Raw genomic sequence first — 57,539 nt, forward strand, 5'->3', positions numbered from 1 at the left:
CGCGTTCCTGTCGGACATTAGGGAAGAGGGCTTTGCTACCTCGGGCGCCGAGGCCAGCTGGTGCGAGGACACGGCACATGCCTGCCCCTGCTGCGGTGGGTCCGGGCATCGCGGGGACATGGTGGGCGGCGGTTCCGCAGCAATTGCCGCAGAGCGCCGCAGGCAGATCGAGGTGGAGGGCTGGACGCCAGAGCATGACGACGAACACGACGAATGCGAGCTTGCGTTGGCCGCTGGCGTCTATGCGCTCAGCGGGGCTTCGGATTCACATCTATTCGATCCGGAGAGGCAGTCTGCCATCCGCGAGCTGTGGCCGTTTCAGGCGCACTGGTTTGGACCAGACGGGGGACGAAAGGACCTCGTTCGCGCTGGCGCTCTGATCGCTGCCGAGATCGACAGGCTGGATCGCGCCGCCATCAAGCAGGATGGCCGGGACTGATGGACGGCGAAGAACATGATAGCGCCGATTTCCTCGTGACCGCGGCTCGCAAGGCAAGCGGCGAGGGGATGACGCGCGAGCAGTTCATCGCCGCTGCTGGGTTCTTCTGGGATAGCTGGCACAAGGGTCGGGACTTCATGAGCGATTTTTTCAAGCAGGGGAACCGGGAAGATGTCTGACCACACCCACATCGAATGGACGGATTCGACCTGGAACCCGATCACCGGCTGCAGCATTGTCTCGGCCGGTTGCACCAACTGCTACGCGATGGGCTTGGCCGGCACGCGGCTCAAGCACCACCCGAGCCGGGCAGGCCTGACCCGCGAAAGCGGCGGGCGCCACCTCTGGACGGGCGAGGTGCGGTTCAACGAGGAATGGATCGACCAGCCGCTGCGCTGGCGAAAGCCGCGGCGGATCTTCGTCTGCGCGCATGGCGATCTGTTCCACGAGGCCGTGCCCGACGAATGGATCGACCGGGTTTTCGCCGTCATGGCGCTGGCGCCGCAGCACACGTTTCAAGTGGTGACCAAGAGGCCAGAGCGGATGCGGGATTACCTGACCGAGCGCGAGGACCGCGAGATCGGCCGCGCGATGGACCGCCAGCTGACCGGCCCGCACCCGGTGCCAGTGCTCCGCAACGTCTGGCTCGGCACCAGCATCGAGGACCAAGCCACCGCCGACGCGCGAATTCCGCACCTGCTGGCGACACCAGCCGCCGTCCGGTTCGTCTCGGCCGAGCCGCTGCTGGGGCCGGTGAGCCTTGAACCTTTCCTGCCATGGCCAGATTCCGGCGGGGAGCTTCCTGACGGAACCGCGTTTGGCTGCTACGATTGCGACGGCGGGACATGTTCGAACTGCCCGAAGGACCATGCGCACTATGCTTGCGAGGAAGGACCTCGCGACGCAGAAGGTTGCCCTGAATGGGTGCACTGCGAGCGGGTCACGCTCGATTGGGTGATCGTTGGAGGCGAAAGCGGCTTGCGCGCGCGCCCGATGCACCCGGATTGGGTGCGCGTCCTGCGCGACCAATGCCAGGCCGCGGGCGCGGCCTTCTTCTTCAAGCAGTGGGGGGAATGGGGGCCGCAAACACCTTACCCGGTACCAGCGCAGCTAGGAGAAATGACCAGGTTCACCATCACCGCCTCCACGGATCGCAGGCGCGTCGGTGCCACGGTGTGGCGCGCTGGACATGGCATTTACCTCCCGTCCGAAATCATGGACCGAAACGGCAAGCGCGCCGCTGGCCGCCTGCTGGACGGCAGGGCGTGGGACGAGATGCCGGAGCCCACAAATGGGGACCTGGACCATGGCTAATTTGGCGATCGATCTGGCATCGCTGCTGCCAGAGCCGCGATGGACAGTCTGCATTCACCTGAAAGGCGGGCATGTGGCGCGCCTCATGATGCCCGAGGCAGACGCGGTCAGCCTGCTGGAAGTAATGGAAGGACACATTCGCGCCCACGGATTTCGCGGATGGATGCGGGGCGAGATGGTCGTGCTCAACATGGAAGAATTGCAGATGGTTCGCCTGATCCCCTGGCCGGGGGTCGCAGAAGAATGACCGCCACTGCCAACGCGCTCGACATCCTGACGCCCGAACTGCTGACCACGGACGAGGCGCTGGCCTGGCTGGCAGCGCGCGGGGTGCGCACCTCGCGCGGCGGGCTTGACAGGGCGTTTCTGGCGGGCAGGCTGGCGCGGGTCCGGGTGTCGGGCCGGGTGCGCATCCTCTACCGGCCCGCGGACCTCGCGGCCGCCTTCTTCCGCGGTGAGGAAAGGAATGACCCATGCCCCTACGAAAGTTCCGCCGCAACGGTATCTGGTACCTGCGCGGCACCGTCGCCGGACAGCGCGTTTACGAAAGCACTCGCGTTGGCGACGAAACGGCCGCCGAAGCCCTCCGCATCCGGCGCGAGGGCGAGATCCTCGAACGTGTGTCGCTTGGCCGACGCGCTACGGCCACCTTCGCCGAGGCCGCGCTGACCTATCTGGAATCTGGCGGCGAGGGGCGGTTCCTGGCGCCGATCCTGGCGCATTTCGGGCCGCGGTTTCGGCTCGCCGATATCGACAACGACGCGGTGAATGCCTGCGCGCGCGCGCTTCACCCCACCGCAGCGCCCTCGACAATCAACCGGCAGGTGGTCACGCCGATCTCGGCGGTTTACCAGATGGCGGCCGAGGACGGGCTGGTAGCCCACCGCCGGTTCCGCCGCCGCCGGGTCGACGACGCACGCCTGCGCTGGCTGACCCCCGACGAGGCCGAGCGGCTTATCGCGGCGGCCGACGTCCGCACCGCGGCGCAGATCGCGTTCCTGCTGGGCACCGGCTGCCGGGTGGGCGAGATGGTCGCGCTGCAGCGCCGAGACCTGCACCTCGAGACCGGCGAGGCGTGGATCGGCAAGGCCAAGAACGGGCACCCCCGGATGGTGCGGTTCCCGGCCCGGGTGCGGCGGATGCTGGCCGCCCTTGGCCTGCCCGAGGCGGGCGCCGTGTTCCGCACCCCCAAGGGAAAACCTTACGTCCAGCGCGCGAACGGCGGCGGGCAGATACAGGCCGCCTTCAACGCCGCGCGCGACAAGGCAGGGTTGGAATCGGACGGCCCCCGCAAGGTCACGCCCCACACGCTGCGCCACACCTGGGCGACCTGGTACTACGCCCAGACGCTCGACTTCGGCGGGTTGATGGATTTCGGCGGCTGGGAAAAGGCAGACATGGCCAACCGTTACCGCAAGATCGCGCCAGCGTGGCTGGCGAAGGCCCTTATGGACACGGGCTGGCAGTTCGGCAATTCTGATCATGCGGGCATCCCCGCCGGACAAGAGACGAAAAAGTCGGCCGGCTGATCGAGGGTGACTTCGACCCGGTCATCTTGGTGCAAAATCCGTGCACACATGACGGGCAGTTTTCTCTTTTTTGAAGTATTACAGAAACTTAAATAAGCGGCTCAAAACCCTTAGCAGGGGAGCGCCTTCGACCACTCGGCCACGTCTCCGCCGATCTGTCTATGCGGCCACAAACCGGGAAACAAGGCTTTTCTTGAGAGCGCCATAGCTGGCGGCAAGGCGCTGTTATCTCAGAGCCTGCGTGAATTTCCTGAGTGGTCTGTCGCGTGTCATCCCGCACTCAGAGAGATGTCTCATGGAATCGCGACCCGCTTGTCCTGTCGGCATGCCCCGACTTGCCGCAGGATCGGGGAGTTTCCCCGCATCGCCGCACTGCTTGCTGGCTCGGGCGACGCCTCGCCTGAACGCGGCCTGCGGCCCCGGGGCGCTGGGCGACACCACCGGGCGCAGGCGCACCTTTCTGGGCGGACTCTGGCTGACTGCCGCAGCCTCGGTCGGAGCGGCCCTGTCGGTCGACGGTGTCGGGCGACGGGCCGATGCGGATCGCCATGCGCATCCTGCAGGGCCGCGGCGATCTGGGCGGCGGGTCTGGGGGCCGGCGTGGCGCTCAGCCCGGTCCTGGCATCGCTTCCGCTGGCGCCGGGGGGGCTGCCGATCTGCGGCGTCGCCCATACCTCGACCAAGGGCGCAATCGACACGATGACGAAGAACATCGCGATCCGGCTGTCAAACACGAAGATCCGCTGCGACGCGATCGCGCCGGGCGTGACCGAGACCGATGCCGTCCGCGCCTGGGCGGCGGGCGAGCAGGAGGGCGGCGGCGAACTGCCTGAATTCTCGGACAAGTGCACCAACACCACGGTGCCCTCGACCGAGCCGGTCGATCAGCGTTTCCATGCGCCGCGCGGTCATGACCACGGGCCAGCCTTTCGCCAGCACGAGCTTGGCGATTTCGCGCCCGAAACCGGTCGAACAACCGGTGATGAACCAAACGGGAGATGCTGTCATGATCTTTCCTTTCCTTGTGGCGAAGTGTCAGCGCAGCGCCATGGCGAGCCGGTTCAGCCGTCTTCCAGCCGCGCGCGCGGGCAGGCCATGTTGAGGCGCAGGAACCCTTCGCCTGCCGCGCCATAGGCGGTGCCTGCGATCAGCCGCCCCGTGTCCCGCACTTGGGCGACCAGCGCCTCGGCGCTTTGACCGAAGGCCCGCAGGTCGAGCCAGGCCAGATAGGTCGCCTCGGGCGGGGTGAAGCCCGCATCGGGACGGGTGTCGGCCAGACGGGCCGCCGCAAGGCGGTTGTTCCCGGCCAGATAGTCTATCAGCGCCGCGTGACAGTCCGCCCCCTCGGTACAGGCGGCGATGGTGGCCACGATTCCGAACGGGTTAAGGTCGCAGACCTCGTGCACGTTCAGCGCCTTGTCGATCCGCCCGCGCAGTTCGGAGTCCGGCGCCGCGATGGTGGCGATCCGCAGCCCAGCAAGGTTGAACGCCTTTCTGGCGGCGGAACGGCAGGTGACCGAGCCCGCCGCCACGTCGGGCGACAGCGCGGCGTAGCACTGGTGGCGATGGCCCGGCAGGGTCAGGCCGGCGTGGAACTCGTCGCTGACGACGGTCACGCCATGGCGGGCGCAGATCTCGTGCAGGCGCCGCGGCTCGGCCGCGGTCCAGACCCGGCCCACCGGATTGTGCGGGGTGCACAGCAGAAGCGCGCGGCAGTCGCGATGCGCGGCCCGCCGTTCGAGATCGTCGAAATCCATCTCGTAGCGGCCGTCGCGCAGGATCAGCGCGTTTTCCTCGACGGCACATCCTCGCAGTTCCACAGCGTTTCGGCGGCATCGGTGAAGGCGCAGTCGCGCATTGTCATCCGTTCGGAATACCAGATCGCCGCGAGGGCGGCGGGACGGAACAGGCTGGTTTCCACCGTGACGTCGTCGCAATGCCAGAACGGATACTTCCCGCCAAAGTCCGCGTTGCGAACACGCAGGGTGCGCCCATGCTTGAGGGCGGATTCGCCCGGCCCGATCCGCAGCCCGTCCAGCACCGTGTCATGACGCGCAAACAGCGGGCGTTCGCCTTCTTGCTCCCAATCGGTCAACGTGGCGGGAAAGGGCGCTTGCGCGGTTATGGCGTGGCTTTCTGTCTGGACGAGCGGCACCCGGGGCCTGCCGGGAGGGGCTCTCATTTCAGGGACCCTCGACAGATATCCCCGCCGGGCCCATGCGATTAGAGGGACGGACAAGCAAGCGTTCATGACCGGGGTTCATCAATGGCGCGGCCCCTGCCGCTGCCGGTGGCCGTCCGTCTCCGACCCTCGGACAAGCGCGCCGCGGGCCGGCCCGGCTTCGGCGCAACCTTCCGAAGGCGGCCAGGGCCGGGGCGGACGCGAACCGCCGCGGCGCCAGTGCAGGCGAGAGCCGCCGGGCGCGCCTTCAGGCCGGGGATCGCCGCTTCGATGGCGGTAGACCGACGCGAAGAGGCCCCGATCCGCCGGGATCGGGGCCTCGGAGGCAGGATTCAGCGCCAGCCCAGCGCGGGGGCGACGTGAGTCAGGATCGCCTCGATCACATGGGCGTTGTAATCGACCCCAAGCTGGTTCGGCACGGTCAGCAGCAGCGTGTCGGCCGCGGCGATGGCCTCGTCCTTTGCCAGCTCCGCGACCAGCCGGTCGGGTTCGGCGGCATAGCTGCGCCCGAAGATCGCCCGCGTCGTCTCGTCAAGCTGGCCGACCGAGTCGCGGCTTTGCACGCCGCGCCCGAAATAGGCCCGGTCGCGGTCGTCGACGAGCGCGAAGATCGAGCGGCTGACCGACACCCGGGGCGTGCGTTCGTGGCCCGCCGCCGCCCAGGCTGCGCGATAGGCCTGGATCTGCTTGGCCTGCTGGACGTGGAACGGCTCGCCGGTCTCGTCGTCCTTAAGGGTCGAGCTTTGCAGGTTCATCCCCATCTCGGCGGCCCAGATCGCGGTGGCGTTGGACCCCGACCCCCACCAGATCCGGTCGCGCAGCCCCTCGGAATGGGGCTCGATCCGCAGAAGACCGGGCGGGTTCGGGAACATCGGGTAAGGGTTCGGCTGGGCGAAGCCCTCGCCCTTCAGAAGCTCGAAGAAGATCCGCCCGTGCTCGCGGCCCATATCGGCGTCGCCTTGCCCCTCGGCGGGGGCATAGCCGAAATGGCGCCAGCCCTCGATCACCTGTTCGGGCGACCCGCGGCTGATGCCAAGCTGGAGCCGACCGCCGGAAATCAGGTCGGCGGCTCCGGCATCCTCGGCCATGTAGAACGGGTTCTCATAGCGCATGTCGATGACGCCGGTGCCGATCTCGATCCGGCTGGTCTTCGCCCCGACGGCGGCCAGCAGCGGGAAAGGCGAGGCCAGTTGCCGGGCGAAGTGATGGACCCGGAAATAGGCGCCGTCCGCGCCCAGGTCCTCGGCGGCCTGCGCCAGGTCGATGGATTGCAGAAGCGTGTCGGCGGCCGAACGGGTGGCCGAGCCCGGGTCGGGCGACCAATGGCCGAAAGAGAGGAATCCGATCTTTTTCATGGCGGCGATATCCTCCGTTGGGAAAGGGCCGGTATACTGAAAGGGCAGGGACGGCATGTCCCGTGCCGGTTGCCGCTGATCTAGGGGATGGGCGGCGGCCCGGCATCGCCGATCCGCGAACAGGGGCCGTGCGGCCGCGCGCCGCCCTTTCGGTCAGTCGCCGACGGTCAGCACATAGCCCAGCCCGTGCACCGTGGTGATATGCACGTCGCTGCCCTTCAGGCGCCGCCGCAGGCGCGAGACTAGAACGTCGATGGTGCGGTCGCCATAGACCCATTCCCGGCCGCAGATGGTCATGCTGATCTGCATGCGGTCGCGCGGCTTGCCGAGATTGCGGATCAGGCAGATCAGCAGCCGCGCCTCGGCGGGCGACAGCACCTCCAGCCGGTCGGCGACCCACAACCGGCGGGACAGGGTGTCGAGCCGCAGCGATCCGCCCAGCCGGAAGGTCGTTTGTTCCTCGGGCGCCCGGCGCGCGCTCAGCCGGGCCTGGATGCGGGCGCGGAGCACCGCAGGTTCGACCGGCTTGCCGACATAGTCGCTAGCCCCCATGCCCAGACCCAGGACCTGGTCGGTGGGGGCGTCGAGGCTCGAGAACACGATGAACGGGATCTTGCGGTCCTGCTGCAGGAGAGGTGCCAGCAAGAGCCCGTCGGTATCGGGGAGGCGGCGGTCGAGGATCACCAGATCGAAGCCGGTCCGCAGCAGCGCCTCGCGGGCGCTGTCGCCGTCGCCAGCGGCATGGAAGCGGTGGCCAAGCTGGGTGACGATGTCCTCGACCATCACCTGGACCAGAATGTCGTCGTCGATCAGCAGGATATCGGCGGGGTCCGGCCCGCGGCCCTTGACGGGGGGCATCATGGGCCGGTTCCGGCAGGGGGAGGCGGCTGTTCGGTCGGCGGCGCGGCGGCCAGCACCCGGGCCCGGGCGCTGGCGCGCATCTGCGGCGTGGCGGCGGGTTCCTCGAAGATCTGCTCGAACCTGCGCAGGGCGGCGTGAAGCTCGGTCCGGCCGAAGATCGCGGCGCCGTTGGCCAGCTTGTGCGCCTGTCCGGCCAGTGCGGCATCGGGGTCGGCATCGCCGGTCGCGGCCAGTCGCGTCTGAAAGGCCTGCCAGCCCGCGGCGAAGGCCTCGGCCATGCGGGCCTGCGCGGCGGGCGAGATCCCGTCCAGCAGCGCGCTGGGCCGCACCGGGCGGGTGCCGCCGCGGATCGCCCGGCCCAGCGCCACGGCATCGAGCGGCTTTTCCAGAAGCGCTGCGAACAGACTGGCCTGACCCTCGGCGTGGCGCACGAGATCGACATTGGCGCTGAGCAGAAAGACCGGTCGTCCGGCCAGCGCCGGATTGTTCTGCAGGCTGCGGGCGAAATCGACGCCATTGCCGTCGGGCAGGCGGTAATCGACGACGAAGAGGTCGTAATTCTCGGGATGCGCCTGGCACAGCGCCGCAGCATGCCCCAGCGAACGGGCATGGTCGACGCTCAGACCCATCCGTTCCAGCATCGCCACGGTTACCAGCACGCCCACCGGGTCGTCGTCGATCAGCAGGCAGCTCTGGCTGGCCAAGGCGCCATCGGGCCGGGACGGCGCGGCCGGCAGGACGGGAACCGCCGCCTCGATCAGCGGCAGCCGGACCTCGAGGCGCGCGCCGTCGCCCTTCGATCCGGCGACGGCGATCTCGCCGCCAAGCGCCAGCGTCATCCGCTGGGCGATGGCCAGGCCCAGCCCCGACCCCGACTGCCCGGTCGGGCGCGGGCGCAGGGCGGCCGGGGGCGCGGCCAGCATGTCGCGGATCGGGTCGGGCAGGCCGGGCCCGTGATCGGTCACCGAAAAGACCAGACGGTCCCCCTGCCGCGCAACGTCCAGCCCCACGCCGCGCCCGTCATCGTGCCGGATCGCGTTCTGGATCAGGTTGCCGAGGATCTGCTGGACCATCGACCAGTCGAGACTGATCGGGTCGGGCAGGTCGGCGGGCATCGACAGCATCAGCGGCACGCCCTGCTGGCGGGCGAGGATCTCGCGGCTGCGCACGAGGTTTTCCAGCGCCTCGGCCAGCGCCACCGGGGCCGGGCGCGGTTTCGGGGCCTGATGCTCGAACCGCGAAAAGCTGAGCACGTTTTCCAGCGTCGCACTCAGGCCGCGGGCCGAGATGTCCAGCAGCTCGCTGAGCCGCCGACGCTCTTCGAACTCGCCGGGGGGCAGGTCGCGCAAGAGCCCTGCGGCGCCCAGCACGCTGTGCAGCGGTGTGCGGATCTCGTGGCTCATCGCCGCCAGGAACAGCGACATCATCCGTTCGGCCTCGCGCGCCTGTTCGATCGCGCGCTGGTGGTCGGTGACGTCGTTCATCAGCACGATGCGCCAGCGGTCGAGCTTGTAGACCGTGTCCTCGACCATCCGCAGGCGGATGTCGAAGCAGCGGCTGCCGGCATGGGTCTGCAGCCAGATCGCGCTCCATTGCGCGCCCTCTGTGGCCAGGATCTCGTCGACGATGGGCTGCAACTCGGTGCGGCGCGATTGCAGCGCGAGCCGGTAGAACAGCGCCCCGGCCTCGTCGAGCCCGAGGAAGGTCTGCAGCGCGGCGCGGTTGGCGCTGATCAGCGCGCCCTCCTCGTCGGCGATGAAGACCGGGCCGCGCAGGCTTTCGAGCACGCCGAACAACTGGTCGCGCTCGCGCGCCAGTCGCCGCACGCGGTCGGCCATCGCGGCTTCTTCGGTGCCGGTCTCGGACCAGGGCGACAGCATCACCAGTTCGACCTCGTCGAAGAACAGATCGAGCCGCGCCATGAGCGAGTCGCGCGGGGGAAGCCCGGCCGCCATTGCGGGATCGCGAAACAATGCGTCGCAGAGATCCAGATAGGCGCGGCGGTAACATTTCAGAAGGCCGTGGTTCAGCGCCAGCGGCACGCCCGACCGCCGGTGCCGCCAGGCGACATCGCGCAGCCCGGCAAAGCGCGGATCGCTGCCATAATCGTGGTGCCCGTTCGCGCCGCCCGTATGGTTCGGGTCGCCGAGGCTGGCGCCAAGGCAGGCGGTGACGCGCTCGACCGACTCGACCCAGGCAGCGCGCATCGAGCTGGTCTGGTCGGTGTAACCGGCTGCTGCGGCAAGGCGCAGGATCTCGTCGACCAGGGCGTCGCTTTCGCGCGCGAGGTGATCTGTCAGTCTGTCGACGGGCCAACTTGGCGGCCCGGCGGGGGAGTCCGGGGGCGGGGGCATGGCGGCAATCGACCATAACTGCGACAAATTGGCAATCGGGCTTCGCTGCGGGTGGCGGCCCGCCGCCAGTTTGCCGCGGGCTTCGTTTACGTCGCGTTTACAAATTCTTACAAACCCGAAGCCTTTGCGCCTTTCCGCCGGGGTATGGTCTGCCGGTCCATTCCCCAAGTCCGAGCGGATCGGAGGCACTTACCATGACATCGAACGGAACTTCGTGGCTGAAACTCGGGGGCGGCGCGCTGCTTCTGGGCGTTGCAGGCTTTCTGCTCGTGACATCTCCCTGGACCTGGTCCGCGATTCACGGCAGCCAGGATCTGCCCGCGCTCGACGGCGCGGATCTCGCAAACGGGCGCACGGTCTTCGTGGCGTCAGACTGCGCCACCTGCCACGAGACCCCCGGCCTTGAAGACGACACCCATCTGGGCGGCGGCCGCAGCCTCGAGACGGCTTTCGGCACCTTCCACATGCCCAACATCTCGCCCGACGAGGCGACCGGCATCGGCCGCTGGACCCTGGCCGAGTTCGACCGGGCGCTGCGCGAAGGGGTCGGCCCCGACGGCGCTCTGCCCGACGGGCAGAACCTCTATCCCGCCTTCCCCTACACCTCGTACCGCAAGCTGACCGGGACCGATGTGCGCGATCTTTACGCCTACATGATGTCGCTGCCCGCAGTGTCGAACGAGGTGCCCGCGCATGAGCTGAACTTCCCCTACAACCTGCGCCGCGGCGTGGGCGTCTGGCGTCTGGCCTTCCTCGGCGGCGACGGCCACACGCCCGGTCCAGTGCCCGAGGGCGTCGATGCCGATCTGTATCATCGCGGCGAATACCTGGTGGAAGGCCCGGGCCACTGCGCCGAATGCCACTCGCCGCGCGGGCCGATGGGCGATGTCGTCGCCTCCAAGCGCTATGGCGGCGGCCCGAACCCCGAGGGCACCGGCTGGTTTCCCAACATCTCGCCCGATCAGACCGGCATCGGTTACTGGTCCGCGGCGCGGATCGCCAATTACCTGCATACCGGCGTCAACCCGGTCGGGCGGACGGCCGATGGCGACATGGCCGAGGTCGTGCGGAACACCTCGCAGCTGCCCTTCGAGGACGTGCAGGCGATGGCCGTCTATCTCAAGACCCTGCCGCCGATCGATAATCGCGCGCCGGGCCTGCCCGAGCCGAACTACAGCAATCACGTGGTGATGCTGGATCAGGCGATCGGGGTCGCACCGCAACTGCCGGTCTCGTCCCCCTCGGCCATCGTCAAGGGCACGGCGGCCACCGTGGTCGAAACCAAGGATGTCTGGCTGGGCGCCGACATGGTCGGGACCGAGAACGAACCCGAAGGCAAGCTGCTGGGCGGGGCTGCGGTCGAGGTCGCCGGGCGTAATGGCGACAAGGTCGAGCTGGTGCTGAAGGGCTGGCAGCTCGAAGAGGCGTCCTCGATCCTTTATCAGGCGCGCGGCCAGCGGGTGATGATGGCGGTTCTCGACGATGCCGCGGCCGCGACCGTGACCCGTGGCGCGCCCGAAACCGATCCCGAGACCGGGCAAAGCTGGGTTCCGGCCGAGATCACGCTGTGGTCCGATGCCAATGGCCTGAACACCGACCGCGCGGCGGTCTGGGCCTATGGGCAGGACACCTTCCAGAAGGCTTGCGCCGCCTGCCACGTGCTGCCGCAGCAGACCCATTTCACCGCGAACCAGTGGATCGGCACGCTGAAGGCGATGCGGCGCTTCACGTCCTTCACCGACGACCAGTACCGATTGATCCTCGCCTATCTGCAGAACCATTCGAAGGATCTCAACACCAGCGCGGGAGTGGTCGAGTGAGCAGCTTGTCCCAAAGACTGACCGCCGCCGAGATGGCCGATCTGGCTCAGACGGCCGAGGCTCTGGCCGCGCTCTTCCTCGCCCCGCCGGACCTTGAAACGGTGCAGGCCCTGCGCAGCATGCCGGGTCAGGTGGCGCTGGGCCGGATCGGAGAGGTCCTGAACGCCGGGCCCGAGGCCGATACCTTGCGCCAGATCCTGGCGGACGGGTCCGCCGAGGAGGTCGTCACCGCCCTCGGCCGTCGGCATACCGCGCTCTTCGAGGGGATCTTCCGGCAGCGGAGCCTGCCGCCCTATGCCAGTGCCTGGGATGGCACCGGCCGGCTCTGCGGCCCGGCGGCGGGCCGCGCCCAGGCCATCCTGCGCGATCTCGACGTCCATCTGGACGGCACCGGCGAACCCGCCGACCACCTGGCGGTGCAACTGGCGGCGCTGGCCGAGGCCTTGAGCCAGGACCGGTCCGAGATCGCCGGGCGGGTGCTGGACGAATTGCGCTGGACCGACCGGTTCGCGGCGGCCCTGACCGGGGCGGACCGCACCGGCTTTTACGGCGCGCTGGCCCGGCTGGTGCTGGCGCTGAGAACCCGGCTGGCGGCCGATGCGGCCGCCGCCACGGACCCCGGTTCCGAACCCCTGACATGCGCCGCGACGGCTCAGATCTGAAAGGACAGGCTATGACCGCGAATTCCATGACCACTCCGACCCTGTCCAAGCGCAGCTTCCTCAAGGGGTCCATCGCCGCCGGGCTCGGCCTTGCCGGGCTGCCCCTGCTGGGCCGCGGTGCCGCGGCCGAAGGCGCCAGCGGCGGCATCCTTTCGGGCTGCCACTGGGGCGTCTTCCACGGCATCGTCGAGGACGGCCGCGCCGTCGAGTTCAAGCCCTGGGCCGGCGATCCCGCGCCCTCGCCGCAGCTGCCGGGCGTGCTCGATTCGCTTTATTCCGAATCGCGCATCCGCTACCCGATGGTGCGCCGCGCCTGGCTGGAACAAGGTCCCGGCGCCGATCCCGACGGCCGCGGTTCGGGCGACTTCGTTCGCGTGAGCTGGGAACAGGCCATCGAACTGGTCGCGAACGAGATCACCCGGGTGCGCGACACCTATGGCCATCCGGCGGTCTTTGCCGGGTCCTATGGCTGGAAGAGTCCGGGCAACCTGCATAACTGCCAGACCCTTCTGCGGCGGATGCTGAACCTGACGGGCAGTTACACCAACTCGACCGGCGACTATTCCACCGGCGCGGCGCAGGTGATCCTGCCTTACGTTTCCGGGTCCATCGAGGTCTACGAACAGTGCACCACCTGGGACAACCTCGCTGCCAATTGCGAGCTGATGGTGTTCTGGGGCGCGAACCCGCTGAACAACTCGGAAATCTGCTGGTCGGTGGCCGATCACGGGTCGTTCCGGGGCGTCGATCTGCTGAAGGAGGCGGGCACCGAGTCGATCTGCATCGACCCGATCCGCACCGAGACGGCGCAGGCGCTGGACAGCGAATGGATCGCCCCCGCACCGCAGACCGATGTGGCGATGATGCTGGGCATCATGCATGCGCTTTATGACGAAGGGCTGCACGACCAGGCCTTCCTCGACCGCTACACGGTCGGCTTCGACAAGTTCCTGCCCTATCTGCTGGGCGACAGCGACGGCACGCCGAAGACGCCGGAATGGGCTGCCGAAATCTGCGGGGTTCCGGCCGACAAGCTGCGCGACCTGGCCCGGCGCTTCTCGTCGAAACGGACGATGCTGGCGCTTGGCTATTCGACCCAGCGCCAGCACCATGGCGAACAGATCCACTGGGCGCTGATCACGCTGGCCTCGATGCTGGGTCAGATCGGTCTGCCGGGCGGCGGCTACGGGCTGAGCTATCACTATGCCTCGGGCGGCGCGCCGACCCATACCTCGCCGATCCTGAAGGCCATCGACGATGCCTCCGGCGTGGTGGTCGAGGGCGCGGCCTGGCTTGCCAAGAGCGGCGCGGTCTCGATCCCGGTCTCGCGGCTGGTCGAAACCCTGCTGAACCCCGGCAAGACCATGCAGTTCAACGGCCACGAGATCGAACTGCCCGAGATCAAGCTGGCCTACTGGGTCGGCGGCAATCCGTTCTCGCACCATCAGGACCGCAACGAGATGCTGCGCGTCTGGCGCCAGCTCGACACCTTCATCGTGCATGACATCCAGTGGACCGCCTCGGCGCGCCATGCCGATATCGTGCTGCCCGCGACGACCTCCTATGAACGAAACGACATCGCGCAGGTGGGCGACTATGCTCTCAGCCACATCCTGCCGATGAAGAAGATCGTCGATCCGGTCTTCGAGGCGCGCAGCGATTACGACATCTTCGCCGACATCGCCGCCAGTCTGGGCAAGGGCCACGAGTTCACCCAGGGCCTGTCGGAAATGGACTGGATCCGCGGCTTTTACGAAGGCGCCCGGATCGAGGCGCGCGGCAAGGGCATGGAAATGCCGGTCTTCGAGTCCTTCTGGGACAGCGACGAGCCGCTGGAATTCCCGCTGAGCGATGCCCAGAAGGACTGGGTGCGCCATGCCGATTTCCGGGCCGATCCGCTGTTGAACGCGCTGGGCACGGCCTCGGGCAAGTTCGAGCTTTATTCGACCGCCATCGAGAAATACGGCTATGACGACTGCCCGCCCCATGCCACCTGGATGGAACCGATCGAGCGTCTGGGCGGGCCGACCACGGCCTATCCGCTGGCGATTGCCGCCAACCACCCGGACATGCGGCTGCACTCGCAGCTTTGCGGCACCAAGATCCGCGAGGGTTACGAGGTCAAGGGGCGCGAACCCTGCTGGATGAACCCCGCCGATGCGGCCGCGCGCGGCCTGTCGGAGGGCGACGTGGTGCGGGTCTTCAACGACCGGGGGCAGATCCTGGCGGGGCTCGTCATCACCGACGTGATCCGGCCCGGCGTGATCCGGGTCAGCGAGGGCGGCTGGTTCGACCCGGTCGATCCGCGCCAGATCGGCAGCCTCTGTGCCTATGGCGACGTCAACAACCTGACCACCGGCATCGCGACCTCGCGGCTGGCGCAGGGCAATTGCGGCCAGACGGCGATGGCCGATGTCGAACGTTTCGAAGGTCCGTTGCCGCCGGTGACGGTCTTCAGCCAGCCCGCCTGACCCAGACCCTGATCCGGGTCCGGGCGGATGGACAGGTCCGTCACCCACTCCCCCCGACGGGCCTGTCCTCCCTTTTTCTTGCGGAGGCCAGCCCATGCGATTTGGCTATCTTCTTTCCGAGGACCGCGGCGCGGCCAGCACGGTGCTGGCCGAGGTGGCCTGGCTGCTTCAGGGGCAGGGTCTGCGCCCGGCCGGTGTGGTGCCCTGCGCCGCCGCCGCACCCGGCGCCCATCCCTGCGATACCGATCTGCAAGTCCTGCCCGACGGGCCGGTGCTGCGAATCTCGCAGGCGCTGGGCTCGGGCTCGCGCGGCTGCCGGATGGAGTCGGGCGCGGTCGAGACCGCAGCGGCCGAAGCCGCGCGCCATCTCGACGGCGCGTCGGTCTTGATCGTGAACAAGTTCGGCAAGCTCGAGGCGGCGGGCCACGGCTTCGTGCCGCTGATCGCCGAGGCGCTCGACCGGGGGCTGCCGGTTCTGACCGGCGTCAACGGCCTGAACCTCGCGGCCTTCGAGGCGTTCGCCGGGGGTCTCGCCCGGCCGCTTGCTCCCGATGTGGGCGCGGTTTTGGACTGGCTCGCGGCTGCGGTCCGGGACCCCGACGCGCTTTGCGCATTGGCCTGAGCGCGGCCGGGCTTGCGCCCGCGTCCCGCCCGGCCCAGGGTGCGCCATGCGCATTCTCGAAAATATCCTGACCGACCGGGGCTCGCGCTATGCGGTCTCGGGCGGGCCCTGCCACAGCGCGGCAGAGGCCCGGGCCTTTCTGGCCGAGCTGCGACGCGGCAAGAAATTCGCCCGCGCCACCCATCACAGCTGGGCCTTTCTCGGCGCCGGAGGGCCGGTGAAGACCGACGATGGCGAGGCCGGGGCGGGGGCGATCATCCTGCGCATGCTCGAACGGGCCGATCTGCGCGACCATTTCGTGGTAGTCACCCGCTGGTATGGCGGCAAGCCGCTGGGCGGCGACCGGTTCCGCCATGTGCAGGAAGCCGTGCGGATCTATCTCGATACGCACGCGGGCAAGGCCTGAGCACCAGTCGTCCGGTCAGGCGGGCGGCGGGTCCAGCAGCAGCACGCGCCAGTTCAGGGCGTCGAGGTTCTGGTTCTCGGGCGGCCCGCTCATGATCCATTCGATCCGGTCGAGATAGGCCTGCGCCCAGCGGTCGAGCCAAAGCTGCGTCGGCTCGCCATCCTCGGGCGTGGGAAGCGGCGAGATCTCGAAGGCGATGCGCCCGTCGCGCCAATGCGCCTGCAGCGTCAGGCTGGGCACGCGCAGCCCGGCTGCCAGCTTGGGCAGGGTGTCGATCAGCTCGAACGGCCGTCCGAAAAGCCGCCCGCGCGCGACATCGCCGGGGCCGCCTTGCCGCATCACCCGCGCCGGAGAGTCATGCGTGGCCATCAGGATGCCGTTGCCGCGCAGCACGCGGAAGGCCTCGGCCGCCGCCTCGCGCGGGGCGGTCGCGGCGGCGATCATCGGGCCGAGCCCGCGCGCGGCCGGATTGGCCGCCGACCGGGCGGCCAGGTAGTGATAGCCGACATTCAGCCCGCTCAGGACCGAATAGACCAGCGGGCCGAAATGGGTCGTCGCCACGATGCAGGGCCGGGGCAGGGCGCGCAGCTTGTCGGCCTCGCCCGGATGCAGCCAGGGCAGCAGCGCCTCGGGCTCTGCCGGGGCGGCGGTCAGCCAGCGCCGGATGGCACTGGCGCGTTCCGCCCGCCGCGTCCATTCGGCCTGACCAAGACTGCGGTCGCGGGCCATCCGCCAGGCCAGCGATGCGGCCGGTGAGATGCTCATCGTCGGGATCGGCCGGGCCGTCTCGAAATCGAAAAGCCGCTCCAGGTCCGCCGCGCGGGTGATCGCCTCGTCGGCCCCGCCGGCGATATTGCGCCGTCCGCGCACAAAGCGGGGCAGGATCGCGGTTGCCTCCTCGACCCGGCCCCGGGTCATCAGCGCCTGAGACAGGAAAAGGTTCGGCGCGCTGCCGTTCCGGTCCAGCAGGTGTTGCAGCCGCGCCGAGGCCTCGTCGTGCAGGCCCAGCGCATCGAGATCGCGCCCGAAGTCGATATCGGTCCGGGCGCGGGCACTTTCGGGGCGCAGGGACAGGGCGCGGCGGTGGGCGACATAGGCGTCCGGGCGTCCGGCGGCAAGATGCAGCTCGCCCCGCAGCTCGGCACTCGCGGAATGGTCGGGGTCGAGCGCGCCAAGCGTGTCCAGCGCGGTCTCGGCGCCCTCGATCCGGCCAAGGCCGAACCGGGCGCGCGCCTGCAGATAAAGCAGCGCCCTGTCGGGGCCCTGCCGGTCCAGAAGCCGGGTCGAAAGCCGCTCGGCCTCGGGCCAGTCGCCAAGCCTGCCGGCGATCTCGGCCCGGATGCGGTCGCCGTTCCGGTGTCCGCGGGCCTCGTGCCAGGCAATCAGCGCGCTCAGCCCGGCGCGGGTCTCGTCGACCCGGTCCAGCTCGAGCGCGGCGCCGATCCGGCCGATGGCGGCCCCGGGCAGCAGCCCGCCGGTGTCCAGCGCTGTGGCGAAGGCGGCATCGGCCTCTTCGGGGCGACCCAAGGCCAGCAGCGTCGTGCCGCGCAGGATCCAGATTGCCGGGGTGTCGGGGGCCATGGGCAGCAGCGCCAGCGCCCCCTGAGGGTCCTCCAGGGCCATCCGGGTGGCGACGCGGGCTTGCAGCACCGGCGCCTGACCGGGAAAGCGGGTTTCGGCCTCGCGGCCCCACGCCTCGGCGTCGTCGAACCGCCACAGGGTGCGCGCCGCAGCGATCCGCAGGGGCCAGGCCCAGACGAGGCCGGGCGCGCGGGCCACCACGTCCCCGGCTAGCGCCAGCGCGGTTTCGGGGTCTTCGGCCAGCAAGCTCTGGCCGCGGGCCAGATCTACGCCCGGATCGTCGGGCCGGTCGGCGGCCAGCGCGTCCAGAAGGTGCCGCGCCGCGCGCACATGGCCGCGCTGAAGGGTCAGGTTGCAGCGGCGCAGCGCCAGACCCGCATCGCCGGGCAGCACGTCCAGCGCGGCCTCGACCGCCTCGAGCGCCAGGTCGAGACGCAACTCCTGCGCCGCCGCGTCGATCCGGGCCAAAAGCGCCTGACGCTGGCGGGGATCGGTCGCAAGCAACCCGGCAAGGGTTTCGGCCGCCGCGTCATAGGCCCAGGCGCGCCGCTGGGTCGCGGCCAGTTCGATGGCGACCCATGGGGCCCCGGGCGCGTCGGCGGCAAGCCTGAGAAGATGGGCGAGGCTCTCCTCGATCCTGCCGGCCTCGCGCAGCAGAACGCCCTCTCGTAGCCGCAGCGCCCTATCCTGCGGCGGGCGGGTCAGCGCCTGGCCGGACGCCTCGCGGGCGGCGGCGGTCGTCGCGATCTCTGCGTCTGCGTTCTGCATCCTGTTCGTCTGTTCCACGTCTGGGCCGCACCGGCCTTTCGGGCATAATGTCATGCGTTGCACCGACCCTGGCAAGCCCCGTATGGCGGCGGACGCCGTTGCGCCGACCCTGGCCCATATCCGATTTCAGAACCGGAAGGCGTCGGGTTTCAGCCTGTTTCATCAATGAGATGGCGGAAGATCGCAAAGGCCTGGGGCGTGGGCACCTAGAGGTTGAAATTGTGAACATCAAGGTGTACGAGAGTTGAAGAAGATGGTAAAAATGCAGACAGTTCACCCTGCTTTTCAGAAGTCTATTTGGTTTATCCGCGGCCGGTGTGCCGGGGGTGGCAGGGACGGGGGCACGGGAGTGCGACGTCTGCCGTCTGGGAACGAAGGATGGCGTCATTATTCGGCCGCGTCGCAGCGGAGATCCGTGGTCTTCACATAAAGCGTGTCATCGCGCCCGCCTTCGATGCGGGGTGGTATCTGTCGCATTACACCGATGTCGCCCAGGCCGGTGTGGACCCGCTGACCCATTACATTCGCTATGGGGCGCAAGAGGGCCGAAACCCGCGGTCCGACTTCGATGGCGTGAGCTATCTCGAGATCAATCCGGATGTCCGCGCCGCCGGAATGAACCCGTTCTATCACTGGATCCGTTTCGGCCGCGCCGAAGGCCGGATCTGCGGTTCGGCGCGCGATGCCGACGCGGACGGGGCGGGCTCTGGCGTCGTAACGCCGCCGGTGATGGATTTTTCGGGGATCTTTACGCCTCTGGATCACCTTCCTGCGCCGGTTCTGGAGCGGCTCGACCTTGCGGCTTTGCCAGACACGGTTCTTGGGCGCGGTTTTCCCTATGGCATGCGGGCCGGGCCGGTCGACTTTCCGATCGTTCTGTTCCGGGATGGCGGGGGCACGGTTCCGGTCGAGCGTGTCGAGCAGGCGCTGGCCATGACCTCTGGCGAGGTGCATGTTCTGGGTTGGGACGGTCGCGGCCGTGCGCGGCGGTCCGCCCCGGCCAACGATCGGGTGCGGGTCTGGCCCGCGGAGGGCGAAACGGCTCTGGACGATCTCAGGGCCTTGCTCAAGGGGCTGGACGCCGAACTGGCGGGGTTCTGGGAGGTCTCGCTGTCTCCTGCACTGTCGGCCTGGCTGTTTCTCGAGGCGGCGATGGTCCGCGATCCCGGTCTGGCCCATGTCGGCGCGGCGCTCGCGCGGCCCGACGGACGGCTCTGGCGGTCGGGCTGGCGCCACCGCGCGGGCGAGACGACCCTGGCCGAGATCGGCCGCGACGTCCATTTTCTCGATCCCTTCCAGTTCCGCCTGAAGCCGTCGGTCGCTCTGGACCCGGTCTTCGGTCTGGCGCGCGTCGCGCCCTTGCGCGCGGCTGCGGCTGCGGCTGCGGCCGCGTCCCGGGCCCGGCCGACCGGTGCGCCGGATCTGGTCGCGGCGCTGGCCGGGCTCGCGCCGCTTCTGGCCGGCGACGGCCAGCCGGTCTTTGCCACGCAGGGCTGCGCGGTGGTCCTGTCGGAGAGCGAGCCCGCCCAGCCGCCGCAGGCCGCCGCCCCCGAGGATGCGGGCCTTCCCGCCCATCCGGGCCCGGTCGAGGCCGTGGTCTTCGTCGACAGCGTGCCGCCGATGCCCGACCAGGATGCCGGCTCGGTCACCGCGTCGAACTTCATCGATATCTTTCTTGAACGGGGCGCCGAGGTTCTGTTCTACAGCACCACCCGGCGTGCCTGGACCGATCCCTATGCCCTGGCGCTGGCCGCGCGGGGCGTGGTGTGCCTGGCCGATCCTGCGGTGCAGGGCTACGACAGCGCCTGCGACCGGATCGCCTCGGCCGGATACGACCGGCTGACCTTCCTGCTGACACGGGTCTATGCCGGGGGTGCCTTTGTCGAGCGCACCCGCGCGCTGTTTCCCCGGGCCCGGCTGGTCTTCAACACCGTCGATCTGCACGGCCTGCGCGAACTGCGAGAGGCGCGGAGAGCGGGCAGCGCCGCGCGCGAGTTTTCGGCGCATGCGACCTTCGCCCGCGAACGCGACATCATCCAGCGCTGCGACTCGACGATCCTGCTCTCCGAGGCCGAGATTGCGGTGCTGTCGCCGACGCTCGGCCATGCCGACCTGCGCCTGATTCCGATGGTCAACGAGTTCCGCCCGCCGCGCGCGGGTTTTGCGGAACGTACCGGACTGATGTTCGTGGGCGGCTTCGGCCACACCCCCAATATCGACGCGGTCGAATACATCATCGACGAGCTCTGGGCGCCGATCCGGGCGCGGGCGCCGGACATGGTACTGAAGATCGTCGGACCGCACTTTCCCGACCGGCTGCGGGCGCGGCTGCCCGAAGGGGTCGAGGCGCTGGGCTTCGTGCCCGATCTCGGCGCGGCACTCGAAGAGGTGCGCCTGACCGTGGCGCCCTTGCGCTATGGCGCGGGGATCAAGGGCAAGATCGGCACCAGCCTCGCCCATGGCGTGCCCTGCGTCGCGACCGCGCTCGCCGCCGAGGGCATGGGGCTTGTGGACGGCCGCGACCTGCTGGTCGCCGACGGCCCCGAGGCCTTTGCCGATGCGGTTCTGAGACTGCATGACGACGAGGTGCTCTGGACCCGGATGAGCCGGGCAGGGTACGAGTTCTGCGAGGCCCGCTATTCCCGCCGGGCGGTTGCCGCCCGGCTGAACGCGCTCCTCGACGGGGTGCCGGCATGAAACACGAGACCGCTCCCGCCTCGCATCTGCGTGTCGTCGCGGGCAAGGCGACCGCCCTGCGCTTTTTCACCATCTGCGCCCGGAACTTCCTGCCAAGCGCCCGGCTTCTTTGCGAAAGCCTGCGCCAGGCCCATCCCGATGCGGTCTTCACCGTCTATCTCTGCGACCGGGACATGGGGTACGATCCGGTGCCGCTCGGGATGCGCATCGAACCGCTCGAGGCGCTCGGCATCCCCGCGCTCGAGCGGATGATCCGCAGCTACAACATCACCGAGCTGTGCACCGCGATCAAACCCTACTGCTTCCTGCGGGAATTCGCGCAGGCGGGGGGCGAGGATCCGACGCCGCATGTGATCTATCTCGATCCCGATATCGAGGTGTTCAGCCCGCTGAACGAGGTCGCCGAGGCGCTGGATGCGGGCGCCCAGGCGGTGCTGACCCCGCATGTCCTGCATCCGGCAGAACGCGCGGAATTCGAGGACGACCATTTCCTGCGCTTCGGCGCCTACAATCTGGGCTTCATCGCGCTTCGCAACACGCCGGAGGTGGCCGAGGTCATGCGCTGGTGGGGGCGGCGTCTGGTCGATCAGTGCATCATCGACCTGCCGCGCGGGATCTTCGTCGACCAGAAATGGATGGACCTGCTGCCGGCGTTTCTGGACGATGTGCATGTGCTCCGGCATCCGGGCTACAATATCGCCTACTGGAACCTCCACGAACGGCGCATCCACGGTCCCGAAGGCGCGCTGCAATGCAACGGCCAGCCGCTGCGCTTCGTCCACTACAGCGGCATCATCCTCGAGGATACCGACCAGCTGTCACGGCATAGCGGCGTGTTCCACGTGTCGAACTCGTTCGGCTACGGACCGCTGGTGCAGCGCTATCGCGCGCGTCTGACCGCGCCCGAGAACCGGCGGCTTCGAAGCCTGCCCTATGCCTTTTTCTGGAACGGCGCGCGGGGCAAGAACGCGCACAGCCCGGGCGCCGAGGCCGAAACCGCCTGGAGTCGGCCCGAAACCTTCCTGCTGGCCCGGCAGGCCTTCACCATGGAGCAGTATCTGGGCTTCCTGACGGCCGAGGCGAGCGAGATCGAGAACCGGCGCGCGACCGAGGCCGCGCTGGTGCCGAGGGGCGAGGACGGTCGCAACGGGTTCGAGTTCACCGCATATTGCGCCGTCTGCGGCGGCCGCCATTCGATGGTGACCAGTTTCCTCTACAGCGGCGAGGCCTATCCCGACGGCACCCCGGTTCCGAACTGGCGCGAGCATGTCGCCTGCATGTCCTGCGGCCTGCCGAACCGGGTGCGCGCGTCGATGCATCTGTTCCTGCAGGAATTCGAGCCAAGGCCCGACAGCCGGATCTATATCACCGAGCAGAAGACACGGCTGTTCGGCTGGCTCTCGGGCCGCTTCCCGAACCTGACCGGATCGGAATATTTCGGCAACCGCGTGCCGAAAGGCGGCCTGTTCGAGGGTGTCCGCAACGAGAATTTCGAAGACCTGAGCTTCCAGTCGGAGAGCTTCGAATTCCTGCTCAGCTTCGACGTGCTTGAACACGTCCCCCATCCCGAGCGGGCCTTCGCCGAGGCTTTCCGGGTGCTCGAACCGGGCGGCCGCCTGATGTTCAGCGTGCCCGCCCATCTCGACCGCTACCCCAGCACGATCCGCGCCGAGCTCGCGCCCGATGGCCGGATCGTCCATAACCTGCCCGCCGAATACCATGGCAACCCGGTCGATCCGGAAGGCGGGGCGCTGTGCTTCCGGCATTTCGGATGGGACGTCATGGACATGCTGCGCGAGGCCGGGTTCCCGCGGCCCTTCCTGTTCCATTACTGGTCGCGCGAGTTCGGCTATTTCGGGCCCGGTCAGGCCCTCTTCGTGGCCGAAAAGCCCAGATGAGCGGGGCGGAGGGCAAGCGGGTCTGTGCCGTGACCGGCCCCGGCGGGTTCGTCGGCGGCTATCTCATTCCGGTTCTGGAGGCGCGGGGCTGGCAGACCTTGCCGATGGGCCGCGCCGCCGCCGATTTCTCGGACCCCGAGGCGCTGGCCGGATGGCTTGCCCGCCATGGCGTCACCGACATCGTGCATCTGGCCGCGGAATCGAACCCCGCGGGCGGCGACACCCGCGCCTTCTACGAAACCAACGCCTTCCTGACCGAACGGCTGCTGCAGGCCGCCGCGACGGCCGGTCTGCCGGGGCGGTTCCTGCTGGTCAGCGCCACCAGCGTCTATGGCGACAGCGGTGCCGCGCCCCAGCGCGAGGACGGCCCGAAACGCCCGCCCAACCATTACGGGGCCTCCAAGCTTCTGGCCGAGGTGATCGCGGGCTGGTATCGCGACCGGCTCGACATCACGATCGCGCGGCCCTCGAACTGCATGGGGGCGGGGCAGAACCCGCGCTATCTGGTGCCGAAACTGGTGCGGGCCTTTGCCGAGCGCGCCCCCGAGATCGCCATGGGCGACACCGCCATCGCCCGCGATTTCGTCGATATCCGCGATGCCGCCGACATCCTCGCCCGCGCGCTGGAGGCGCCTGCCCGCAGCCTTGAGGCCATCAATGTCTCCAGCGGCCGCGCCACGCCCATTGCCGAGATCCTCGACACCCTGACCCGCCTCAGCGGCCACGCCCCCGAGATCCGTCGCGACGAACGGTTCATCCGCAAGGGCGACATGCGGTTTCAGGCCTGCGACACCGCCCGCGCCAGAAGTCTCGGCCATGTGCCGCGCCACGATCTGGCCAACACGCTGGGCTGGATGCTCGACGCCGCCACCCGTTCCGTTCCCGAACCAGTCGAAAGAAGGTTGCCCTGAATGCCCAAACGCGCCCTGATAACCGGGATCACCGGAATGGTCGGCTCTCACCTGACCGATTTCCTGCTGGACCGGACCGACTGGGATATCGTCGGCATGGCCCGCTGGCGCAGCCCGATGGACAACATCGCCCACCTGACCGACCGCATCAACCAGCGCGACCGGCTGCGGCTGGTGCATGGCGACCTGCGCGATTCCCTGTCGCTGCTGCACGCGGTCGAAGAGGCCCGGCCCGATTACGTCTTTCACCTCGCCGCGCAATCCTATCCCAAGACCTCGTTCGAGGCGCCGCTGGAAACCTACGACACCAATGTCGAGGGCACCTCGCGCCTGCTGGAGGCGATCAAGCGGACCGTGCCCGAGGCCGTCGTGCATGTCTGCGCCTCCTCCGAGGTCTTCGGCCGGGTCCCGCGCGACAAGCTGCCCATCGACGAGGAATGCACCTTCCACCCCGCTTCGCCCTACGCGATCTCGAAGGTCGGCACCGATCTCATCGGCCGGTTCTACGGCGAGGCCTATGGCATGAAGGTCATGACCACGCGGATGTTCACCCATACCGGCCCGCGCCGGGGCGACGTCTTCGCGGAATCCTCCTTCGCCAAGCAGATCGCGCTGATCGAGGCCAATGCCATTCCGCCGGTGATCCGGGTCGGCAATCTCGACAGCCTGCGCACCTTCGCCGATGTGCGCGACGCGGTGCGGGCCTATTACATGCTGGTGACGGTGAACCCCCAGCCCGCCGCCTATTACAATATCGGGGGCGAGCATACCTGCACCATCCGCGAGATGCTGGACCATCTGATCGGGCTTTCTCCGGCACGCGACAGCATCCGGGTCGAGACCGACCCCGACCGCCTGCGCCCCATCGACGCCGATCTGCAGGTGCCGGACACGTCGAAGTTCCGCGCCCATACCGGCTGGGCGCCCGAGATCCCGTTCGAGACGACGATGCGCGACCTCCTGGACTACTGGCGCGGCCGCGTCGCCGACGGCGCGGTCCGGCTGGTGCGGTAACTAGGGAGATTGGGAACGTGGCGAAAAAAGTCATTCTGCATATCGGGCGGCACAAGACCGGGACCACAGGTCTTCAGCTCTTTCTGGAAAGCGGGAGCTTGGAACTGGCCAAGTCAGGGTTCTGCTATCCCTTGGTAGGGCGGGACCAGTCGCCGGGGCAGTCCCGCGAAGACCGCGCCGCGCATCATGGGCTTGCCCGTGCCCTGATCGGACCGCGCGACGTCGTGCGCCAGAGGTTGAGTGCATTGCGCCCTTTGTTTCTTGATGAGGTCAAGGACGCCCATACCGTGATCCTCAGCAGCGAAGGGTTCCAGAATGTGCTGCATCTCGACCTGCTTGCCGAGTTTCTCGACGGGTTCGAGATCGAGGTGGTCGGCTATCTGCGCGAGTATCTGGCCTATGTGACCAGCGCCTATGCTCAGGAAATCAAGGGGTCGGGGCTGGCTTCGGATTTCTTTTTCTTCGAGGTGCGCTTTGGTCTCAATTTACCGGATTTCATTGCGCGCTGGAGACATATGGCAAAGCGCTGCCACTGGCGACTCTACGACCGCACGAGATTGGTCGATGGCAATGTGATCGCGGATTTCGTCAGCACGGCAGGTTTGCCACTGGCGCCTTCGCGGGCCGTGGTCGATTCAAACTTGTCGATCTCGGGCAATTTGCTCGGCTTCAAGCTGCTTCTGAACATGCTGGGTCTGCACCAGCCGGAATTCGGGCCTTCGATGAACGCCTTGGTTCTGGCGCATCCGGGTTTCGGCGGTCCGATCTTCCTGGACAGCGCAACGCAACAGAAACTGCGAAGCCGCAATTCCTGCAACCGAGTTTTGACAGAGCTGTTCAGCGATGTTTCGGAATTCGACTTCGAGGCAGGGAACCGGATATTCGATCCGGCCTCTTTGGAGCAAGACATGAAGACGATCCTGTCGGAATTCTCTGCATTCGAACGGGTCATCGGCCATCCGTTCATTGCGTCCTTGGCACGAGGGCAGTTAGATGCCGTCAGGATGGCGGTATGACGGGCGCGGGGCAACCCTGGTCGGTCCCACTTCGGTCCGGCCGCAACAGGACCGACCCTAAACCGGTTATCCTGGCCCATTACCACCTCTACAAGAATGCGGGCAGCAGCGTCGACCGGGCGATCCGCGAAGCGGTGGGTGCCGACAATTTCATTGAACTCGACAAGGATCGCCGGTTTCGCAGGGCTCCTGCCTTCAACACCGCGCTGATCAGGCAGATCCTGCGCGCCCATCCCGGCATGCGCGGCTTTTCCTGCCACACCTTCGTCGCGACGGCGCACCGGGTGGACGACTTCACCGCTCTGCCTATCGTCTTCCTGCGCCACCCGCTGCTGCGGCTGGCCTCGATCTACCGGTTCGAACCGACATCGAAAGCGCACCGGGACACGCCAATGGGTCGGCTGGCCGCAAGTTTGCCCTTTCCCGAATGGCTCGATGCTTTCCTGAAGTCGCATAACGGCAAGAACTATCAGACCTGCGTACTGTCGATGATGGAGGACGGTTCCCACAGCCCCTTCACCAACGGCCATCCCCGCCATATCGGCGACATCCGCGTCGCGGCGGAACGGCTGGACGAGGTGAACAGCCTGACCGGGGTCGGCATCGTCGAGCAGTTCGACCGCTCCGCCCGCCGGATCGAGGCCGCCGTCGGCCGCTACGTCCCCGGCTTCCGCCTGTCCGGCGCGGTGGCCAACCAGACCAAGCAGGTGGACAGCTGGCAGGACGAGCTGGCCGCGCTCGAACGCTCGCTTCCGGCCGATCTGCTGGCGCGCGCCGTGATGGCGAACGCGTCGGATTACGCACTTTACGACCGTTATCGTTGATTTTCCCCGTGCCGCCCCCGGCGCCTTTTGGAGCATTGGACGACATGACAGACCTGGCCGACACCCTTGCCGACGAGATCTCTGAACGGTTGAAGAACGATGTTCTCTATATCGAGACGGACCGCTCGGTCGAAGAGACCGAGTCCTTCTGCGCCCTGCATGCGCCCTGGCGGTCGGTCTACCGCTTCTCGAACGGGGTCACGACCGAAAGCTTCGAGCGCTCGGAGAACGTGCCCAATGCGCGCTGCCTAGCCAAGCTGCGGCGGTTCCACGCCAAGATCGACCTGTCCCGGCTGGCCGGAAAGCGCGTGCTCGATCTGGGGTTCAACGAGGGCTACAACTCGATCTTCCTGTCGAAATACCTGGGCTGCAAGGTCGACGGGATCGAGTTCTACGACGCGGCGGTCAAGCGGACGTCGGCCATCGCCGAATTCTGCGGCGCGCCCTGCAATTTCTGGACCGCCGATGCCAACACCTTCTCGGCGCCCGCCACCTATGACGTGATCCTGCATTGCGGCCTGCTTTATCACCTGCCCGATGTCTGGAGTTCGGTGCGCAACACCTGCCTGTCGCTGAAGCCCGGCGGCGAGGTGCTGCTGGAGACGACGACCTACGAGGGCGCCGACAAGTTCGACTGCAAGTTCATGAACTGGCACGCCAAGGGGTACAACAATTTCTGGGCGCTGAGTCCCGAGACGATCCGCTACATGTTCGCCGAATTCGGCTGCACCGAGGGCCAGGAGGTCGACAGTTTCGAGGTCGGCGTGCTTGCGGGCACAGGTATGAAACGCACCATGATGTGGTTCCGGAAAGCGCGATGATCCGGCGCCTGATCCTTCATATCGGTCGGCACAAGACCGGGACCTCGGCGGTCCAGCGCTATCTGGCGGCGCATCGCGCCTCTTACGCCGCGGCCGGGATCGTGGTGCCCGATTTCGGCGGATATGACGATCCCGAGGCCGAGCCCGCCGACCGCGCGGCGCATCACCGGATCGCGCTCGATTGCGGATCGGGGCCCGCCGCGCCGCCCGAGAGGCGGGCGGACTGGCACGCCCGGCTGGCCGAGGCGGCCGAGGGCGGACATACGCTGGTCCTGTCCAGCGAGGCGTTCCAGAACTGTTCCGATTTCGGGGCGCTTCGCGCGCTTTGCCGCGACCATTATGTCGAGGTCGTCTGCTACCTGCGCGAATATCTCGACTATGCGCTCAGCGCCTATGCGCAAGAGGTCAAGAAGGTCGGGCTTTATTCGGGCTTCTTCGAGTTCGAGCGCGGGTTCAATCCGCAACTGGCGCGGTTCGTCACCCGCTGGGAGGAATTCGCCAATCGGTGCCACTGGCGGCTTTACGACCGCACCCGGTTCGCCGAGGGCGATGTGGTGCAGGATTTCCTGACGACGGCCGATCTGCCCGATTTTGGCGGCGACCGGTTTCAAAGCGAAAACCCGCGGCTCGGCGGCAGTCTGCTGGGCTTCAAGCTGATGGCGAACGGGGCGGGGCTGCATTCTCTGCCGCTGGCGCGCGCGCTGGACCCGCTGGCCACAAGCCGCCCCGCCTTCCGGGCGCCCTGGCGCATCGGCCCCGAGCGGCAGGCGGATCTGCGCGCCCGGCGCGACTATAATGCGACGCTTGAGGCGCTGGTGGGCGAGGTCGGTCTGACCGACCTCTCGGCCGGAGCGCTGCCCTTCGAAAGCCCCGGCTTCGCGGCCGATCTGGGCCAGATCCTCGGCGCGCTCGACAGCCTGCCGCGCGTGCGCGCGCATCCGATCTTCGCCGCTTTCCAGGAGCAGGCCTCATGTCCGACCGGCGCCTGACGACCCGGGCACGCGCGCCGCTGCGCCTCGGCCTTGCCGGGGGCGGCACCGATCTGTCGCCCTATTGCGACCTTTACGGCGGCGCGGTGCTGAACGTGACGATCAACCGTTTCGCCTTTGCCTCGATCGAGGCCCGCGACGACGGCCGCATCGTCTTTGCCGCCAACGATCTGGACCGGACCGAAAGCTTCGGCATCGACGACGACCTGTCGGGCGCGGCGCTGGCGCTGCACCGGGGCGTCTATGACCGCATGGTGGCCGAGTTCAACGGCGGCAACCGCTTCGGCGCCACCATCCAGACCAATGTCGAGGCGCCGGCGGGGTCGGGACTCGGGTCTTCCTCGGCGCTGGTGGTGGCGCTGGTCGATGCGTTTCGCACGCATCTGGGCGCGCCGCTCGGTCCCTATGACGTGGCGCATCTGGCCTACGAGATCGAGCGCCTCGATCTGGGCCTCGCGGGCGGCAAGCAGGACCAGTACGCGGCGGCCTTCGGCGGTGTGAACTTCATCGAATTCCTCGCGGGCGACCGGGTGATCGTGAACCCTCTGCGCATCCCGCGCGACATCCTGAACGAGATGGAATGCCGTCTGGTGACCTGCTTTTCCGGCGTCTCGCGCCATTCCGCCGACATCATCGAGCGGCAGACCGCCAGCGTGCGCGGGTCGGACCGCGCCGCGGTCGAGGCGATGCACCGCCTGAAATCCGACAGCATCGAGATGAAGCGCGCGCTGATGACCGGCGATTTCGACGGGCTTGCGGCGATCCTGCACCATTCCTGGGCGGCCAAGAAGGCCACCGCCGCGACCGTCAGCTCGCCCCATATCGAAGAGATGTTCGCCCATGCGCTGGCCCATGGCGCCGAGGCGGGCAAGGTGTCGGGCGCGGGCGGCGGCGGGTTCATGTTCTTCCTCGTCGACCCGCCGCGCCGGTTCGCGCTGATCGAGGCGCTGCGCGCGATCGGCGGCGATGCCGACCCGGTCGTCTTCGCCGAGTCCGGGTGCCAGAGCTGGCGGCTGCCATGTCCGCGCTGACGCTCTCCGGGCCGGAAGCGGCCACCGCCCGGGCAAAGTCCCTGCTGCCGCGTCAGGCAGTGATCCTCTGCGGCGGGCTGGGTACTCGGCTCGGCCCGCTGACCGCGCGCTGTCCCAAGCCCCTGCTGCCGGTCGGCGGTGCGCCGTTCCTGTCGGTACTGATCGGCGAACTGGCGCGGCAGGGGATCGAGCGCATCCTCTTGCTGGCCGCCTTCGAGGCCGATCAAATCGAGGCCTTCGCCCGCGACCTGCCCGCGACGCTGCCCCGGCCGGTCGGGATCGAGGTCGCGCGCGAGGCCCGGCCCGCCGGGACCTCGGGCGCGCTCTGGCAGGCGCGTGAACGGCTGGACGAGCGGTTCCTGTTGCTCAATGGCGACAGCTGGTTCGATATCCTGCTGGCCGATGTGGCGGCGGCGCAGCTCGCCCGGCCAGAGCTTCTGGGCGCATTGGCGCTCCGCCGGGTGCCCGACGGCGGCCGCTTTGGCACGGTCAGGGTCGCGGGCGGTTTGCTGACGGCCTTCGAGCCGCGTGGGGCAGAGACCGGCCCGGCGCTGATCAATGGCGGCGTCTATTGCCTGTCGCGCGGGATCGTTCCCCATCTGGTCGAGGACGGTTCGCTCGAGGCCGAGGTGCTGCCGCGGCTTGCGGCCGAGGGGCGGCTCGCGGGGGTCGAGCGCGCGGGCTTCTTCCTCGATATCGGCGTGCCCGAGGATTTCGGGGCGGCGCAGGACCTCGTTCCGGCGCAACGGCGGCGTCCGGCCATCGTCTTCGACCGCGACGGCGTGCTCAATCTCGACCACGGCCATGTCGGCCATCCCGACCGGCTGGACTGGACAGAGGGCGCCATTGCCGCCGTCCGGCGAGTGAACGAGGCGGGCTGGTACGCCTTTGTCGCCACCAATCAGGCAGGCATCGCCAAGGGCTATTACACCGAGGCCGACTATCTGGCGCTTCGGGCGCATATGGCGCGCGATCTGGCGGCGGCGGGCGCGCATATCGACGACGAACGCTATTGCCCGACCCATCCCGAGGCCGTGCATCCCGAGCTGCGCCAGGTGTCGGACCGGCGCAAGCCCGGCCCGGGCATGTTGCTGGAACTGAAAGACCGCTGGCCGATCGACTGGGCGCAGAGCGTCATGATCGGCGACAAGCCAAGCGACATCGAAGCGGCCCGCGCGGCGGGTCTGGAGGCCGTGCTGTTTCAGGGCGGCGATCTCGAGGCGCTGGTGCAACGACTTTTGCGGGAACGGAGAGGAGTGCCATGACAGATCTGTCCGAGACGACGGTCGCCTTCCGGCTCTGGCTGGAGGTGGAGGTTCTGCCGGTCCAGGCCGCGCTGGTGCGCGACGAGGCGGGGTTCTGCGAACGTCTTTCACCGGAGGGCGACCCGGTCGATCTGCCACGCCGGGCGATGGTGGCCGCACGCCAGCTTTTCGCCTTTTCCCGCCTGATGGGGGCGGGTCTGGGCGGCGCCTGGCCCGAGCTTCTTGCCAACCACGCCCGCGATGTCCTTCTGGCCGAACATCTGGCTCCCGATGGCGCGGTGCTGCCCATTGCCGGGGGAGGCTCCGTGTTCAGCCTTTACGACGTCGCCTTCTGCCTCTTTGCGCTGGCCGCCGCTCCGGAAGCGGTCTTGCCGCGCGCCCGCGCCGAGGCGCTGGCAGACCGGATCCTGACCCGGCTCGACACGCTTTATCGCCACCCCGAGGCGGGGTTCGAGGAGGCCCGGCCGCGCCGGCTGCCGCTGCGCGCAAACCCCCATATGCACCTGCTGGAGGCCTGTCTCGAATGGATCGACTCGGGCCCCTGCGATCCGCGCTTTCAGGCGCTTGCCGACGAGATTGCCGAGCTTTGCCTGGCGCGCTTCATCGACCCCGGGACCGGCGCGCAGCGCGAGCTTTTCGACGGCGACTGGCGGATCGCGGCCGGTCCCGGCAACGCGGTCGAACCGGGCCACCAGTACGAATGGGGCTGGCTGCTTCTGCGCTGGGGCGTGCTTCGCGACAATGCTCTGGCGCAGGCTGCGGGGCGGCGGCTGATCGACCTTGCCGAGGCGCATGGCCTGACTGCTGACGGGCTGGCGGCCAGCCTCCTGACGCCCGCGCTTGCCATCGACGATGCGACCGCCCGGCTCTGGCCGCAGACCGAACGGATCAAGGCCTGGGCGCTTCGGGCGCGGCTGGGGACCGGGCCTGCCGACGCGACCCTTGCCGAGGCGAAGGCGGTCGAGGCCTGCCAGGGGCTGATGCGCTTTTTCGTGCATCCGCTGCGCGGCAGCTGGTGGGAGAACCTCGCCCCCGGCGGCGCGCCACGATCCGAACCGGCGCGCACCAGCAGCCTTTATCACATCGTCGGGGCCTATCACGAACTGGCAACGCTCGCGGCCCACCTGTCCCAGCCCATCGCCATGGAGCAGAGCCGCACACCCTCCACCGCTTGACCCTGCCGACGGTCCCGGCGCGAGGTCGGGCCGCACGCTTTTCACAGCAACGACCAGAAGGCCGAAACCAGAAAGGAGACGACCGACATGGAAGACACCCTTGAAAAGCCCGCCCTCGAGCGCCTGTTCGCAGAGGCGGGTATCGATTACGACTTCTATTGCAAGAAGCAGAACCCCCAGAGCATCGCCTTCATGGCCGAGCTGCTGCCGTTGCTGGAGCGTCTCTATCCCGCCCGCTACCACGTCAAGACGCTGCTCGATGTCGGCGCGCGGACCGGGTCGGGCACCGCCCTTCTGGCGACGGTGCTGGACCCCGCAAGCTATGCGCGGCTGAAATGCACCGTGACCGCGCTCGATATCGATCCGGCGATGGCCAGGATCTCGCATGCCCTGCGCCCCGAGATGGAATACCTCGTCGCCGACATCTTCAAGATAGACGACCGGCAGTGGGACATCGTCAGCTGTTCGCATTGCATCGAGCACGTGCCCGAACCCAAGCCCTTCCTGCTGCAGCTGCGGCGGCTCGCGCGCGAACATGTGGTGATCTCGACCCCGTTCCGCGAGAATCCCGAGACCCGGATCAAGGCGCATCTGCACAGCTTCGACGAAGACTTCCTTGAGGAGGTCGGCGCAGAGAACGTCACGATCTACAACGCCTTTCACTGGCCGCATTCCGAGGTCGTGACGTTTTCGCTGCCGCCGCTCTGACCCCGGACCGGGCCCGAACCGCGAGGAAGATCCGCATGCAGGACGACATCTACCGCTTCGGCAATGGCGTGCGGGTCCACCGGCACCATGTGCTCGATCATCAGGTCAACCGCTACGTCAAGGCGAATGCGGGCAATCTGCACGAGCCGGTCGAGGAACACTGGTTCCTGACGCTACTGGGCGAGATCCCGGCCGCCGATCCGCTGGTCTACGATATCGGCTGCGGCATCGGCTATTACACATTGCTGTTGCTGCATGAGCGGCCCGGCGCTGAGGCGGTGGCCTTCGAGCCGCTGTCCGAGCATGTCGCCGCGATCCGCGAGAATCTGGCGCTGAACGGCATCGCGCCCGACCGGGTGCGGCTGATCGAGGCGGCCGCCCATGTCGCCGAGGGCGACGTCTGCTTCGAGGCGGCCGATTTCTCGTCCCATGTGGCGGACGAAGGGGGCTTGCGGGTTGCGGCCCACGACATCGCGGCGCTGATCGCGGCCGAGGCCCGGCCGGTCGATCTGGCCAAGCTCGACGTGCAGGGCGCCGAACTGGCGCTGTTGCGCCGGATCGTCGAGGCCGGGCAGGCCGAGAGGGTGCGGCGCTGGATCGTCGGCACCCATGGCGACGATCTCTTTGCCGAGTGCTGCGCACTCATGGGTCAGCACTGGCAGGTGGTGCACAGCGACCCGGCGCCCGCGCACCAGCCCGACGGGTTGATCGTGGCGGTGCGGCACTGAGGGGACCCCCGCTCAGGGGTGCGCGGGCTTCTCGATCAGGACATCCTCGATCAGCACCGCGTCGAGCCCGGTCGTCGCCAGCATCCCCAGTGCATCCTCGACCGAATGCAGGATCGGCTTGCCCATGATGTTGAAGCTGGTGTTCAGCACCACCGGCACACCGGTCTCGCGCCCGAAGGCCGCGACCAGATCGGCCATCCACGGCGCGCTGTCGGGGCCGACCGTCTGCACCCGCCCGGTGCCGTCGTCATGGACGACAGCGGGCACCCGGTCGCGGACCCCGGCCCGCCAGGGCAGCGTCATCGACATGTAGGGCGAGGGTTGCGGGCGGTCGAACCAGTCGGCCAGATCGGCCTCGGCCAGAACCGGGGCGAAGGGCCGGTAGGGCTCGCGCCCCTTCACCCGCGCATTGATCGCGTCCTTCATGCCCGCGGGCCTCGGATCGGCCAGGATGGATCGGTTGCCCAGCGCGCGCGGCCCGAATTCGGCCCGGCCGCGCATTACGCCCAGGATGCGGCCCTGTGCCAGGAGCCCGGCCGCCGCCTCGGCGGACCGCCCGGCGACATCGGTCACCGCGTGGCCCGATGCGGCGGCGCGACGGGCGGCCTCCAGCGTCTTCGCGCGCGGCGCCGATCCGAGGAAGGGCGTGCCGCCGCCGAAGGGGATGCGCTCGGCCCCGGTATCGGCCATCCAGGCCAGAAGGGCCGCGCCGATGGCATTGCCGTCATCGGCCGGGCAGGGCGGCACGAAGACCCTCTCGAACCCGGTCCGGCCCACGATGGTGCCGTTGTAGGACGAGTTCAGCGCGCAGCCGCCCGACAGGATCAGCGTCGGGCCGTCTTCGACGATGGCCTCAAGCACCTGATCGGCCAGACGCGCATAGGCAGCCTGCCCGGCTGCCGCCAGATCGGCCGCGTCGGTCACCGGCGCGGTCGGGCGGCGGGCCAGCGGCTCGACCGCGGCGCGGATTGCCGCGATGGCGGCGTCGTCGGCAAAGCGCAACCGCCCGCGATCGGCCGACAGCAGTCCGGTCAGGGTCTCGACCAGCGCCGGATCGGCGCGGCCGCAGGCGGCAAGGCCCATCACCTTCCACTCTTCGCCCTCGCGCCAGTCGAAGCCGCACAGCCCGGTGAGCCAGCCATAGAAAGTGCCCAGGCTGCCCGGCCCCCAGGACCGCCAGCCGCGTGAAAGTCGCCGGTCGGTCAGCCGGAAATGCGACACCGCACCGACATCGCCCTCGCCGTCGATCACCAGACAGGCGGCGTCCGCGACCGGTGCGAAATGGCAGGCGGCGACGGCATGGCAGAGGTGATGATCGAACCGCATGGGCTCGGGCCGCTCGCGGGCAAGGCCCAGCCGCAGAAGCGAGGCACCCGCGCTTTGCTGCATCTGCGCCTGCAATCCCTGCATCCAGATCGTGTCCGAGGCGGGCAGCAGCGCGTCATGCACCTTGAGTCCCAGATCGGCCTTGACCGAGGCCCAGCTGGTGGCGGGAACGATCCGGTCGCCCGGCGCGGCGCCCACGGCCGCCAGCGCCGCCGCCAGATGCGGCACATGGTCGGGCACCACGCCCCAGGCGCGCTTGTCCTGCAAGAAGCGCTCGGTCGCCTCGGCGAAGACCACGCGCCCGGTCTCGTCGACAAGCGCCAGCGCCGGGTCGTGGCCCGAGGTCGAGAGGCCCAGATACCAGGTCGTCATCGAGCCCCGAGGCGCTTCGTGATGTCCGAGGCGAAGCTGCCGACCGTTTCATGCGAGAAGATCGTGGCGGGATCGAGCTCGATCCGGAAATGATCCTCGACCTCGCCCGACAGCAGCACCGCGTCGATGGATTGCAGTCCCAGATCGACCAGCACCGAATCCGGGCGGATCGCGGCCGGGTCCTGCTTGGTGAAGCGGGCGATACCGGCGGTCAGGAAGTCGACGACTTCGGGGGCGGGGGGCGTCAGGGTTCTGGTCACGGTCGGTCCTTTCCTGTGGAGCCCAGCCGGCAAGGCAGCGTTGCCAGTGCCACGGTCTGGGTCATCTCGAAATAGCGATGGCGCTGGGGCTTGAGCGCAAGCCCCGGAAAGCGCGCGAAAAGCGCGGGCAGGGCGGTCCGCAGCATCCGCTTGGACAGCGCCGCGCCAACGCAGCGGTGCAGCCCGTGGCCGAAGGCCAGATTGCCGGTGCCGACGCCCCGGTCGATCGACAGCAGTTGCAGCCGCAGCGTCTCGTCCGGCCGGATTTCGATCTCGCCGATCCGGGCCGGGCCGCGGGCCATGCGGTAGATGTATTTGGGCGAGGCGCAGAGCGAGATCAGACCTTCCAGCTCGGCGTCGATCCAGGCCGGATCGGCGGCGCCCTTGCGGTCTTCGGACGGCAGGGTCAGCAGATGGTGCAGGATGTTGCCCAGCGTATGGGCCATGTTGAAACTTGCGCCATACATCACCAGGACCAGCGCCTTGAGGTCGGTTTCGTCGGTGTCGGGCAGGTCCTCGTCCATCAGCCGGGTCAAGAGCGGCGTGCCGGGCAGGCCGTCGGTCGCGGGCGGGCGCAGCCCGTCGAGGATCTCGGCGATCACCGCCTGCAGCCGGTCGAGTTCGCGGATCGGCAGCCAGGGTTCCAGCACGTCCTGCAGGATCGGCGCGAGCACGTCGAACCGTTCGGGATCGGCCGGGGCAATGCCAAGGACCGGCCCGGCGATGCCGCGAAAGATCGGATCGGCATAATCGGCGATCAGGTCGGGTTCGGAGGTCGCAGCCAGCCGGGCCAGCGCGGCCTGGGTCTCGGCCTCGATCAGCGGTTGCCAGCGCGCCAGCCGGTTGCCGCCGAGGCTGTCGGCCACCGCGCGGCGGATCGCGGCATGGCGTTCGCCCGACATGAAGAACATCGCGTTCCGGGCCACCAGCCGGGCCGGCCCGAGGTCGCGGCCGCTGCGGTCGGCCAGCGCGGTCAGATAGGGCTCCATCCGGGGCGGCGACCAGGTCTCGTCGTCGTTGACGATGGCGCGGGCCTCGTCCAGATCGCGGATCTCGACCATCCGCCCGGTCAGCCGCCGCGACCGCGCGTCACGCGTCACCGGCAGTGCCACGGGATACTGCACCAGCGGCGTCACGTGGAACCGCACGCCGTCCCGATGCAGCGCAAGCTGCGGGAAGCGCCGCGCCAGCGCCGGGATCGCCCGGCCGAGGAAAAGCTGCGAAAGCGGCGCGCCGGGGCATTTGTGCGGCCCCGCGCCGAAGGACAGATGGGCCGATCCGTCGGGGACCCGGCGGCGCAGTTCGGCATTGGCTGCGACCACGTCCATCACCGCAGCCTCGCCCTTGTGGAACGGACAGCCGCCGAGGTTGACCTCGTCCTCGGCCATCCTGACCAGGGTCAGCGTCGAGGGGTAAAGCGACATCACCCGGTCGAGCGCGGTGTCGGTCCAGCCCGGTTCGGCCGCGGCGCGCCAGTGCTCGGCATCGCCCAGCAGCAGGCCGTAAAGCGCCAGCGCCAGCGACTGGGCGACGGTGTGGCTGCCGACCAGCGCGGACAGCGCGATATAGGGCGCGGCCGCGGGATCGGACAGCCGGTCCTTGCGGCGTGCAAGAAAGGCGGGGAAGCCCTCAAGAGAAGGGTCGACCCCCGACATCGGATCGGTCGAAAGATAGCCCAGCAATTCGCCCAGCGCGGCATCGATCCGGCCCAGCGCCTTCAGCGACAGCATCGGCTGGGTGGTGTTGTTGGCCAGCCGGATCAGCTCCAGCACCCGCTCGTCGTCGCCGCCCGGACACCCGGCGAAGGCGCGGACGAAGTCGAGAAACGCCGCCTCGCAATAGTCGCGCATGACGTCGGGCGCCTCGGCGGCCTCCAGCCGGTCGAGGGCACTAGCGAAGGCGCGGTCGGCGACCGGTGCCCAGGCGGTCAGGGCGGGGGCCGCGAAGAAGGCGGCGGTGGCGCGGCGCGCTGCCAGATGGGCCTCGCCCGTCTGGAAGGCGAAGGCGTGGCGCGCCATCTCGGTCAGATGCGGAAAGCGCGGCCCGCCGCGTGCCGCGATCTGGTCCAGATGGGTGGCCAGCTGGCCCACGGTAAAGCGCGGGTCGCGCAACAGCGCGGCGACGTCATCGGGGTCGGTCACGAACCGGTCGGGGGTGTCCCAGGCAGAACTGTTCACGACGGGCATTCGGGCATTTCCTTCACGGATGGGACAGTCTCGGGGGGCCAGGCGCCGTCCCGCCACAGCTCGGCCGCGGCGCGGCGGCGGATCTTGCCGCTGCTGGTGCGTGGCAGCCGTCCGCGCGGCAGGAACAGGATCTCGACCAGATCGAGCCCCCATTCCCCGGTCACGGCCCGCCGGATCGTCTGGCGCAGCGTGTCGGGGTCGGGCGGGGTCTCGCCGAGGCGCAGTTCGGCAAGCAGCACCGCCTGCCCGCCCCGGGCCGGGTCGGGCATGAAGACCGCGGCGGCCATCGGGTTCAGGACCTCAGAACTGCCGCAGGCCAGCCATTCGATTTCCGGCGCTGCGAGGGTGCGGCCATTGCAGAAGACCACATCCTTGATCCGCCCGGTCACATAAAGCGCATCCTCCGCGATCACGCCCAGATCGCCGGTGCGGAGCCAGCCCGAGCCGTCGGACGGGTCGTCCAGCGCCGCGCCGAAGGTTTCGGCGGTGTCGCCGGGCAGGCCCAGATAGCCCGCGCCCCGGGACGGGCCGCGCAGCCAGATTTCGCCCTCGGCGCCCTCCGGGCGGCGGGTCCGGGCGATGGGGTCGACGATGGCGAGGCCCGCGCCAAGTTCGGGCGTCAGGCGGCAGGGCGCCACGGCCCGCGCGGCGGGGGGCGCGGGCGGCGGGCGGTCGGCGCCCGGCAGCCCGGCCGCGAAGAGGGTCATCTCGGCCATGCCGTAGCAGGCAAAGACCGCCTCGTGGGCCAGCCCGGCGGCGGCGAAATGGGCGTGGAAGGCCGCGGGCAGCCCGGCGGGCACGGGCTCGGCCCCGATGAAGGCGCGGCGCCAGCAGGTCAGGTCCAGCGCGGCGGCGGCGTCGGGCGCGATCCGGCGCAGGCAGTCGGCGAAGGCGAAGGCCGGTCCGCCGCTGAAACCGGCACGCTCGGCTGCGATGGCCTCGAGCCACAGGGCGGGGCGGCGAATGAAGTCCAGAGGCGACATCTGCGCCGAGAACCCGCCGCAGAGCAGCGGATAGAGGATGCCCCCCATCAGCCCCATGTCGTGATAGTGCGGCAGCCAGTTCACGAACCGGGCCTGCTCGTCCATGCCCCAGCAGCGGGCGACCAGCGCGGCATTGGCCAGGATGTTGTCCGGGGTCACCCGCACCCCGCGCGGCAGCCGGGTCGAGCCCGAGGTATATTGGATCACCGCCACCGGCAGATCTGGCGCGGCGGCGGGCCGCACCGGGTCGGGCAGCCGGGCGGGGTCGAGCGGCAGGGTCGCGACCGGGCAGGGCGGCGTCCCGTCCAGCGCCAGCGCGGCCGCGACCGCCTCGGCATGGGCGGGCAGGCACAGAACGGCGGCGGCCCTGCTGTCGGCGGCGATATGGCGGAAGCGGTCGGAATGGCTGCCCGGGCGCGGCACGGGCACGGGCACCAGGGTCACGCCGGCCAGAAGCCCGCCCAGAAGGGTCACGACGAACTCGGCCCCGGCGGGCAGCGCCAGCACCAGACTGTGCGCCCCCGGCCCCAGCCAGCCGCGCAGCGCCCGGGCGACGGCCCCGGCCTCGGCGGCCAGCCGGTCCCCGGTAAAGACATCGCGCGCGCCCTGCCGGGACCGGATCACGATGCGCTCGCGCTCGGGCCGGTCGGCGAAGGTTTGCGCCAGCGCCTCGGCCAGAGCGCTCGGGGGCGCGGGCGGGACGGCGCGGGTCACGCCACGGTCTCCAGCTGTCGGCCGATCCTCGGCCGGTGCCCCGCCGCGCGGGCGCATTCCGACAGGTGCAGGGTCAGGATCGAGGTCAGGTCATAGCCGATCTCGGGGCGCGCGGCGATCAGGTCGCGCACGCCCTCGATCACCCGGCGCGCGCCCTTGTCCTTCATCATCAGCGGCACCAGCTCGTGCAGCGGATGGCGGCGCGCCGAGGCCGTAGCCCAGGCCGACCGGGTCATGTCCTGGCAGGGGCTGCCAAGCGTGCGGGCATAGTTTTCGAACCGCGCCATCGCGGCGTCGGGGGCCAGCAGCGCGGCCTTCAGCCAGTCGCGCCCCTCGGTCAGCTGTTCGCGGGTCATCCGGGCGGGGATCAGGTTGGTCATCCGGGTGCCTGCCGCCAGCCGGTGGGTGTCTTCGTCAACGATCCGGCCCGCGCGTTTCATCTCGGCATAAAGCGGCGTGGCGTAGGGCGCGACCAGCGCGCTGACATTGAAGCCCACGATGGGCAGGCTCTGGGCAAAGGCGAACTGCCGCTCGAAACAGTCGAGCCCGTCATGGTCGAAGCCGACGATCAGCCCGGCCCGGATCGTCAGGCCCGCCCCGACCACCGTCCGGCAGGCGTCGCCGAGGTCGATCCTGAGGTTCTGCCGCTTGTTGGCCTCGGCCAGCGATTCGGGGTTGCCGGTCTCGATCCCGACGAAGACCTGGCGCAGCCCGGCCCGGTTGCACATCGCGAGAAGGTCCGGATCGCGCGCCGCGTCGATCGAGATCTGGGTCGAGAACCGCACCGGGTCGCGCCCGTCGGTCCCGTTCCAGGCGATCAGCGCCTCCAGAAGCGCGCGGGTCCGCTGGCGGTAAACGGTGAAATTGTCGTCGCTCAGAGAGATTTCGCGATAGCCCAGATCGTAAAGCTGCCGCAGCTCGGCCAGCACCCGTTCGGGCGGCTTGTGACGCTGCTTGCGGCCGACATACTGGATGACGTCGCAGAAGGTGCAATCGAACGGGCAGCCGCGCGAGGTCTGCACCACGCCCGAGATCGCCCGGTCATTGGGGTAAAGATCCCAGCGCGGCAGCGGCGTGTCGGCCATGTCGGCCTGGCCGCAGCGGTATTCGGGCTGCAATCCGCCCGCCTTCAGATCGGCGGCAAAGCGCGGCGCGGCGGTCTCGAACTCGCCGATCACGATGGCATCGGCCTTGCCGCGGAAATGCTCGGGCGCCAGCGACACATGCGCCCCGCCCAGCACCACCGGAATGCCGCGGCGGCGGAAGGCGGCGGCCAGTTCGAGCCCGCGCGCGACCTGCGAGACATTGATCGACAGCCCCACCAGATCGGCCTCGGCCTCCAGATCGACCTCCTGCACGACCTCGTCGCACAGCCGGATCCGGGCCTCCTGCGGCAGGAGGGCTGCCACCGACACGATCCCGGCAGCGGCCGACAGCGTGTAGGGCGTCTTGACGCCAGCCATGCTGATCTCGGCAGTGGTGTCGGACGCATCGTCCGGGGCGGGGGCGATCAGGTAGATCCGCAAGGCTGTTTCCTTCAGCCCGGCACGTTTTGTGCCCGGTATTCGAGTGCGATCTTAATGGGGCGCGAAGGCGTTCGCAAACTGCAATTCGCAACGCGCGGTTGCAGGCGCAGCGGCCGATCCGGGCAGATTTCATCGGTCTGTCAGGGCGGATACACAAAACCGTTTCATTCGGGCGGCAGGAAGGGCGCGTGGTTGCAATGCTGTGCAATCCCGCGTCCGGAGCCCGTGATGAGTGCCATCGACATCCAGAACCTCGGCAAGTCCTTCGGCCGGACCGAGGTTCTGGGCGGGGTGTCCCTCGCGGTCGGGGCGGGCGAGTTCGTGGCGATCCTCGGTCCCTCGGGCTGCGGCAAGACGACGTTGCTGCGGCTGCTGGCCGGATTCGAGCGGCCGGATGCGGGCAGCATCCGGATGGGCGGGCGGCTGGTTTCGGGGCCGGGTGTGCATCTGCCGCCCGAAGGCCGGGGCGTCGGCGTGGTGTTCCAGACCTATGCGCTCTGGCCGCATATGAGCGTGGCGGGCAACGTGTCCTACGGGCTGAAGGTCGGCGGCATGGGCCGGGCCCCGCGCGAGGCGCGCACCCGGGCGGTGCTGGAAACGGTCGGGCTGGGTGAGATGGCCGCGCGGCGGCCCGCCGATCTGTCGGGCGGACAGCGCCAGCGGGTCGCGCTGGCGCGCTGTCTGGCGATGGAGGCCCGCGTCGTGCTGCTGGACGAGCCGCTGGCCAATCTCGACGTGCATCTGCGCGACACGCTGGAAGCTGAATTCGCCGATTTCCACCGCCGCTCCGGCGCGACGATGGTCTATGTCACCCACGATCAGGCCGAGGCGCTGGCGCTGGCCGACCGCGTCGCGGTGATGGAGGCGGGCCGGATCGTGCAATTCGCCCCGCCCGAGCGGCTGTTTCGCGAACCGGCCTGCGCCATGGTCGCGGGCTTCATCGGCGACGGCCGGGTGGTCGAGGTGACCGACCTTGCGCCCCTGGGCGATGGCCGGGCCGAGGCGCGGCTGCTGGGCGTGCCGGTGCGTCTGCGCTGCGATCCCGGCGAACGGCCCCGGCCGCGCGCCCGGATCGCGCTTCATCCCGGCGATCTGCGTCTGACCGAGGGCGAGGGCGTCCCCGCCACCGTCACCCGCGCCACCTTTCGCGGCCATCACCTGCGCGCCGAACTGGCGGCGGGGCCCGATGGCGGCGTCTCGCTGTGCCTCAACGTCGCCGCCCCCGCCCGGATCGAGCGGGGCCAGCGCGTGACCGTCGCGCTGACCGACGGCTGGGTGCTTCCCGATCCCTCTCTCCCCTCCCTCCCCACTCAAGGACTGTAACGATGCGTCTTCTTGCCCTTGCCACCGCCGGTCTGATGGCGACCGCCGCCTCGGCCGAAACCACGATCACGCTTTACACCAGCCAGGCGCCCGAACAGGCGCAGGAAACCGTCGATGCCTTCGAGGCCGCGCATCCCGACATCAAGGTCGAATGGACCCGCAACGGCACCTCGGCGCTGATGAACGTGCTGCGCGCGGAAATCGAGGCCGGTCAGGTCCAGCCCGACGTGCTGCTGGTGGCCGATGTCATCAACCTGGGCGAACTGAAGGCGGGCGGTCACCTGCTGCCCTACATCGATGCCCCGGTCGCGGCCTATGACGCGACCATGTACGACCCCGACATGACCTTCTTCGGCACCAAGGCGATCACCACCGGCATCGCCTGGAACACCGAGATCGCCGAGCCGGTCGAGACCTGGGCCGATCTGCTGAAAGAGGAAAACCGCGGCCAGATCGCGGTGCCGAGCCCGCTGTATTCGGGGGCCGCACTTTGCCATCTGCACACGCTGATCGACGCCCCCGAGATTGGCTGGGCCTTCTACGAGGGGCTCAACGATCTGGACATCGTGCCCGAGGGCGGGAACGGCCCGGCGACCAAGGCGGTGGCTTCGGGCATGGCGAAATACGCGATCCTGGTCGATGCGAACGCGCTGCGCGCCAAGGCCGACGGCTCGCCCATCGACTATATCGTGCCGAAGGATGGCGTCTCGGTCATCACCGAACCGGTGGCGATCCTGTCGACCACCGACCAGCCCGAGGCCGCGAAGACCTTCGTCGATTTCCTGCTGTCCGAAGAGGGCCAAGAACTGGTGGCGAAACAGGGCAACCTGCCGATCCTGCCGGGCGTCGCGGGCCCGGAGGGGTTCCCCGATCTCGCCTCGATGACGCTTTTGCCGCTGAATGCCGACGAGGCGGTCCGGACCGACGCGGCGGTCCGCGCGAAATTCGCCGAGATCTTCGGGCTTTGACCGCGTGAGCCTTTCGGTCGAGACCGGGGCGCGCCCGCGACGGGCGCTCCTGCCCCGGGTGCCGGGGGAGTGGCTGGTGCTGGCCGGGCTCGTCCTGTTCGTGGGGGCGCTGTCGATCCTGCCGCTGGCGCGGCTGGTGCAGGCGGCGCTGTTCCCGGGAGGCACGTTCGATGCCGCCAGGATCACCGAGGTACTGGGCGGCCGCCGGGTCGCCGAGGCGACGGTCAACACCATCTGGATTTCCTGTGCCGCGACGGCGCTGGCCACGGTGACGGGGACGCTGGCGGCCCTGCTGGCTGGGCTGACCGACCTGCGCGGGCGTACGCTCTGGGTCTTCGGCTTCGTGCTGCCGCTGATGATCCCGCCGCAGGTGACCGCGCTGGCCTGGGTACAGGCGTTTTCGCCGGCCAGCCCTCTGTTGGGGCCCTTGGGCCTGTCGCTGCCGCCGGGGATGCGGCATCCGCTGTATTCCGCCTGGGGCATCGTTCTGCTGCTGGGGTTCTGCAACGCGCCGCTGGTCTTCCTGTCGGTGCGTGCCGGACTGCGCCGGTTGCCCGCCGATCTGGTCGAGGCCGCGCAGGCGGCCGGGGCCGGGCCTCTGGCGCTGAGCCGGGACATCGTTTTGCCGCTGGTGCGCGGGGCGGTCTTTGCCGGGGCGGCGCTGGCCTTCGTCTCGTCGATCGGGAATTTCGGGATCCAGGCGATGCTGGGTATCCCGGCCCGGGTGCCGACGCTGATCACCCTGATCTATCGCCGCCTCAACGCCTACGGTCCCTCGGCGCTGAATGACATGGCGCTGATGGCGCTGATGCTGGCCGGGCTGACGGTGGTCGGCATGGGGCTGACCGGCTGGCTGGGCCGCCGGGGCGACCAGCGCGTCGAAGGGGCCGCGCGGCGGCTGCGCCTGCCGCTGGGGCGCTGGCACGGACCGGTCGGGCTGCTGGCCTGGGGTTATCTCGTGGCCTGCCTGCTGCTGCCGCTGTCGGCCTTGCTGGGCACGGCGCTGGTGCGCGGCTACGGCCAGCCGCTGGGGCCCGACACGATCACCTTTGAGAATTTCGCCAATGCGCTGTTTCACCATGAGGGCATCCGCAAGGCGTTCCTGACCAGCCTCTGGCTGACGGCTCTGGCGGTCGCGGTTCTGGTGCCGGTCTCGGTCGCGCTGGGCTATGTGCTGAGCTGGCGCAGCGGGCCGGTGGCGCGCCTTCTGCAACTGGCCTCGGAACTGGCCTATGCCTTGCCCGGCATCATCATCGGCGTGGCGATGATCCTGTTCTTCCTGCGGCCGCTGCCGCTGATCGGCACCAGCCTTTACGGCACCGTCTGGGTGATCCTTGCGGCCTATCTGGCAAACTACCTGGCGCTGGCGCTGCGGCCGATCCTTGGCGGTTATGCCCAGATCGACCGGGCGCTGGACGAGGCGGGACAGGTCGCGGGGGCGGGGCTGATCGCGCGGCTCAGGGACATCGTGCTGCCGACGCTGGCGCCCGCCGCCGCGGCCTCGGCGATCCTGGTCTTCATGTCGGCGATCAACGAGATCCAGACCTCGGTCCTGCTTGTGTCGTCGCGGGCGCAGACCATCGGGCCCACCATCATCTTTCTCGACGAGGCCGGGTCCTCGACGCTGGCCGCCGCGGTGGGCTGCCTGATGGTGGCGGTCGTGCTGGAGCTGATGCTGGCAAGCCTTGCCTTCGGCCGCCGCCTGCCCGAGGGGGTGCTGCCATGGCGCGACTGACCGCGATCAGCGGGCTCGGCCGGAAAAGCGCCGCGATCTTCCTGATCGAGATCGCCGGGCGGCGGGTCCTGTTCGACCTGGGCGACGGGCTGGAACCGGGCGAGCATCCCGACCTGACCGGCATCGGCCGGGTCGATGCGGTGGTGCTCAGCCATGCCCATGAGGACCATGCGGGCGCGCTGGACCGGCTGGACGAGGTCGGCGACCCGCCGGTTCTGGCCACCGCGCGCACGCTGGGCTTTCTGCCCGAGCGGCTGCGGCCCGGCCGGGCGCGCGTGCTGCCCGAACGGGGTCGCATCGACCTGATGGGGCTCGATCTGACCCTGGGCCGCGCGGGGCATGCGCCGGGCGGGGTCTGGCTGCATCTGGCCACGCCCGCGGGCGGGCTGATCTATACCGGCGATATCTGTCCCGAGGCGCCGCGCCTGCCGGTCGATCCGTTGCCCGAGGCCGCGACGCTGGTGCTTGACGCCTCTTATGGCGACCGCGAGGGCCGGCTTGGCGACCAGATCGCCGCCATGGCGCAAGCGGCCGAGGCGGGCGCGGTGCTGTGCTGTCCGGCGGCGGGGCGCGGCGCCGACATGGTGGCCGCGCTGACAGAGGCCGGACTTACCGTTGCCACGGATGCGGTAATCGGGCGCGAGGTGGCCGAGGCGACCGGCACCCCGCCCGAGATCGTCGATGCCGCAACCGCCCGTCCCGACCGGGCCATCGTCTGTGTCAGTTCGAACGCCGAGCGCGGGCTTGCGGCCCAGCTTCTGGGGCGCGAGGGGTTCCGTTTCGTCTTTTCCAGCCATGTGCCCGACGGCACGCCCGCGCGGCGCCTGCTGGATGCCGGGCAGGCGCTCTGGCTGCCCTGGAACGTGCATCCGACCCTGCCCGACCTTCTGACGCTGGTGCGAGCGACCGGGGCGCGCCGGGTGCTGCCCGCCTTTCTTGACATCGCAACCGCCCCGCGGCTGGCCGAGCGGCTGGGCGCGCGGCTCTGGACCGATCCCGAGACGGAGATCTGAGACATGGATGCCCCTGGTCGTCACGCTGTCCCGAAGGATGTGCCCGCCGCAGAGGCCCGCGAGGACGCCCGGCCGCTGCTGATCGACGTGCTCGGCCCGGTCGCTTCCGCCTCGGCGCAGCCCGGCAAGCGGGTCTTTCTGGGCAATCTGGCAGGGGCCGAGGATGCGGCGGCGCTGACCGCGGCGGGCGTCACCGAGACGCTCAATCTGGGGCTCAACCTCTGTCCCGGGCCGCTGGCCCTGGGCGACGGCACGCAGGTGCGGCGCTATCAGATCGGGCTGATCGACGGTCCCGGCAACGACCCGCATCTGCTGGCCGCCGCAGTCGTGACGGTCAGGGGTCTGATGGGGGCCTATGGTCCGGGCAAGCCGCATTATCCGCCCCACCGTCCGGGCCATCTTCTGGTGCATTGCCGGGGTGGGCGGTCACGGTCGGTCACGGTGCTGGCGGTCTGGCTGACGCTTTGCCATCCGCAGGCGTTCCCGGACCTCGACGCGGCGCTGGCGCATCTGCGGCGGCTGCGGGGGCTCGACACGGCGCATCCCTTGCCGCCGATGCTGGATCTGGCGCGCGAGGTGATCGCGCGCGATCTGGCAGGGCGCGCGCATGGAGCCTAGATTCGTCACCGCCGCCGATGTGGCGCGGCGCGCGGGCGTCTCGCGCTCGGTGGTGTCGCGCGCCTTCACGCCGGGGGCAAGCGTCGCGCCGGAAACCCGCGCGCGGGTTCTGGAGGCGGCCGAGGCGCTGGGCTACCGCGTCAACCGGCTGGCGCGGACGCTGCATCGCGACCGGTCCGATCTGGTCGGCATCATCGGCGCCAATCTGGGCAATCCCTATATCGCGGCGCAGTTCGACGCGCTGTCCGCAGCACTTCAGGCCGAGGGGCTGCAGACGCTTCTGGTCAATCTCCGCCCCGACCCGTGCCCCGGCGCCGAGGCGCCCGACCTCGGCCGCGCGGTCGAACGGTTGCTGGAATACCGGGTGCGCACGGTGGTGTTGCTGTCGGGCGCGGCGCCCGACGAGCTGGTGCGACTCTGTGCGGCGAACGGGGTGCGGATGGTGCTGATCAACCGGCCCGCACCGGCCGCCGGGGCGCTGGCCGATGTGATCGACTCGGATGCGGCGGGCGGCGGGCGGCTGGCCGCGCGGCGGCTGATCGCGGCGGGCTGTCGTCGGCTGGCGGTGGTGCTGTCGGAGTCTCGCACCAGCGCCAAGCTGGCGCGGGCCGATGCCTTTTGCGCCGAGGCCGCGCGCGCGGGCTTGACGGTCCGGCGCTGGACGCAGGGCCCCAACAGCTACGAGACCGGCGTCGCGGCGGCGCGGAGCCTTCTGGCGGAGGGCGACCCGGCCCGGATCGACGGGATCTTCGGCGTCACCGACGAAATCGCGCTGGGCGCGATGAACACGGCGCGGCACGAGCTGGGGCTGGCGGTGCCGGAACGCCTGTCGGTGATCGGGTTCGACGACGCGCCGATCTCGGGCTGGTCCTCGCATCGGCTGACCACGGTGCGCCAGTCGCTTCCGGCGCTGACCGGGGCGACGCTCGAGGCGATTCTCGGCCCGGCGGATGCGGCTGTCTCGCACCGGGCCATCGCGGTCGATCTGGTCGAGCGCGGGTCTGTGGCCCCGGCCCGGGGGCCTGCGCCCGCCTGAGTCACGCGACCGGCATCAACTGGCCTGTCTCTGCAAAACGCCGTCTTTTCAGGCTTTCCAGCCTTCCGATTTTGCGGCATTCCGCCACGGGGTTTCCCGGTTTTGCCCTGTTTTCTTGAGAAATTCCCTCAAGAATCCGTGTCTCTTGATTCAGATCAACGAAACGAAACTGGAACCGCGGAATTCCCGACGATAATACTCGGCTATGCCGCTTGCCTCAGGAAAGGTCTCAGGACATGTCGCCAGCCATACACGATCAGGACGCTTTTGACGACCGGGACTCCGGCGACCTGCAATCTTCCGAGGCACCCGGTCTGGCGGACGAGGGACTGATGAACGGACACGGGCATGAGCATCGGCATCGCGGCGGGCATCGGCACCGGCATGGGCATGACGGTCTCGGGACGGGCGAATGCTGCCACGCGACCGGGCAGCCCTGCACCTCGCCCGAGGCCCGGGCCGCGGATTGCGTCCTGGGGCCGAATGCCTGTCCGCTGGCGCTGGCCGACGAGGGCGTCTGGCTGCGCGTCGTGGCGCTGCGCCCCGGGCGCGGCGTGCATCACCGGCTGATCGATCTTGGCCTGACGGTGGGCGCGCGGGTGCGCATCCTGCAGCGGGGCGGCGGCTGCCCGATGCTGATCGGGGTGGGCGAGACGCGTCTGGCGCTGGGGCAGGGCCTTGCCGGCAAGATCCTGGTCGAACCGGCCAATGACGACCACTAAAACGAAAGACACGGGCGAATGGAAAACACACTGCCGAAGATGGGTACGACGGTTCGCGTCAAAAGCTTCGCGCGGGGCGACCGGGCGGGGCGCGAGCGGCTGCTGACCATGGGCCTCACCCCCGGCACCGAACTGACCGTGACCCGGGTGGCCCCGATGGGCGATCCGATCGAGATCCGCGTCCGCGGCTTCGCGCTGTCGCTGCGCAGGGACGAATTCGCGCTGCTCACGCTGGAGGCCGTTGACTGATGAAATCCTTTACCATCGCCACCGCGGGCAACCCGAACTGCGGCAAGACCACGCTGTTCAATGCCCTGACCGGGTCGCGCCAGCGCGTCGGCAACTGGGCGGGTGTCACCGTCGACCGCAAGGAAGGCGCCTTCTCGCACAAGGGCGCCGATGTCACCGTGGTCGACCTGCCAGGCACCTATTCGCTGGGCAGCATCTCGGATACCGGGCTCGATGAATCCATCGCCCGCGACTACATCCTGTCGGGCGAGCCCGATCTGGTCATCAACATCGTCGATGCCTCGAACCTGGAACGGAACCTCTATCTGACCGCCCAGCTGGTCGAGATGCGGGTGCCGATGATCATCGCGCTGAACATGATGGACATGGCCGAGGAAAACGGCCTGAGGATCGACCCCGAAGCGCTGGCCAAGCGGCTGGGCTGTCCGGTGATCCCGCTGGTTGCGGCCCGGAAGAAGGGCGTCGAGGCGCTGAAGGATGCCATCGTCGCGGCCGCCGCAGCCCCCGAGCCGCCGAAAGCCACGGTCACCCATCCGCCCGCGGTCGAGGAGGCCTTGGCCGAGCTTGTTCCCGCGACCGCGCAGGCTGCGGCCGATAAGGGTGTCGATGCGCGCTGGCTGGCGGTCAAGCTGCTGGACGGCGATGCCGCCGCTCTGGCGATGGTGCCGCCCGCGCTGGCGGCCCAGGCCGAAGAGGCCCGGCTGAAGGTCGAGGACCTGCTGGACGAGGATATCGACATCCTGCTGGCCGATTCCCGCTATGGCTTTGCCAACGGGCTGGCGCGCAGCGGGGTCCGCCGCACCAGCCGGATTTCTCGCAGCCTGTCGGACCGGATCGACGGCGTGGTGCTGAACCGGGTGCTGGGCATCCCGATCTTCCTCTTGATCATGTATGTGATGTTCCTCTTCGCGATCAATTTCGCGAGCGCGTTCATCGACTTCTTCGACATTCTGGCGGGCACGCTGCTGGTCGACTGGCCCTCCGAGGTCATGGCGACCATCGGCGCGCCCGACTGGCTGATCGCGGTCCTGCCGGGCGGGGTCGGCGCCGGGATCCAGACCGTCGCGACCTTCATTCCGGTGATCGGGTTTCTGTTCCTGTTCCTGACCTTCCTCGAGGATTCGGGCTACATGGCGCGGGCCGCCTTCGTGATGGACCGCTCGATGCGGGCCATCGGCCTGCCGGGCAAGTCCTTCATTCCGATGATCCTGGGCTTTGGCTGCACCGTGCCTGCGGTGATGGCGACACGCACGCTCGACAACCGGCGCGACCGGCTGATGACGGTGATGATGGCGCCCTTCATGTCCTGCGGCGCGCGGCTGCCGGTCTATGCGCTGTTCGCGGCGGCCTTCTTCCCGGTGGGCGGGCAGAACATCGTGTTCCTGCTGTATGTCATCGGCATCCTCGCCGCGATCCTGACCGGGCTGGTGCTGAAGAACACGTTGCTGCGCGGCACGACCTCGCCGCTGATCATGGAACTGCCGCCCTATCACATCCCGACCCTGAAATCGGTGCTGCGTACCAGTTGGGACCGGCTCAAGGCGTTCCTGTTCAAGGCGGGCAAGATGATCGTCGCGGTCGTCGTGGTGCTGGGCTTCCTCAATTCGCTGGGGACGGATGGCAGCTTTGGCAACGAGGACAGCGACCAGTCCGTGCTGTCCTCGATCGGCAAGGCGATCACCCCGGTGGTCGAGCCCATGGGCATCCATGAGGAAAACTGGCCCGCCACGGTCGGTCTGTTCACCGGGATCTTCGCCAAGGAGGCCGTGGTCGGCACGCTGAACGCGCTTTACGGCCAGATGGCCGAAGACGCGGGCGCCGAGGACGAACCCTTCAGCGTGATGGCCGGGATCGGCGAGGCGCTGGCCTCGATCCCTGCCAATATCGCCGATGCGGCCGGAAGTCTCGCGGACCCTCTGGGCCTGAATATCGGCGATGTCGACGATCAGGCGCTCGCTGCCGAGGAACAGGGCGTGTCCTCGGGCATCTTCGGCGCGATGGCCGAACGGTTCGACGGCACCGCCGCAGCCATGGCCTACCTGCTGGTGATCCTGCTTTATGCGCCCTGCGTGGCCGCAACCAGCGCGATCTGGCGCGAGACCGGCACCAAATGGACCCTGTTCGCGGTCAGCTGGACCACCGGTCTGGCCTATGGCACGGGCGTCATCACCTACCAGTCGAGCCGGCTGGCCACCCATCCGGCCGAGGCCTCGGCCTGGATCGTCGGCATCCTCGCGATCTTCGTGGCGGTGCTGGTGACGATGCGGATCGCCTCGACCCCGCGGGGTCCGGGCGGCGCCGCGGCGCGGGCGGCGTGAGGGCGGGGCGATGGTTCTTTCCGATATCCGCGCCTATTGCGCCGAGGCCGGTCAGGTTTCGCTCCAGCAGCTCGCCAACCGCTTCGACACCGATCCCGAGGCGATCCGGGGCATGGTCGACGTGCTGGTGCAGAAGGGCATGCTGCGCTGCCTGACCGAAACGCCCGAAGGCGGCTGCGGCAAGGGTTGCTGCGGCTGTGCGAAAAGCTGCGCGCCGCTCGCCGGGATGAACGACGCCGTCTATCAGTGGGTCGGGCGCCAGCGCCGCCCGCTGCACTGACCCCGGCTCTTTTCCAGGCCAGTCCAGCCAAGTGACGTGCGGTCCCTCTCGCGGGGGCCGCACCTTTAGTTGACTGTTTTTGTGGGGAATTGTAACGACCTTGTGTGGGCCGCCGCTTCGATAGGTGCGGCCCATTCCGCCAGCGTTCCGCCAGCCTCGACGACAGCAAGAGGGGTCCGTGACAGACGGGCTTTGGGGGAACGTAACGATGACCAAAGAGACAAACCGGCCCGCGTTGCGGGTCGGCGCCACGATTCTGACGCTGGCCGCCGTGCCACCGGACAGCGTCCTGGCCCAGCAAGCCTTTGCCCTCGATCCGGTGACGCTGGCCGAGACCGACGAGACCGGCACCGAGATCGCCACGGGCGATGCGGATGACAGCGGCACGACCGCCCTGGGCGCCGATGCCGTCCAGATCCGCAGCGACGGCTCGGGCGATGCCAATACCGCGCTGACCAGCCTGCCCAACGTACAGTATCGCGACACGCCGTTCGATTCGGGCGTCAATGTCGACGACATCCTCGACCTGAAGCCGCTGGAATTCTCGATCTCGGGCGGCCGGGTCAGCGGCAACGCGATCCGGCTGAACGGCACCGGGATCGGGTCGGCGACCGGCAACACCCATCCGCATACCAGCGAGGATCTCAGCCGCCAGACCGGCAATCCGGGGACCTACAGCTTTTACGGGCTGCATTCCCAGACCCAGTTCGTGCCCTCGGCGATGGTCGACAGCATCGAGGTCCGCGATTCCAACATCTCGGCCGAATATGGCGGTTTCGAGGGCGGCGTGATCGACTATACCCTGACCCAGCCGGATGCCGCGCGGGCTTCTGGCAAGGTCTCCTTGAGCTTCCAGAACGATGCGCTGGTGCATTACCGGCTGGGCACCGAAGACGGCGACAACCCCGACCGCGTGCCGAAGCCCGACTTTTCCAAGCGCGAGGTCTCGGCCGAGTTCAACCAGCCCCTTGGCGAGAACACGGCCGTGATCTTCGGCTTTGGGCGCCGCATGGCCGAGGCCACCAAGGCGAAAGAGCCGCAATACCGCCCGCTGACGGCCGATGACGACAGCCGCAGCGATTTCTGGCGGCTGAGCCTTGCGCATGAGTTCGAGAACGGCGACCAACTCGAGCTGAACGGCTACCTGACCGATTACAGCCAGGGCTGGGATTCGCCCTGGACCCAAGATTATCACCTCGACGTCGAAACCCGGAACCTGTCGCTCGATGCGAGCTACACCCGGCAGCTGGGTAGTTTCGATCTGGGCCCGGCCAGCCTGTCGAACGTCAAGCTGACACTGGGCGCCGTGCATCAGGACAACGAGGCCAGCAACAGCACCGATCAGAACACGTTCCTGTCCTGGTTCGGGTCCTATTTCAGTACGCTGCGGGGCCAATCCTACCACACCGATGCGTTCGATGCCTGGTGCGACACGCCCGACACGCCCAGCGCCGCCGAGGATTACCATGCGTGTCGCCGCGGCGGTTATGGCAGCAAAAGCTATTCCGACACGCGCAACCGGATCGAGGCAGAGCTGGAGGCCGATCTGGGACGCGGCCGCTTCAAGTTCGGCGCCTATGTCGAAAGGGTCGATGCCCGGCAAAGCGGCGACGGCTTTACCTCTTACACGTTGAGCACCTATCTCGACGCCAGCGACCCGTTCGGCAGCTTCACCTGCCCCGCAGGCGATCCGGCCTGTATCGACGACCAGTATCTGCGCACACGCATCGTCCAGGACGCCTATGACATCTCGACCGACGCCACCCTGGCCGAGGCCTATCTGGAATACGACCGGAGCTTTGGCGATTTCGGCCTGCGGGGCGGCCTGCGGTTTTCCTATAACGACGTGCTGAAGAATACCGACATCGCCCCGCGGCTGTCGGCCAGCTGGACGCCCGGCCCGGATTTCGCGGTCGTGGCCGGGGCGAACCGCTACTATAGCGGCGAATATATTTCCTATGCGATCCACGACGCCTTGCCGCGCGGCGCGAACGAACGGCGCAGTCACGATGCCACCACCGGCGAGGTCGGCGCCTGGACCCCGTTTCTCGACCTCGGCTCCTATTCCTACACGCAGGACGGCCTGAAGACGCCCTATGTCGACGAAACCTCGCTGGCGGTGATGTACCGCGACGCCTGGACCCGGGGCACCTGGCGGCTGAAGCTGATCGACCGGCAGGGGCGCGACCAGTTCGCCCGGTCGGCGGACAGCACCGGCTCCAACAACCTGCTCAGCAATGACGGCACCACCGAATACCGGTCGGTCTCGCTGGAATACGAAAAGCGCTGGCGTGGCGGCGGGGCGCTGGACGATGTGGGGCTTTACCTCTCGGGCGTCTGGGCCGACAGCGACATGTCGAACGACACCTATTTCGGCGACGAGGGCGATATCGGCGACGACGAATTCATCTGGTACGACGGCCGGTCCTATACCCGGAACGAGTTCGACCAGAGGACCGGGCGGCGCGACATACCCGTGCGCGCCACGGTCGAGCTTGGATCGAACTGGAAGAACGGCCGCTTCGGGCTGGGGGTCGGGGCCGACGTGTCCTTCGCCTATACCGGCGTGCGCAACACCGACGAACGGGAGACGCACAGCCACCCGACCTACGGCGCGCGCACCCACGACGTTTACGAGGATTACGAGTTCGACACCGCGGTTTCGGCCTTCCTGACCGCGCGCGTCCGGCTGGCCCAGCTTCGGGGCGGCGATCTCGACCTGAACGTCAAGGTCGCGAACCTGTTCGACGATACCGGCGGCGGCACCGCCACCGACAGCAATCCCTGGATCCCCGGACGGAGCTTCTATGTCGGCACGACTTACAGCTGGTAAGGCCTTGCGGCTGGGGCTTTTGTTCGCGGCGGCGGGGCTGGGGCTGGCGGCGATGACGGCACCTTTGCGGCTGGCGCCCGAGGACCTGCGAGCGGTCTATGCCGGGCCGCCCGAAACCTGGCCCGCGCCCGAGATCGACCCGGGCGTGGCCTATGTCGAGCTTGCGCCCCGTCCCTTGCCGCCCCGGCCCGCGCCGGGCAGCGCGGCCGAGGCCCGCCGGGCGCTGGGCGAGAAGCTTTTTGCCGATCCGGTGCTGTCGGCCTCTGGGCAGATCGCCTGCGACAGTTGTCACAACCGGCGTCTGGGCTGGGGCGACGGGTTGCCGCGCTCGCTGGGGCATGGGCGGCAGGAAGGCCCCCGCAACGCGCCCGCGCTGTTCGCCGCCGGGGCCGGGCTGCCGCTGTTCTGGGACGGGCGGGCCGCGACGCTGGAGGCGCAGGCTCTGGGACCCATGGCCAACCCGGTCGAGATGGCCAATGCCGATCTGGGCGCCATCGCTCCGAGGGTCGCGGCCGATCCGGCCTATCCGCCGCTTTTCGAGGCGGCCTTCGGGCCGGGGCCGGTCACGCTCGACCGGATCGCGGCGGCACTGGCGGCGTTCCAGACCCATCTGGACCGGCCGACCCGGCTCGACCGGTTTCTCGCGGGGGACAGTCGCGCGCTCAGCGACCTTCAGATCCGGGGGCTCCATCTTTTTCGCACCAAGGCGCGCTGTGCCAACTGCCATTTCGGGCCGCTGCTCAGCGACGGCGCCTTCCACGATCTGGGGCTGTCCTTCTTGGGCCGCGGGCGCGAGGATCTGGGGCGCTTTGCCGTGACCGGGCTGCCGGAGGATGCCGGGCGGTTCCGCACCCCGAGCCTGCGCCATGTCGCGCAAAGCGCGCCCTACATGCATAACGGGATCTTCCCCCATCTGCCGGGGGTGATCCGGTTCTATGCCGGGGGCGGCGGTGCCTCGGCGCGGCTTCCGGAGGCGCCCGGCCCGGTCGAGACCGGGGCCGCGACGCCGTCGCCATTGGTGCGGCCGCTCGATCTGGGCCCCGACGATGTCGAGGCCCTGGTCGCCTTCCTCGAGGCGATCTGAGTCCCGAAGCCCGGCCTCAGACCGGCATGAACCTGCCGGTCTCGGGGTCGTAGCATTCGACCACGCCCTCGCCGATGTCGTTCCAGAGCCCGTGCAGGGTCAGCGACTCGGCCTCGACGGCGGCCTGCACGAAGGGGAAGGTCATCAGGTTCTCGATCGAGACCAGCACCGCCTCCTTCTCCATGGCGCGCAGCCGTTCGGATTCGTCGGCGATGCCGGCCTGGCGCTCGTAGCTCGGGCGCAAAAGGTCCATCCAGCGGCCGATGAAGCTGGTCTTTTCCTCCAGCTGCGGCGCGAGCCCCGCGCACATGTCATGGCAGCCGCGGACGCCGCCGCAATTGGAATGGCCGACCACCAGCAGGTTGGCGACCTTCAGCACCGTCACCGCGTATTCGACCGCCGCCGAGGTGCCGTGATGGTCGCCATCGGGCGCATAGGGCGGCACCAGACCCGCGATATTGCGGTGAATGAAGAACTCGCCCTCGTCCGCGCCGAAGATCGAGGTGACGTGGATGCGCGAGTCGCAGCAGGAGATGATCATCGCGCGGGGGCGCTGGCCCTCTTCGGCGAGACGGCGGTACCAGGCCTTGTTTTCGGCATGGGTGGTGGCTCGCCAGCCGTGATAGCGCTGGACGAGATAGCTGGGCAGCGGGCGTGCGTTCATCATTTGTGCGGCTTCTCCCCGATTTCCTCTGCGGGTGCATAAGCCGCAATTGCTGGAAATTCGAGACATTTCAAACACCCGCGGCAACGGTTTCTTGACGCTGAAAGGCGAGGTTGAACGTTAGGTGTGGTGATCGGAGGGTGCTTCAGGTGTCCAACGTCGTAACTATGCGCCAGGACGAGCCATTGCGGCTGGACTCCGAGCGCCTGGCTGACATGTTCGTCGATTTGGGCGAGGTAAGGGCGTCTCATCTGATCGTCCTGTCGATCGATCGGTTGGAATCGCTGATCGACGGGTTGCATCTGGCGGCAAGCCAGATCCGGCCCGGCGATTGCGTCGAACTGACAGCGCAGATTCGCGCGCTGGGCGACTCGCTTGGCATGATCAGCCTGTCGTCGGCGGCGCGAAACGTGTCGCGCGCGTCGCAGTCCGGCGACCAGGTCGCGGTCGCGGCGACCCTGGCGCGACTCAAGCGGGTCGCGGTGCGGTCGTTCCGGCTGGCCGAAGAGCTTCAGCACCGGTCCGGCTGAACCGGCTTGCGGGCCGCGCCGAAGAGGCTAGGGTCGGGTCTGATCCCGACCCTCCCCGAAGGACTGTCCCATGTTTCCGCGTTTTGCCGATTCCGCCGCGCCGTCGCGCCCGCTTTTCGTTGTCCAGGAGGCGGATCTTGCCGCCTGGCGCGCAAGCCGGCCGCCGACCGAGGCCGCCTGGCTCCAGGCGACCGGCTTTGCCGCCGGTCTGGGCGAGCTGCAGCTTCTGCCCGGCCCGGATGGCGCCGTCGCGGGGGCCGTGGCCGGGCTTGGCGCGGCGCCGGCCCGGGCGCGTGGGCGATTCCATCTGGCCTCGGTCGCGGCGCGCCTGCCCGAAGGCGTCTGGCATCTGGATACCGCGCTTGCGGGCGCGGACCTTGAGGCCGAGGCGCTGGGGCTTCTGCTGTCGGCCTACCGGTTCGACCGCTACCGCCCGCAGGCCGCGCAACGCGCCAGCTTCAAGGCGCCCGAGGGCGTCGATGTCGCCCGGATCGAGGCGATGGCGGCGGGCGAGGTGCTGACCCGCGACCTGATCAACACCCCGGCTTCGGACATGGGCCCCGAGGCGCTGGAAGAAGCGGTGATCGGCCTTGCCGCGCGCCATGCGGCCGAGGCCAACGTGATCCGCGGAGACGAGCTTCTGGCGCAGAACTTTCCGATGATCCATGCGGTGGGGCGGGCTGCCGCCGAGGCCCCGCGCCTGCTGGAACTGCGCTGGGGCGAGGCCGGGCCGCAGCTGACGCTGGTCGGCAAGGGCGTCTGCTTCGACACCGGCGGGCTTGACATCAAGCCCTCCAGCTCGATGGGCCTGATGAAGAAGGACATGGGCGGCGCGGCCACGGTGCTGGGGCTGGCCTCGATGATCATGACGCTGAAGCTGCCGCTGCGGTTGCGGGTGCTGATCCCGGCGGTCGAGAACAGCATCGCCGGCAATGCCATGCGGCCGCAGGACATCCTGACCGCGCGCAACGGGCTGACAGTCGAGATCAACAATACCGATGCCGAGGGGCGGCTGGTGCTGGCCGATGCGCTGGCCCATGCCGCCGAGGAAGAGACCGACTGCCTGATCTCGATGGCGACGCTGACGGGCGCCGCGCGGGTCGCGGTCGGCCCCGACATCGCCCCCTTCTACACCGATGACGAGGCCGTGGCCGCAGCCCTGGCCGGGGCGGGGGCGGCGATGGCCGATCCGGTCTGGAGGATGCCGTTCCACGCGCCCTACGAGGCGATGATCGAGCCCGGCATCGCCGATCTCGACAATGCGCCGAAGGGTGGCTTCGCCGGGTCGATCACCGCGGCGCTGTTCCTGCGCCGTTTCGTCGGCGAGGCGCGCTACACCCATTTCGACATCTATGGCT

General features: G+C 68.8%; 50 protein-coding genes (1 of these 50 running past the window's edge). 38 read left to right on the forward strand and 12 right to left on the reverse strand.

The genetic code is table 11. The features are described 5' to 3' along the window. The 6 genes from BYZ73_RS22780 to BYZ73_RS23815 form a co-directional block, all read left to right on the forward strand. Positions 1-439 (forward strand): hypothetical protein (locus BYZ73_RS22780; protein WP_220086836.1); only part of this gene is annotated, 439 nt, incomplete at its 5' end. After that, positions 439-618, forward strand: a complete 180-nt coding sequence (locus tag BYZ73_RS13225; RefSeq protein ID WP_112316313.1) for a hypothetical protein — start codon at positions 439-441, stop codon at positions 616-618. The genes BYZ73_RS22780 and BYZ73_RS13225, both read left to right, overlap by 1 nt. Next, positions 611-1,753, forward strand: coding sequence for a DUF5131 family protein (locus BYZ73_RS13230; protein WP_112316314.1), 1,143 nt, complete (start codon positions 611-613; stop codon positions 1,751-1,753). Before BYZ73_RS13225 ends, BYZ73_RS13230 begins: the two co-directional genes overlap by 8 nt. Then, positions 1,731-2,000 (forward strand): hypothetical protein, encoded by a 270-nt coding sequence (locus BYZ73_RS13235; RefSeq protein ID WP_112316315.1) that lies wholly within the window; start codon positions 1,731-1,733, stop codon positions 1,998-2,000. Before BYZ73_RS13230 ends, BYZ73_RS13235 begins: the two co-directional genes overlap by 23 nt. Before the next feature lie 226 nt (positions 2,001-2,226). After that, the gene (locus tag BYZ73_RS13240; RefSeq protein WP_112316316.1) at positions 2,227-3,282 is read left to right on the forward strand and encodes a tyrosine-type recombinase/integrase; all 1,056 of its coding nucleotides are present in this window, start codon (positions 2,227-2,229) and stop codon (positions 3,280-3,282) included. 600 nt (positions 3,283-3,882) lie between these two features. Further along, positions 3,883-4,416 (forward strand): SDR family oxidoreductase, encoded by a 534-nt coding sequence (locus BYZ73_RS23815; protein ID WP_245943146.1) that lies wholly within the window; start codon positions 3,883-3,885, stop codon positions 4,414-4,416. Here the strand turns inward: BYZ73_RS23815 and BYZ73_RS13255 are convergent. From BYZ73_RS13255 to BYZ73_RS13275, 5 genes are all read right to left on the reverse strand, one after another. Beyond that, positions 4,344-5,102 (reverse strand): MalY/PatB family protein, encoded by a 759-nt coding sequence (locus tag BYZ73_RS13255; protein WP_146746299.1) that lies wholly within the window; start codon positions 5,100-5,102, stop codon positions 4,344-4,346. The genes BYZ73_RS23815 and BYZ73_RS13255 overlap by 73 nt on opposite strands. Beyond that, a complete protein-coding gene (locus tag BYZ73_RS13260) occupies positions 5,063-5,437 on the reverse strand; it encodes a DUF3737 family protein (RefSeq protein WP_181498052.1) in 375 nt (124 codons plus the stop codon). Before BYZ73_RS13260 ends, BYZ73_RS13255 begins: the two co-directional genes overlap by 40 nt. 359 nt (positions 5,438-5,796) lie before the next feature. Continuing rightward, a complete protein-coding gene (locus tag BYZ73_RS13265) occupies positions 5,797-6,819 on the reverse strand; it encodes an LLM class flavin-dependent oxidoreductase (RefSeq protein WP_108025259.1) in 1,023 nt (340 codons plus the stop codon). 153 nt (positions 6,820-6,972) lie between these two features. After that, the gene (locus BYZ73_RS13270; RefSeq protein WP_108025257.1) at positions 6,973-7,680 is read right to left on the reverse strand and encodes a response regulator transcription factor; all 708 of its coding nucleotides are present in this window, start codon (positions 7,678-7,680) and stop codon (positions 6,973-6,975) included. Continuing rightward, the gene (locus BYZ73_RS13275; protein WP_245943147.1) at positions 7,677-10,034 is read right to left on the reverse strand and encodes an ATP-binding protein; all 2,358 of its coding nucleotides are present in this window, start codon (positions 10,032-10,034) and stop codon (positions 7,677-7,679) included. Before BYZ73_RS13275 ends, BYZ73_RS13270 begins: the two co-directional genes overlap by 4 nt. A 194-nt stretch (positions 10,035-10,228) precedes the next feature. Here BYZ73_RS13275 and BYZ73_RS13280 point away from each other — a divergent pair, with 194 nt between their 5' ends. The 5 genes from BYZ73_RS13280 (at position 10,229) to BYZ73_RS13300 (ending at position 16,015) form a co-directional block, all read left to right on the forward strand. Beyond that, positions 10,229-11,854 carry a c-type cytochrome gene (locus tag BYZ73_RS13280; protein ID WP_112316319.1) on the forward strand — a complete coding sequence of 542 codons (1,626 nt, stop codon included), beginning with the start codon at positions 10,229-10,231 and terminating at the stop codon, positions 11,852-11,854. Next, complete coding sequence (locus BYZ73_RS13285; protein WP_112316320.1) at positions 11,851-12,516, forward strand: TorD/DmsD family molecular chaperone; 666 nt, start codon at positions 11,851-11,853, stop codon at positions 12,514-12,516. The genes BYZ73_RS13280 and BYZ73_RS13285 overlap by 4 nt, the downstream gene beginning before the upstream one ends. A gap of 11 nt (positions 12,517-12,527) precedes the next feature. Beyond that, positions 12,528-14,987: a trimethylamine-N-oxide reductase TorA gene (gene torA / locus BYZ73_RS13290; RefSeq protein ID WP_112316321.1), complete on the forward strand. Its 2,460-nt coding sequence runs from the start codon at positions 12,528-12,530 to the stop codon at positions 14,985-14,987. 94 nt (positions 14,988-15,081) lie between these two features. Then, positions 15,082-15,609, forward strand: coding sequence for a DUF2478 domain-containing protein (locus BYZ73_RS13295; RefSeq protein WP_112316322.1), 528 nt, complete (start codon positions 15,082-15,084; stop codon positions 15,607-15,609). Between the two features lie 46 nt (positions 15,610-15,655). After that, on the forward strand, positions 15,656-16,015 hold the full coding sequence (locus tag BYZ73_RS13300) for a YigZ family protein (RefSeq protein ID WP_112316323.1): 360 nt from the start codon (positions 15,656-15,658) through the stop codon (positions 16,013-16,015). 15 nt (positions 16,016-16,030) lie between these two features. Here BYZ73_RS13300 and BYZ73_RS13305 read toward each other — a convergent pair whose 3' ends face one another. Next, positions 16,031-18,364, reverse strand: a complete 2,334-nt coding sequence (locus tag BYZ73_RS13305) for a tetratricopeptide repeat protein (protein WP_146746300.1) — start codon at positions 18,362-18,364, stop codon at positions 16,031-16,033. A 378-nt stretch (positions 18,365-18,742) separates the two neighbouring features. On the opposite strand from BYZ73_RS13305, the gene BYZ73_RS13310 reads away from it, so the two are divergent. The 13 genes from BYZ73_RS13310 to BYZ73_RS13370 all read left to right on the forward strand — a co-directional run bounded on the left by BYZ73_RS13310 (position 18,743) and on the right by BYZ73_RS13370 (position 33,441). After that, on the forward strand, positions 18,743-21,061 hold the full coding sequence (locus BYZ73_RS13310) for a glycosyltransferase (RefSeq protein WP_112316325.1): 2,319 nt from the start codon (positions 18,743-18,745) through the stop codon (positions 21,059-21,061). Further along, positions 21,058-22,959 (forward strand): class I SAM-dependent methyltransferase, encoded by a 1,902-nt coding sequence (locus tag BYZ73_RS13315; RefSeq protein WP_112316326.1) that lies wholly within the window; start codon positions 21,058-21,060, stop codon positions 22,957-22,959. Before BYZ73_RS13310 ends, BYZ73_RS13315 begins: the two co-directional genes overlap by 4 nt. Continuing rightward, the gene (locus BYZ73_RS13320; protein WP_181498053.1) at positions 22,956-23,870 is read left to right on the forward strand and encodes an NAD-dependent epimerase/dehydratase family protein; all 915 of its coding nucleotides are present in this window, start codon (positions 22,956-22,958) and stop codon (positions 23,868-23,870) included. The genes BYZ73_RS13315 and BYZ73_RS13320 overlap by 4 nt, the downstream gene beginning before the upstream one ends. Further along, the gene (locus BYZ73_RS13325) at positions 23,871-24,884 is read left to right on the forward strand and encodes a GDP-mannose 4,6-dehydratase (protein WP_108025238.1); all 1,014 of its coding nucleotides are present in this window, start codon (positions 23,871-23,873) and stop codon (positions 24,882-24,884) included. Between the two features lie 17 nt (positions 24,885-24,901). Then, complete coding sequence (locus BYZ73_RS13330; protein ID WP_146746301.1) at positions 24,902-25,900, forward strand: hypothetical protein; 999 nt, start codon at positions 24,902-24,904, stop codon at positions 25,898-25,900. Then, positions 25,897-26,724, forward strand: a complete 828-nt coding sequence (locus BYZ73_RS13335; protein WP_112316329.1) for a hypothetical protein — start codon at positions 25,897-25,899, stop codon at positions 26,722-26,724. Before BYZ73_RS13330 ends, BYZ73_RS13335 begins: the two co-directional genes overlap by 4 nt. Positions 26,725-26,768: 44 nt before the next feature. Further along, entirely contained in the window at positions 26,769-27,545 is a 777-nt protein-coding gene (locus tag BYZ73_RS13340) for a class I SAM-dependent methyltransferase (RefSeq protein ID WP_108025232.1), read from the forward strand. Then, positions 27,542-28,534, forward strand: coding sequence for a hypothetical protein (locus BYZ73_RS13345; RefSeq protein WP_112316330.1), 993 nt, complete (start codon positions 27,542-27,544; stop codon positions 28,532-28,534). Before BYZ73_RS13340 ends, BYZ73_RS13345 begins: the two co-directional genes overlap by 4 nt. Beyond that, positions 28,516-29,565, forward strand: a complete 1,050-nt coding sequence (locus BYZ73_RS13350) for a GHMP family kinase ATP-binding protein (RefSeq protein ID WP_112316331.1) — start codon at positions 28,516-28,518, stop codon at positions 29,563-29,565. The genes BYZ73_RS13345 and BYZ73_RS13350 overlap by 19 nt, the downstream gene beginning before the upstream one ends. Beyond that, a complete protein-coding gene (locus tag BYZ73_RS13355; RefSeq protein ID WP_220086837.1) occupies positions 29,553-30,830 on the forward strand; it encodes an HAD-IIIA family hydrolase in 1,278 nt (425 codons plus the stop codon). Before BYZ73_RS13350 ends, BYZ73_RS13355 begins: the two co-directional genes overlap by 13 nt. Then, on the forward strand, positions 30,827-32,005 hold the full coding sequence (locus BYZ73_RS13360) for an AGE family epimerase/isomerase (RefSeq protein WP_112316332.1): 1,179 nt from the start codon (positions 30,827-30,829) through the stop codon (positions 32,003-32,005). Before BYZ73_RS13355 ends, BYZ73_RS13360 begins: the two co-directional genes overlap by 4 nt. Before the next feature lie 87 nt (positions 32,006-32,092). Continuing rightward, positions 32,093-32,713: a class I SAM-dependent methyltransferase gene (locus BYZ73_RS13365; protein WP_112316333.1), complete on the forward strand. Its 621-nt coding sequence runs from the start codon at positions 32,093-32,095 to the stop codon at positions 32,711-32,713. Positions 32,714-32,748: 35 nt separating this feature from the next. Continuing rightward, positions 32,749-33,441, forward strand: a complete 693-nt coding sequence (locus BYZ73_RS13370; protein ID WP_112316334.1) for an FkbM family methyltransferase — start codon at positions 32,749-32,751, stop codon at positions 33,439-33,441. A 12-nt stretch (positions 33,442-33,453) separates the two neighbouring features. On the opposite strand, the gene BYZ73_RS13375 is transcribed toward BYZ73_RS13370, so the two are convergent. From BYZ73_RS13375 to BYZ73_RS13390, 5 genes are read right to left on the reverse strand one after another with little or no spacing between them, the layout of a single operon-like run. Further along, a complete protein-coding gene (locus tag BYZ73_RS13375) occupies positions 33,454-35,139 on the reverse strand; it encodes a carbamoyltransferase family protein (RefSeq protein WP_112316335.1) in 1,686 nt (561 codons plus the stop codon). Then, the gene (locus BYZ73_RS22785) at positions 35,136-35,399 is read right to left on the reverse strand and encodes an acyl carrier protein (protein ID WP_165828142.1); all 264 of its coding nucleotides are present in this window, start codon (positions 35,397-35,399) and stop codon (positions 35,136-35,138) included. Before BYZ73_RS22785 ends, BYZ73_RS13375 begins: the two co-directional genes overlap by 4 nt. Beyond that, complete coding sequence (locus BYZ73_RS22790) at positions 35,396-37,585, reverse strand: cytochrome P450 family protein (protein WP_181498054.1); 2,190 nt, start codon at positions 37,583-37,585, stop codon at positions 35,396-35,398. The genes BYZ73_RS22785 and BYZ73_RS22790 overlap by 4 nt, the downstream gene beginning before the upstream one ends. Beyond that, complete coding sequence (locus BYZ73_RS13385; RefSeq protein WP_181498055.1) at positions 37,573-39,282, reverse strand: AMP-binding protein; 1,710 nt, start codon at positions 39,280-39,282, stop codon at positions 37,573-37,575. Before BYZ73_RS13385 ends, BYZ73_RS22790 begins: the two co-directional genes overlap by 13 nt. Continuing rightward, the gene (locus BYZ73_RS13390; RefSeq protein ID WP_112316338.1) at positions 39,279-40,808 is read right to left on the reverse strand and encodes a B12-binding domain-containing radical SAM protein; all 1,530 of its coding nucleotides are present in this window, start codon (positions 40,806-40,808) and stop codon (positions 39,279-39,281) included. Before BYZ73_RS13390 ends, BYZ73_RS13385 begins: the two co-directional genes overlap by 4 nt. A gap of 228 nt (positions 40,809-41,036) precedes the next feature. On the opposite strand from BYZ73_RS13390, the gene BYZ73_RS13395 reads away from it, so the two are divergent. From BYZ73_RS13395 to BYZ73_RS13450, 12 genes are all read left to right on the forward strand, one after another. Continuing rightward, complete coding sequence (locus BYZ73_RS13395; RefSeq protein ID WP_112316339.1) at positions 41,037-42,131, forward strand: ABC transporter ATP-binding protein; 1,095 nt, start codon at positions 41,037-41,039, stop codon at positions 42,129-42,131. A gap of 2 nt (positions 42,132-42,133) precedes the next feature. Further along, positions 42,134-43,099 carry an ABC transporter substrate-binding protein gene (locus BYZ73_RS13400; protein WP_112316340.1) on the forward strand — a complete coding sequence of 322 codons (966 nt, stop codon included), beginning with the start codon at positions 42,134-42,136 and terminating at the stop codon, positions 43,097-43,099. A 4-nt stretch (positions 43,100-43,103) separates the two neighbouring features. Beyond that, on the forward strand, positions 43,104-44,834 hold the full coding sequence (locus tag BYZ73_RS13405; protein ID WP_220086838.1) for an ABC transporter permease: 1,731 nt from the start codon (positions 43,104-43,106) through the stop codon (positions 44,832-44,834). Further along, positions 44,822-45,847 carry an MBL fold metallo-hydrolase gene (locus BYZ73_RS13410; protein ID WP_112316342.1) on the forward strand — a complete coding sequence of 342 codons (1,026 nt, stop codon included), beginning with the start codon at positions 44,822-44,824 and terminating at the stop codon, positions 45,845-45,847. Before BYZ73_RS13405 ends, BYZ73_RS13410 begins: the two co-directional genes overlap by 13 nt. 3 nt (positions 45,848-45,850) lie before the next feature. Then, positions 45,851-46,465, forward strand: coding sequence for a protein phosphatase (locus tag BYZ73_RS13415; RefSeq protein WP_112316343.1), 615 nt, complete (start codon positions 45,851-45,853; stop codon positions 46,463-46,465). After that, positions 46,455-47,501: a LacI family DNA-binding transcriptional regulator gene (locus tag BYZ73_RS13420; protein WP_112316344.1), complete on the forward strand. Its 1,047-nt coding sequence runs from the start codon at positions 46,455-46,457 to the stop codon at positions 47,499-47,501. Before BYZ73_RS13415 ends, BYZ73_RS13420 begins: the two co-directional genes overlap by 11 nt. A 236-nt stretch (positions 47,502-47,737) precedes the next feature. Beyond that, positions 47,738-48,223, forward strand: a complete 486-nt coding sequence (locus tag BYZ73_RS13425) for a FeoA family protein (RefSeq protein ID WP_220086839.1) — start codon at positions 47,738-47,740, stop codon at positions 48,221-48,223. 39 nt (positions 48,224-48,262) lie between these two features. Further along, on the forward strand, positions 48,263-48,472 hold the full coding sequence (locus BYZ73_RS13430; RefSeq protein ID WP_245895604.1) for a FeoA family protein: 210 nt from the start codon (positions 48,263-48,265) through the stop codon (positions 48,470-48,472). After that, a complete protein-coding gene (gene feoB / locus BYZ73_RS13435) occupies positions 48,472-50,790 on the forward strand; it encodes a Fe(2+) transporter permease subunit FeoB (RefSeq protein ID WP_112316345.1) in 2,319 nt (772 codons plus the stop codon). Before BYZ73_RS13430 ends, feoB begins: the two co-directional genes overlap by 1 nt. 10 nt (positions 50,791-50,800) lie before the next feature. After that, a complete protein-coding gene (locus tag BYZ73_RS13440) occupies positions 50,801-51,070 on the forward strand; it encodes a FeoC-like transcriptional regulator (protein ID WP_075784263.1) in 270 nt (89 codons plus the stop codon). Positions 51,071-51,278: 208 nt separating this feature from the next. Continuing rightward, positions 51,279-53,903: a TonB-dependent receptor gene (locus BYZ73_RS13445; protein WP_112316346.1), complete on the forward strand. Its 2,625-nt coding sequence runs from the start codon at positions 51,279-51,281 to the stop codon at positions 53,901-53,903. Beyond that, complete coding sequence (locus tag BYZ73_RS13450; protein ID WP_112316347.1) at positions 53,878-54,987, forward strand: cytochrome-c peroxidase; 1,110 nt, start codon at positions 53,878-53,880, stop codon at positions 54,985-54,987. The genes BYZ73_RS13445 and BYZ73_RS13450 overlap by 26 nt, the downstream gene beginning before the upstream one ends. A gap of 16 nt (positions 54,988-55,003) precedes the next feature. Here BYZ73_RS13450 and BYZ73_RS13455 read toward each other — a convergent pair whose 3' ends face one another. Beyond that, positions 55,004-55,654, reverse strand: coding sequence for a carbonic anhydrase (locus tag BYZ73_RS13455; RefSeq protein ID WP_108025191.1), 651 nt, complete (start codon positions 55,652-55,654; stop codon positions 55,004-55,006). A gap of 146 nt (positions 55,655-55,800) precedes the next feature. Between BYZ73_RS13455 and BYZ73_RS13460 the strand changes: the two genes are divergently transcribed. Both BYZ73_RS13460 and BYZ73_RS13465 read left to right on the forward strand, forming a co-directional pair. Continuing rightward, positions 55,801-56,181 (forward strand): hypothetical protein, encoded by a 381-nt coding sequence (locus BYZ73_RS13460; RefSeq protein ID WP_146176235.1) that lies wholly within the window; start codon positions 55,801-55,803, stop codon positions 56,179-56,181. Between the two features lie 70 nt (positions 56,182-56,251). Continuing rightward, positions 56,252-57,539 carry the 5' portion of a leucyl aminopeptidase family protein gene (locus BYZ73_RS13465; RefSeq protein WP_112316348.1) on the forward strand. The gene runs 95 nt beyond the window's last position, so only the first 1,288 of its 1,383 coding nucleotides appear in the window; the start codon lies at positions 56,252-56,254; its stop codon lies beyond the right edge, outside the window.

It is taken from the genome of Rhodovulum viride, from assembly GCF_003265965.1.
In the GTDB taxonomy this organism is placed as follows: domain Bacteria; phylum Pseudomonadota; class Alphaproteobacteria; order Rhodobacterales; family Rhodobacteraceae; genus Rhodovulum; species Rhodovulum kholense.

Coding starts and splice junctions, on each gene's coding strand:
- BYZ73_RS13225 (WP_112316313.1), top strand. CDS start 439: ATGGACGGCGAAGAACATGATAGCGCCGATTTCCTCGTGACCGCGGCT.
- BYZ73_RS13230 (WP_112316314.1), top strand. CDS start 611: ATGTCTGACCACACCCACATCGAATGGACGGATTCGACCTGGAACCCG.
- BYZ73_RS13235 (WP_112316315.1), top strand. CDS start 1,731: ATGGGGACCTGGACCATGGCTAATTTGGCGATCGATCTGGCATCGCTG.
- BYZ73_RS13240 (WP_112316316.1), top strand. CDS start 2,227: ATGCCCCTACGAAAGTTCCGCCGCAACGGTATCTGGTACCTGCGCGGC.
- BYZ73_RS13265 (WP_108025259.1), bottom strand. CDS start 6,819: ATGAAAAAGATCGGATTCCTCTCTTTCGGCCATTGGTCGCCCGACCCG.
- BYZ73_RS13270 (WP_108025257.1), bottom strand. CDS start 7,680: ATGATGCCCCCCGTCAAGGGCCGCGGGCCGGACCCCGCCGATATCCTG.
- BYZ73_RS13275 (WP_245943147.1), bottom strand. CDS start 10,034: ATGCCCCCGCCCCCGGACTCCCCCGCCGGGCCGCCAAGTTGGCCCGTC.
- BYZ73_RS13280 (WP_112316319.1), top strand. CDS start 10,229: ATGACATCGAACGGAACTTCGTGGCTGAAACTCGGGGGCGGCGCGCTG.
- torA (WP_112316321.1), top strand. CDS start 12,528: ATGACCGCGAATTCCATGACCACTCCGACCCTGTCCAAGCGCAGCTTC.
- BYZ73_RS13295 (WP_112316322.1), top strand. CDS start 15,082: ATGCGATTTGGCTATCTTCTTTCCGAGGACCGCGGCGCGGCCAGCACG.
- BYZ73_RS13300 (WP_112316323.1), top strand. CDS start 15,656: ATGCGCATTCTCGAAAATATCCTGACCGACCGGGGCTCGCGCTATGCG.
- BYZ73_RS13305 (WP_146746300.1), bottom strand. CDS start 18,364: ATGCAGAACGCAGACGCAGAGATCGCGACGACCGCCGCCGCCCGCGAG.
- BYZ73_RS13310 (WP_112316325.1), top strand. CDS start 18,743: ATGGCGTCATTATTCGGCCGCGTCGCAGCGGAGATCCGTGGTCTTCAC.
- BYZ73_RS13315 (WP_112316326.1), top strand. CDS start 21,058: ATGAAACACGAGACCGCTCCCGCCTCGCATCTGCGTGTCGTCGCGGGC.
- BYZ73_RS13320 (WP_181498053.1), top strand. CDS start 22,956: ATGAGCGGGGCGGAGGGCAAGCGGGTCTGTGCCGTGACCGGCCCCGGC.
- BYZ73_RS13325 (WP_108025238.1), top strand. CDS start 23,871: ATGCCCAAACGCGCCCTGATAACCGGGATCACCGGAATGGTCGGCTCT.
- BYZ73_RS13335 (WP_112316329.1), top strand. CDS start 25,897: ATGACGGGCGCGGGGCAACCCTGGTCGGTCCCACTTCGGTCCGGCCGC.
- BYZ73_RS13340 (WP_108025232.1), top strand. CDS start 26,769: ATGACAGACCTGGCCGACACCCTTGCCGACGAGATCTCTGAACGGTTG.
- BYZ73_RS13345 (WP_112316330.1), top strand. CDS start 27,542: ATGATCCGGCGCCTGATCCTTCATATCGGTCGGCACAAGACCGGGACC.
- BYZ73_RS13350 (WP_112316331.1), top strand. CDS start 28,516: ATGTCCGACCGGCGCCTGACGACCCGGGCACGCGCGCCGCTGCGCCTC.
- BYZ73_RS13355 (WP_220086837.1), top strand. CDS start 29,553: ATGTCCGCGCTGACGCTCTCCGGGCCGGAAGCGGCCACCGCCCGGGCA.
- BYZ73_RS13360 (WP_112316332.1), top strand. CDS start 30,827: ATGACAGATCTGTCCGAGACGACGGTCGCCTTCCGGCTCTGGCTGGAG.
- BYZ73_RS13365 (WP_112316333.1), top strand. CDS start 32,093: ATGGAAGACACCCTTGAAAAGCCCGCCCTCGAGCGCCTGTTCGCAGAG.
- BYZ73_RS13370 (WP_112316334.1), top strand. CDS start 32,749: ATGCAGGACGACATCTACCGCTTCGGCAATGGCGTGCGGGTCCACCGG.
- BYZ73_RS13375 (WP_112316335.1), bottom strand. CDS start 35,139: ATGACGACCTGGTATCTGGGCCTCTCGACCTCGGGCCACGACCCGGCG.
- BYZ73_RS22790 (WP_181498054.1), bottom strand. CDS start 37,585: ATGCCCGTCGTGAACAGTTCTGCCTGGGACACCCCCGACCGGTTCGTG.
- BYZ73_RS13395 (WP_112316339.1), top strand. CDS start 41,037: ATGAGTGCCATCGACATCCAGAACCTCGGCAAGTCCTTCGGCCGGACC.
- BYZ73_RS13400 (WP_112316340.1), top strand. CDS start 42,134: ATGCGTCTTCTTGCCCTTGCCACCGCCGGTCTGATGGCGACCGCCGCC.
- BYZ73_RS13410 (WP_112316342.1), top strand. CDS start 44,822: ATGGCGCGACTGACCGCGATCAGCGGGCTCGGCCGGAAAAGCGCCGCG.
- BYZ73_RS13415 (WP_112316343.1), top strand. CDS start 45,851: ATGGATGCCCCTGGTCGTCACGCTGTCCCGAAGGATGTGCCCGCCGCA.
- BYZ73_RS13420 (WP_112316344.1), top strand. CDS start 46,455: ATGGAGCCTAGATTCGTCACCGCCGCCGATGTGGCGCGGCGCGCGGGC.
- BYZ73_RS13425 (WP_220086839.1), top strand. CDS start 47,738: ATGTCGCCAGCCATACACGATCAGGACGCTTTTGACGACCGGGACTCC.
- BYZ73_RS13430 (WP_245895604.1), top strand. CDS start 48,263: ATGGGTACGACGGTTCGCGTCAAAAGCTTCGCGCGGGGCGACCGGGCG.
- feoB (WP_112316345.1), top strand. CDS start 48,472: ATGAAATCCTTTACCATCGCCACCGCGGGCAACCCGAACTGCGGCAAG.
- BYZ73_RS13440 (WP_075784263.1), top strand. CDS start 50,801: ATGGTTCTTTCCGATATCCGCGCCTATTGCGCCGAGGCCGGTCAGGTT.
- BYZ73_RS13445 (WP_112316346.1), top strand. CDS start 51,279: ATGACCAAAGAGACAAACCGGCCCGCGTTGCGGGTCGGCGCCACGATT.
- BYZ73_RS13450 (WP_112316347.1), top strand. CDS start 53,878: ATGTCGGCACGACTTACAGCTGGTAAGGCCTTGCGGCTGGGGCTTTTG.
- BYZ73_RS13455 (WP_108025191.1), bottom strand. CDS start 55,654: ATGATGAACGCACGCCCGCTGCCCAGCTATCTCGTCCAGCGCTATCAC.